The sequence below is a fragment of the Paraburkholderia bryophila genome, from assembly GCF_003269035.1.
Classification (GTDB): domain Bacteria; phylum Pseudomonadota; class Gammaproteobacteria; order Burkholderiales; family Burkholderiaceae; genus Paraburkholderia; species Paraburkholderia bryophila.
This window is the reverse complement of sequence record NZ_QLTK01000029.1, coordinates 1-57,148: the sequence shown is the minus strand read 5'-3', so window position 1 is coordinate 57,148 and position 57,148 is coordinate 1. Positions and strand designations below refer to the sequence as shown.

Annotated in this window: 52 protein-coding genes, 1 pseudogene and 1 riboswitch (1 of these 54 cut by a window edge); of the genes and pseudogenes, 33 read left to right on the top strand and 20 right to left on the bottom strand. The window is 62.8% G+C overall.

Translation table 11 applies throughout. From position 1 onward, the window contains the following. The 10 genes from msrB to BX591_RS29250 form a co-directional block, all read left to right on the top strand. A protein-coding gene (gene msrB / locus BX591_RS29295) for a peptide-methionine (R)-S-oxide reductase MsrB (protein ID WP_111934808.1) crosses the window boundary here: on the top strand, positions 1-340 show its 3' portion. It extends 176 nt beyond the left edge of the window; the window shows 340 of its 516 coding nt (coding positions 177-516); its start codon lies beyond the left edge, outside the window; it ends in the stop codon at positions 338-340. A gap of 37 nt (positions 341-377) precedes the next feature. Next, on the top strand, positions 378-1,106 hold the full coding sequence (msrA, locus tag BX591_RS29290; RefSeq protein ID WP_418939875.1) for a peptide-methionine (S)-S-oxide reductase MsrA: 729 nt from the start codon (positions 378-380) through the stop codon (positions 1,104-1,106). Between the two features lie 373 nt (positions 1,107-1,479). Further along, positions 1,480-2,376: a MipA/OmpV family protein gene (locus tag BX591_RS29285; protein ID WP_111934806.1), complete on the top strand. Its 897-nt coding sequence runs from the start codon at positions 1,480-1,482 to the stop codon at positions 2,374-2,376. Between the two features lie 190 nt (positions 2,377-2,566). Then, entirely contained in the window at positions 2,567-4,678 is a 2,112-nt protein-coding gene (katE, locus tag BX591_RS29280) for a catalase HPII (RefSeq protein ID WP_111934805.1), read from the top strand. A 229-nt stretch (positions 4,679-4,907) separates the two neighbouring features. Further along, a complete protein-coding gene (locus BX591_RS29275; protein ID WP_111934804.1) occupies positions 4,908-8,465 on the top strand; it encodes a response regulator in 3,558 nt (1,185 codons plus the stop codon). A gap of 52 nt (positions 8,466-8,517) precedes the next feature. Next, positions 8,518-9,363, top strand: a complete 846-nt coding sequence (locus BX591_RS29270) for a CheR family methyltransferase (RefSeq protein ID WP_111934803.1) — start codon at positions 8,518-8,520, stop codon at positions 9,361-9,363. A gap of 6 nt (positions 9,364-9,369) precedes the next feature. Next, positions 9,370-9,999 carry a chemotaxis protein CheB gene (locus BX591_RS29265; RefSeq protein ID WP_111934802.1) on the top strand — a complete coding sequence of 210 codons (630 nt, stop codon included), beginning with the start codon at positions 9,370-9,372 and terminating at the stop codon, positions 9,997-9,999. Positions 10,000-10,008: 9 nt separating this feature from the next. Continuing rightward, positions 10,009-11,136 (top strand): hybrid sensor histidine kinase/response regulator, encoded by a 1,128-nt coding sequence (locus BX591_RS29260; RefSeq protein WP_111934801.1) that lies wholly within the window; start codon positions 10,009-10,011, stop codon positions 11,134-11,136. Positions 11,137-11,267: 131 nt separating this feature from the next. After that, on the top strand, positions 11,268-11,846 hold the full coding sequence (locus BX591_RS29255; RefSeq protein WP_111934800.1) for a helix-turn-helix transcriptional regulator: 579 nt from the start codon (positions 11,268-11,270) through the stop codon (positions 11,844-11,846). Next, positions 11,843-12,259, top strand: coding sequence for a VOC family protein (locus BX591_RS29250; RefSeq protein ID WP_111934799.1), 417 nt, complete (start codon positions 11,843-11,845; stop codon positions 12,257-12,259). Before BX591_RS29255 ends, BX591_RS29250 begins: the two co-directional genes overlap by 4 nt. Positions 12,260-12,636: 377 nt before the next feature. On the opposite strand, the gene map is transcribed toward BX591_RS29250, so the two are convergent. Further along, a complete protein-coding gene (gene map / locus BX591_RS29245; RefSeq protein WP_111934798.1) occupies positions 12,637-13,404 on the bottom strand; it encodes a type I methionyl aminopeptidase in 768 nt (255 codons plus the stop codon). Next, the gene (locus BX591_RS29240) at positions 13,401-13,613 is read right to left on the bottom strand and encodes a ParD-like family protein (RefSeq protein ID WP_111934797.1); all 213 of its coding nucleotides are present in this window, start codon (positions 13,611-13,613) and stop codon (positions 13,401-13,403) included. Before BX591_RS29240 ends, map begins: the two co-directional genes overlap by 4 nt. Before the next feature lie 482 nt (positions 13,614-14,095). Here BX591_RS29240 and BX591_RS29235 point away from each other — a divergent pair, with 482 nt between their 5' ends. From BX591_RS29235 to BX591_RS29215, 6 genes are all read left to right on the top strand, one after another. Further along, on the top strand, positions 14,096-15,502 hold the full coding sequence (locus BX591_RS29235; RefSeq protein ID WP_111934796.1) for a class I SAM-dependent methyltransferase: 1,407 nt from the start codon (positions 14,096-14,098) through the stop codon (positions 15,500-15,502). Between the two features lies 1 nt (position 15,503). Next, positions 15,504-16,841 (top strand): sensor histidine kinase, encoded by a 1,338-nt coding sequence (locus tag BX591_RS29230; RefSeq protein ID WP_111934795.1) that lies wholly within the window; start codon positions 15,504-15,506, stop codon positions 16,839-16,841. A gap of 7 nt (positions 16,842-16,848) precedes the next feature. Then, positions 16,849-17,253: a response regulator gene (locus BX591_RS29225; RefSeq protein WP_244147142.1), complete on the top strand. Its 405-nt coding sequence runs from the start codon at positions 16,849-16,851 to the stop codon at positions 17,251-17,253. Next, on the top strand, positions 17,250-17,459 hold the full coding sequence (locus BX591_RS37030) for an ATP-binding protein (RefSeq protein WP_244147141.1): 210 nt from the start codon (positions 17,250-17,252) through the stop codon (positions 17,457-17,459). Before BX591_RS29225 ends, BX591_RS37030 begins: the two co-directional genes overlap by 4 nt. Further along, a complete protein-coding gene (locus BX591_RS29220) occupies positions 17,456-18,466 on the top strand; it encodes a response regulator (RefSeq protein ID WP_111934794.1) in 1,011 nt (336 codons plus the stop codon). Before BX591_RS37030 ends, BX591_RS29220 begins: the two co-directional genes overlap by 4 nt. Positions 18,467-18,548: 82 nt before the next feature. After that, complete coding sequence (locus BX591_RS29215) at positions 18,549-18,992, top strand: hypothetical protein (protein ID WP_420849434.1); 444 nt, start codon at positions 18,549-18,551, stop codon at positions 18,990-18,992. Between the two features lie 74 nt (positions 18,993-19,066). Here BX591_RS29215 and BX591_RS29210 read toward each other — a convergent pair whose 3' ends face one another. After that, a complete protein-coding gene (locus BX591_RS29210; RefSeq protein WP_111934793.1) occupies positions 19,067-19,900 on the bottom strand; it encodes an oxidoreductase in 834 nt (277 codons plus the stop codon). Positions 19,901-20,064: 164 nt separating this feature from the next. On the opposite strand from BX591_RS29210, the gene BX591_RS29205 reads away from it, so the two are divergent. Then, on the top strand, positions 20,065-20,976 hold the full coding sequence (locus BX591_RS29205; RefSeq protein ID WP_111934837.1) for an AraC family transcriptional regulator: 912 nt from the start codon (positions 20,065-20,067) through the stop codon (positions 20,974-20,976). 37 nt (positions 20,977-21,013) lie between these two features. Here the strand turns inward: BX591_RS29205 and leuB are convergent, their stop codons facing one another. Continuing rightward, a complete protein-coding gene (gene leuB, locus BX591_RS29200) occupies positions 21,014-22,102 on the bottom strand; it encodes a 3-isopropylmalate dehydrogenase (protein WP_111934792.1) in 1,089 nt (362 codons plus the stop codon). Between the two features lie 207 nt (positions 22,103-22,309). Here leuB and BX591_RS29195 point away from each other — a divergent pair, with 207 nt between their 5' ends. The 3 genes and pseudogenes from BX591_RS29195 to BX591_RS29185 form a co-directional block, all read left to right on the top strand. Then, entirely contained in the window at positions 22,310-23,746 is a 1,437-nt protein-coding gene (locus BX591_RS29195) for a hypothetical protein (RefSeq protein ID WP_111934791.1), read from the top strand. 131 nt (positions 23,747-23,877) lie between these two features. After that, positions 23,878-24,612, top strand: a complete 735-nt coding sequence (locus BX591_RS29190; protein WP_111934790.1) for a transporter substrate-binding domain-containing protein — start codon at positions 23,878-23,880, stop codon at positions 24,610-24,612. A gap of 4 nt (positions 24,613-24,616) precedes the next feature. After that, positions 24,617-24,862, top strand: a pseudogene (locus BX591_RS29185) (proline dehydrogenase family protein); the annotation flags it as partial. Positions 24,863-24,952: 90 nt separating this feature from the next. On the opposite strand, the gene BX591_RS29180 reads toward BX591_RS29185, so the two are convergent. Further along, the gene (locus BX591_RS29180) at positions 24,953-25,513 is read right to left on the bottom strand and encodes a GNAT family N-acetyltransferase (RefSeq protein WP_111934789.1); all 561 of its coding nucleotides are present in this window, start codon (positions 25,511-25,513) and stop codon (positions 24,953-24,955) included. 220 nt (positions 25,514-25,733) lie between these two features. Further along, positions 25,734-25,817, top strand: a riboswitch (ZMP/ZTP riboswitch). A gap of 155 nt (positions 25,818-25,972) precedes the next feature. On the opposite strand from BX591_RS29180, the gene BX591_RS29175 reads away from it, so the two are divergent. From BX591_RS29175 to BX591_RS29165, 3 genes are all read left to right on the top strand, one after another. Further along, positions 25,973-26,824 carry a tetrahydrofolate dehydrogenase/cyclohydrolase catalytic domain-containing protein gene (locus BX591_RS29175; RefSeq protein WP_111934788.1) on the top strand — a complete coding sequence of 284 codons (852 nt, stop codon included), beginning with the start codon at positions 25,973-25,975 and terminating at the stop codon, positions 26,822-26,824. Between the two features lie 654 nt (positions 26,825-27,478). Next, positions 27,479-29,533 carry an alkyl/aryl-sulfatase gene (locus BX591_RS29170; RefSeq protein WP_111934787.1) on the top strand — a complete coding sequence of 685 codons (2,055 nt, stop codon included), beginning with the start codon at positions 27,479-27,481 and terminating at the stop codon, positions 29,531-29,533. A 31-nt stretch (positions 29,534-29,564) separates the two neighbouring features. Continuing rightward, entirely contained in the window at positions 29,565-30,095 is a 531-nt protein-coding gene (locus tag BX591_RS29165) for a hypothetical protein (protein ID WP_111934786.1), read from the top strand. Between the two features lie 61 nt (positions 30,096-30,156). On the opposite strand, the gene BX591_RS29160 is transcribed toward BX591_RS29165, so the two are convergent. The 3 genes from BX591_RS29160 to BX591_RS29150 all read right to left on the bottom strand — a co-directional run bounded on the left by BX591_RS29160 (position 30,157) and on the right by BX591_RS29150 (position 32,654). Further along, on the bottom strand, positions 30,157-30,702 hold the full coding sequence (locus BX591_RS29160; protein WP_244147140.1) for a P-loop nucleotide/nucleoside kinase family protein: 546 nt from the start codon (positions 30,700-30,702) through the stop codon (positions 30,157-30,159). Positions 30,703-30,952: 250 nt separating this feature from the next. Further along, positions 30,953-31,936, bottom strand: a complete 984-nt coding sequence (locus tag BX591_RS29155; RefSeq protein WP_111934785.1) for an alpha/beta hydrolase family protein — start codon at positions 31,934-31,936, stop codon at positions 30,953-30,955. A 139-nt stretch (positions 31,937-32,075) separates the two neighbouring features. Next, positions 32,076-32,654 (bottom strand): TetR/AcrR family transcriptional regulator, encoded by a 579-nt coding sequence (locus BX591_RS29150; RefSeq protein WP_244147139.1) that lies wholly within the window; start codon positions 32,652-32,654, stop codon positions 32,076-32,078. 192 nt (positions 32,655-32,846) lie between these two features. Between BX591_RS29150 and BX591_RS29145 the strand changes: the two genes are divergently transcribed. Beyond that, positions 32,847-33,158, top strand: coding sequence for an H-NS histone family protein (locus BX591_RS29145; RefSeq protein ID WP_111934783.1), 312 nt, complete (start codon positions 32,847-32,849; stop codon positions 33,156-33,158). Between the two features lie 80 nt (positions 33,159-33,238). Here the strand turns inward: BX591_RS29145 and BX591_RS29140 are convergent, their stop codons facing one another. Continuing rightward, on the bottom strand, positions 33,239-34,477 hold the full coding sequence (locus BX591_RS29140; protein WP_111934782.1) for an MFS transporter: 1,239 nt from the start codon (positions 34,475-34,477) through the stop codon (positions 33,239-33,241). Positions 34,478-34,583: 106 nt separating this feature from the next. On the opposite strand from BX591_RS29140, the gene BX591_RS29135 reads away from it, so the two are divergent. Both BX591_RS29135 and BX591_RS29130 read left to right on the top strand, forming a co-directional pair. Continuing rightward, complete coding sequence (locus BX591_RS29135; protein ID WP_111934781.1) at positions 34,584-35,474, top strand: LysR family transcriptional regulator; 891 nt, start codon at positions 34,584-34,586, stop codon at positions 35,472-35,474. 97 nt (positions 35,475-35,571) lie between these two features. Further along, positions 35,572-36,390: a helix-turn-helix transcriptional regulator gene (locus BX591_RS29130; RefSeq protein ID WP_111934780.1), complete on the top strand. Its 819-nt coding sequence runs from the start codon at positions 35,572-35,574 to the stop codon at positions 36,388-36,390. Here the strand turns inward: BX591_RS29130 and BX591_RS29125 are convergent, their stop codons facing one another. Continuing rightward, the gene (locus tag BX591_RS29125; RefSeq protein WP_111934779.1) at positions 36,391-37,332 is read right to left on the bottom strand and encodes a LysR family transcriptional regulator; all 942 of its coding nucleotides are present in this window, start codon (positions 37,330-37,332) and stop codon (positions 36,391-36,393) included. Between the two features lie 275 nt (positions 37,333-37,607). Between BX591_RS29125 and BX591_RS29120 the strand changes: the two genes are divergently transcribed. From BX591_RS29120 to BX591_RS29110, 3 genes are all read left to right on the top strand, one after another. Then, positions 37,608-38,807, top strand: a complete 1,200-nt coding sequence (locus tag BX591_RS29120) for an amino acid aminotransferase (protein ID WP_111934778.1) — start codon at positions 37,608-37,610, stop codon at positions 38,805-38,807. 82 nt (positions 38,808-38,889) lie between these two features. Further along, complete coding sequence (locus BX591_RS29115; protein ID WP_111934777.1) at positions 38,890-39,681, top strand: class II aldolase/adducin family protein; 792 nt, start codon at positions 38,890-38,892, stop codon at positions 39,679-39,681. A 69-nt stretch (positions 39,682-39,750) separates the two neighbouring features. Further along, complete coding sequence (locus BX591_RS29110; RefSeq protein WP_111934776.1) at positions 39,751-40,734, top strand: 2-dehydropantoate 2-reductase; 984 nt, start codon at positions 39,751-39,753, stop codon at positions 40,732-40,734. A 68-nt stretch (positions 40,735-40,802) separates the two neighbouring features. Here the strand turns inward: BX591_RS29110 and BX591_RS29105 are convergent, their stop codons facing one another. From BX591_RS29105 to BX591_RS29085, 5 genes are all read right to left on the bottom strand, one after another. Beyond that, positions 40,803-40,994: a hypothetical protein gene (locus BX591_RS29105; protein ID WP_111934775.1), complete on the bottom strand. Its 192-nt coding sequence runs from the start codon at positions 40,992-40,994 to the stop codon at positions 40,803-40,805. 15 nt (positions 40,995-41,009) lie between these two features. Beyond that, positions 41,010-42,758, bottom strand: a complete 1,749-nt coding sequence (locus BX591_RS29100) for an FAD-dependent oxidoreductase (RefSeq protein WP_111934774.1) — start codon at positions 42,756-42,758, stop codon at positions 41,010-41,012. A 201-nt stretch (positions 42,759-42,959) separates the two neighbouring features. Then, positions 42,960-44,915, bottom strand: coding sequence for an AI-2E family transporter (locus BX591_RS29095; protein ID WP_111934773.1), 1,956 nt, complete (start codon positions 44,913-44,915; stop codon positions 42,960-42,962). Between the two features lie 236 nt (positions 44,916-45,151). Further along, positions 45,152-46,144, bottom strand: a complete 993-nt coding sequence (locus tag BX591_RS29090; protein WP_111934772.1) for an asparaginase — start codon at positions 46,142-46,144, stop codon at positions 45,152-45,154. Positions 46,145-46,302: 158 nt separating this feature from the next. Further along, positions 46,303-47,394, bottom strand: coding sequence for a GlxA family transcriptional regulator (locus tag BX591_RS29085; protein ID WP_111934771.1), 1,092 nt, complete (start codon positions 47,392-47,394; stop codon positions 46,303-46,305). Positions 47,395-47,737: 343 nt separating this feature from the next. Between BX591_RS29085 and BX591_RS29080 the strand changes: the two genes are divergently transcribed. Continuing rightward, positions 47,738-48,862 (top strand): branched-chain amino acid ABC transporter substrate-binding protein, encoded by a 1,125-nt coding sequence (locus BX591_RS29080; RefSeq protein WP_111934770.1) that lies wholly within the window; start codon positions 47,738-47,740, stop codon positions 48,860-48,862. Positions 48,863-48,971: 109 nt separating this feature from the next. On the opposite strand, the gene BX591_RS29075 is transcribed toward BX591_RS29080, so the two are convergent. From BX591_RS29075 to BX591_RS29060, 4 genes are read right to left on the bottom strand one after another with little or no spacing between them, the layout of a single operon-like run. Next, on the bottom strand, positions 48,972-50,186 hold the full coding sequence (locus BX591_RS29075) for an acyl-CoA dehydrogenase family protein (RefSeq protein WP_111934769.1): 1,215 nt from the start codon (positions 50,184-50,186) through the stop codon (positions 48,972-48,974). Positions 50,187-50,197: 11 nt separating this feature from the next. Then, entirely contained in the window at positions 50,198-51,199 is a 1,002-nt protein-coding gene (locus BX591_RS29070; protein ID WP_111934768.1) for an NrtA/SsuA/CpmA family ABC transporter substrate-binding protein, read from the bottom strand. Positions 51,200-51,234: 35 nt separating this feature from the next. Next, positions 51,235-51,978, bottom strand: coding sequence for an ABC transporter ATP-binding protein (locus tag BX591_RS29065; protein ID WP_111934767.1), 744 nt, complete (start codon positions 51,976-51,978; stop codon positions 51,235-51,237). Continuing rightward, a complete protein-coding gene (locus tag BX591_RS29060) occupies positions 51,975-52,814 on the bottom strand; it encodes an ABC transporter permease subunit (RefSeq protein ID WP_111934766.1) in 840 nt (279 codons plus the stop codon). Before BX591_RS29060 ends, BX591_RS29065 begins: the two co-directional genes overlap by 4 nt. A gap of 351 nt (positions 52,815-53,165) precedes the next feature. Here BX591_RS29060 and BX591_RS29055 point away from each other — a divergent pair, with 351 nt between their 5' ends. From BX591_RS29055 to BX591_RS29045, 3 genes are all read left to right on the top strand, one after another. Further along, positions 53,166-54,968 carry an ABC transporter transmembrane domain-containing protein gene (locus tag BX591_RS29055; protein ID WP_111934765.1) on the top strand — a complete coding sequence of 601 codons (1,803 nt, stop codon included), beginning with the start codon at positions 53,166-53,168 and terminating at the stop codon, positions 54,966-54,968. A 423-nt stretch (positions 54,969-55,391) separates the two neighbouring features. Then, positions 55,392-55,637 carry a hypothetical protein gene (locus BX591_RS36255; RefSeq protein ID WP_146749825.1) on the top strand — a complete coding sequence of 82 codons (246 nt, stop codon included), beginning with the start codon at positions 55,392-55,394 and terminating at the stop codon, positions 55,635-55,637. A gap of 26 nt (positions 55,638-55,663) precedes the next feature. Then, positions 55,664-56,179, top strand: coding sequence for a GNAT family N-acetyltransferase (locus BX591_RS29045; RefSeq protein ID WP_176343132.1), 516 nt, complete (start codon positions 55,664-55,666; stop codon positions 56,177-56,179). A gap of 780 nt (positions 56,180-56,959) precedes the next feature. Here BX591_RS29045 and BX591_RS29035 read toward each other — a convergent pair. Next, positions 56,960-57,148: lipocalin family protein (locus BX591_RS29035; protein WP_208644755.1), on the bottom strand; the 189-nt coding region annotated here is incomplete at its 5' end.

Here is a 57,148-nt window from a genome sequence, read left to right as displayed (position 1 = left end):
CCTGCGCGAAGCGGGCACCGAGCGCCCGTTCAGCAGCCCGCTGAACGACGAGCACCACGCCGGCACGTTCGGCTGCGCGGGCTGCAAACTGCCGCTGTTTTCGTCGAAGACCAAGTTCGATAGCGGCACCGGCTGGCCCAGCTTCTACCAGCCGCTCGACCGCGCGGTCATCACGCATACGGACAAGTCGTTTGGCATGACGCGCGACGAAGTGCTATGCCGGCGTTGCGGCAGCCACCTCGGCCACGTGTTCGACGACGGCCCCAAACCGACCGGTCTGCGCTATTGCATGAACGGCCTCGCATTGACCTTTACGCCCGCATCGAGCGGTGCGAGCTGAGCGGATCAGGACGGACATCATGAACTTCGAGACACGCATGACGAGAGGCAAGGCCACGCGTTCGCGGCTGAGCGCCATTTCACTCGCGGTCGGCTTCGGCGCGTTGGCGTTGTTGCTGGCGCAACGAATGGCGTTTTCGTCGGAGACGGCGGTGGTGATCGCGCCCCCGGCGCTCGACGAACCGGTCTCGGCCGCCACCGCCCACGAGGAAACCGCGGTGTTTGCGGGCGGCTGCTTCTGGGGCGTGCAGGGCGTATTCCAGCACGTGCGCGGCGTGACCCGGGCGGTGTCGGGCTACTCGGGCGGTCAGCGCGACACCGCGCAGTACGAGACGGTCAGCGGCGGTGAGACGGGCCACGCCGAATCGGTGCAAGTCACGTTCGATCCCAGCAAGGTGACCTATGGCCAGTTGCTGCAGGTGTACTTCTCGGTGATTCAGGATCCGACCCAGTTGAACCGGCAGGGGCCGGACAGCGGCACACAGTACCGCTCGGCGGTGTTTCCGCTGAACGACACGCAACGGCGCGTCGCGCAGAGCTATATCGCGCAACTCGACAAGGCCCACGTGTACCCGGCGCCGATCGTGACGCGGACGGAGGCGTTCAAGGGCTTTTATCCGGCTGAGTTCTATCACCAGAACTATCTGACCTTGCACCCGAACTCCGCGTATATCGCGCTCAACGATATGCCGAAGGTCGCCAATCTGAAGCGGCTGTTTCCGAACCTGTATCGCGACAAGGCAGTGCTGGTGGAAGCGGCGCAGTAGCGTAGCGCAGCTTCGAATCGCTTTCCTGTCTGTCCGGCGCCGCCGCCATGGTAGCGCCGGGCTTTTTTTTGCCCTACCGCTTCGTCGCGGGCTGCTTCCAATCGGACTTGAGCCGGCGCTCCACCCGCCAGGCCCGCATTTTGCACTAGCGTTCCCGTCGGCAAATCTTTCGCACGTGTTTGGTCGGACAAAAGCCCGTTTTACAGGGCCGGTTACAAGCGGGCAGCGCGTTTGCCGGATAGTGCGTGTCGTCAAGCTGAAAAAATTACATGACGCTCGTAGCAACGCGGTGGTCGCTTGAGGTCCACAGGCCCCGCGGACCTCGGGCGAGAACATAACCCTCCTCGCGATAAGCGAGAATCGGAGGCTCCTGGTGTTGAACAGCCGTAGAAAGCGGATTGGCAAGCTCCGCAATAAACAAACAAGCATCGCGGCAACGTCTCTGGTGGCCGTGACCCTGGGCGGCATTTCCTTCCTGCCGGGCTCGGCCATGGCGCAAACGCCTTCGCCACTCAACGAATGGCAGTACTCGGTCGGCATTCCGCTGCAGAAGATGTGGCAGCCGAATATTCCCGACTGGCAAGTGCGCCTCGGTTTGGCCTCCTCGTTCCAGCCGCGCTATGAGGGCTCGGACCGCTATCACGTGATGGGCGGCCCGAGCGTCGACGTGCGCTACAAGGACCTGTTCTTCCTGTCCAGCGGCGAAGGCTTCGGGGTCAATTTCGCGCAGGGGCAGAACTGGCGCGCCAGTCTGGCGGCCGTCTACGATCTCGGCCGACGCGCTCACGACGATCCTCAGGAACTGAACGGCCTCGGCAATATCAATGCGGCGCCGGGCGTGAAACTGGCCGGCGAATACGTGATTTCGAAAGATTTTCCGCTCGTGTTGCGCGCCGACGTGCGGCGCTATTTCGGCGGCTCGAACGGTTGGACCGGCGACTTCGGCGCGTATATGCCCATGCCGGGCAGCACGAAGAAGTTCTTCTGGTTCGCCGGGCCGAACGTATCGCTGGCGGACTCCACGTATATGAATAGCTGGTTCGGCGTGAATCAGAATCAGGCGGCCAAATCGCAGTACTCGCAGTATCACGCGAGCGCGGGCTTCAAGTCGGTGGGTTTCGGCATCAGCGCGGTGTGGTTGTTCGACAAGCACTGGTTCGCGACCGCGGACGGCGCGTTCGAACAATTAGTGGGCAGTGCGGGTAACAGTCCGATCACGCATCGCAAGGCGAACGGTGTGGCGGATATTTCGATCAATTATCGCTTTTGACGCGACGACACGACGCGTTTCAATCTGAAGGACGGCGGCGTACCGCATGCTCTCGCGACGTGCGCCGCGTCCTTCGTCCACCCGCGAAAGTCGGCGCGATGCCCGCTCGCGGGAATATCGCTTGCTGCCTTCTCTCTGCGCGTTAGACCGGATTCCCCCCGGCACGCCCGAACGCAAGGAGCAGATCCCCATGGCTGGTAAAACGAGTACGCACAAGCCCGCGGCAAAAAACGCGCAGGCCGCCGATCCGAAATCGCAAGATCTCGAACAGTTTCGCGTCAGTCCCCAAGGCGAGGCGCTGAGAACCAATCAGGGCGTCAAGATCGCCGACAACCAGAACACGCTGCGCGCGGGTCCGCGCGGGCCGTCGTTGCTGGAAGACTTCATCATGCGTGAGAAGATCACGCACTTCGACCACGAACGCATTCCGGAGCGCGTCGTGCATGCGCGCGGCTCGGCGGCGCACGGTGTGTTTCAGGTCTACGAGTCGATGCGTGAGTACACCAAGGCCGCGTTCCTGCAGGATCCCGGTGTGCAGACCCCGGTCTACGTGCGTTTCTCCACCGTGCAAGGTCCGCGAGGTTCCGCCGATACCGTGCGCGATGTGCGCGGCTTCGCGGTGAAGTTCTACACGCAGGAAGGTAATTACGATCTGGTCGGCAATAACATGCCCGTGTTCTTCATTCAGGACGCGATCAAGTTTCCCGACTTCGTTCACGCGGTGAAGCCGGAAGCGCCGAATGAAATGCCGACCGGCGGTTCCGCGCACGACACCTTCTGGGACTTCGTGTCGCTCGTGCCCGAATCCGCGCATATGGTGCTGTGGACCATGTCGGACCGTGCGATTCCGCGCAGCCTGCGCACCATGGAAGGCTTCGGCATTCACACGTTCCGCTTCGTCAATGCACAAGGCAAAAGTCGCTTCGTCAAATTCCACTGGCGGCCGGTGCTGGGCTCGTACTCGTTGCTCTGGGACGAAGCGCAGAAACTCGCGGGCAAGGACCCGGATTTTCATCGGCGGGATTTGTGGGAATCGATCGAGCGTGGCGCGTTCCCCGAGTTCGAACTCGGCGTGCAGATCGTCGAGGAGGAAGACGAGCACAAGTTCGATTTCGATCTGCTCGATCCGACCAAGCTGATTCCCGAGGAACTGGTGCCGGTGAAGATCGTCGGCAAGATGACGCTCAATCGCAATCCGGACAATTTCTTTGCCGAGACCGAACAGGTGGCGTTCCATCCGGGGCATGTCGTGCCGGGCATCGATTTCTCGAACGACCCGCTGTTGCAAGGGCGTTTGTTCTCGTACACCGACACGCAGATCAGCCGGCTGGGCGGGCCCAACTTCCACGAAATTCCAATCAACCGGCCGGTGTGTCCGTTCGTCAACAATCAGCGCGATGCGATGCATCGGCAGACGATCAGCGTTGGACAGGCCTCGTACGAACCGAACTCGCTGAGCGACGGCTGGCCGAAGGAAACCGATCCGGCGCCGAGCGACGGCGGCTTCGAAAGTTATCAGGAGCGGGTCGAGGGCACCAAGATTCGCGTACGTAGCGAATCGTTCGCCGATCATTTCTCGCAGGCCGCGCTGTTTTACAACAGCATGTCGCAGCCCGAGAAGGACCATATCGCCGCCGCGTATCAGTTCGAACTCGGCAAGGTGACCAAGCCGGAGATTCGGGCGCGCGTGGTGAACGAGATCCTCGCGAACTTCGACGCGGGGCTGGCGGCGACCGTCGCGGAAGGCCTCGGTTTGCCCGCGCCGAAGAAGGGCACGGCGAAGCTGAGCGGTCCCAAGGATTCCCCGGCCTTGAGTCTGCTGAACCGGGTCAAGCCCGGCATCAAGACCCGCAAGATCGCGTTGCTGGCCGCGCCGGGTTCCGACGGCGCAGCGATCAAAAAACTGCAGCAGGCGCTGCAGGGCGAAGGTGCTACGCCCATGCTGATCGCGCCGACGCTCGCGCCGATCGACGGCATGGCCCCCGACGCGACCATCGCCGGCTTGCCGTCGATCATGTTCGACGCCGTCATCGTCGTGGGCGGCGAAGCGGGCGCGAAGCGGCTCGCGCAATCGGGCGACGCGCGGCATTTCGTGCTCGAGGCGTTCAAGCATCTGAAGGCGATCGCGGCGCTCGGCGCGGGGCGTGACGTGCTCGCCGCAGCGCATCTGCCGGATAACGCCGACGGCGTCGCTACCGGCGACGACAAGCAGGCCGCCGACGTGCTGAAGGCGTTCATCGCGGCGGCGGAGCAGCATCGCGTGTGGTCGCGCGCGGCGCAGGCGGAGACGGTGCCCGCCTAGGTTCATTTCCCCCTGGTTCGCAAGCCTTGCACGGCTGACCCCGCGTCGGCCGTGCGAGCTTGCGCGGACAGCGACAGCCCCGCCCAGCAAGCCTGAGCCGTCGCATAACGTCTCAAAATTGGGCTCATCCTGTATGATGGCGCAGGTCGTTTGACGACACGCCGACTCGCGCGAAAAATCCGAAAAATATTCCGAATCGACCCGATTCGCCAAGCCGAAGACAGAAAAAATGACCGCATCTCAGGCCGTCGACCAGAATCGTTTTCGCAGCATCATTCGCCGCAACATTGCACTGCCTTTGGGCGTCGGCCTGGTCACCATGGCGGTATTCGTCGGGTTGATCGCGTATCTGGTGTCGACCATGAATTGGGCCGAGCATTCCGAGCGCGTGATCGGCCAGGCCAACGAAATGCTGCGCCTCGCCGTGGACCGCGAATCGTCCATGCGCGGTTTCCTGATTACCGGCGACGAGAGCTTTCTCGCGCCTTATGAAGCTGGCGGTCCGAAGTTCAAGACGCAGATCGAAGCGTTGCAGGAACTGGTGTCCGACAATCCGCCGCAAGTCGAGAAACTCAAGCAGATCGAGGCGATTCAGGCGCGCTGGGGCCGCTTCGCGGAGAACATGATCGACGCGCGGCGCCGCAATCAGGACGTCCAAGGCCCGGTGGCGATCGGTCGCGGCAAGATCGAATTCGACGAAACGCGGCGCGAATTCGGCGATTTTCTCGACGCCGAATTGCGCTTACGTCAGGAACGCTCCGATGCGACGCGCCGCGTCACCACCACTCTGGTCAGCGTATTCCTGCTGTTCAGCCTCGGCGTGAGCGGCCTGCTTGCCTGGGTGGGTCGCCGCGAACTGATGGGCCTGTCCGCCACGTACGACGGTGTGTTGCGACGCCAGTCCGAACAGACCGAGATACTGCAGGAGCAGGTGTGGTTACGCTCGGGGCAGCGATTGCTGGCCGAGACGGTGGTCGGTCAGACAACGCCGCAATTGTTGGGCCGCGCGGTGCTCGACTTTCTCGCCCAGTACCTGGACGCCGCCGTCAGCGCGCTCTACGTTCGCGACCGGCAGCACGGCACGCTGCGCCGCATCGCCACCTACGGTTTCAGCCGCGAAAGCGAGCAGGGCAGCGCGCGCCATTTCGAAGACGGCGAAACGCTGATCGGCCAGGCCGCCGCCGCGCGCCGCACGCTGGTCTTGCGCGACGTGCCGGACAACTACGTGCAGGTCGTGTCGGCCACCGGCCGGAGCGCGCCGAAAAACCTGCTGATCATGCCGATCGTCAACGACGGTGAGGTGAACGGTGTCATTGAACTGGGCTTTATTCGCGAGTTGACCGTGCGCGATCAGGAGTTCATGGAGCTGATTGGCAACGCGCTGGGCGACTTCGTCGAAGCCGCGTTGTATCGCGAACGCTTGCAGGACGCGCTGGCCGAAACGCAGCAACTGAACGAAGAATTGCAGGTGCAGCAGGAAGAGTTGCGCGTCTCGAACGAGGGACTGGAAGAACGCGGCCGTGCGTTGATGGAATCGCAAACGCGGCTCGAGGCGCAGCAGGCCGAGCTCGAACAGACCAACGTGCAACTCGAGGAATACGCGCAGCGTCTCGAACGGCAAAAGTCGGATCTGTTGCGCGCGCAGGACGATCTCGCCGCCAACGCGGAACGCCTCGAACAGTCGAGCCGCTATAAGTCCGAGTTTCTCGCCAACATGTCGCACGAACTGCGCACGCCCCTGAACAGTTCGCTGATTCTCGCCAAGCTGCTGCAGCAGAACCGCACCGGCAATCTGAGCGACGAGCAGGTGCGCTACGCGGAAACGATCCACGCGTCCAACAGTGATCTGCTGGTGCTGATCAACGACATTCTCGATCTCTCGAAGGTCGAAGCCGGGCAGGTCACGGTCGAGCTCGAAACGGTGTCGATCGACGCGACGCTGCAGTCGCTGGAAGAAATGTTCAAGCCGCTGGCGGTGGCCAAACATTTGCAGCTTCACTTCGAGCGTGCGCCGGGCACGCCCGATACCTTTGTCACCGACGGTCAGCGTGTCGCGCAGATTCTGCGCAATCTGCTCTCGAACGCGGTGAAGTTTACCGAGCGTGGCGAGGTGGCGCTGTCGATCGCGCCCTCGCAAGACAACATGCTGCGTATCGAGGTGCGCGATTCCGGCATCGGCATTGCGGCGGACAAGCTGGAGATGATTTTCGAAGCCTTCCAGCAGGCCGACGGGTCGACCAGCCGTCAATATGGTGGCAGCGGTCTTGGGCTGTCGATCTCGCGCGAATTCTCGCGTTTGCTGGGCGGCCGGATCACCGTGGCCAGCGAAGTCGGCAAGGGCAGCGTGTTCACGCTGTGGCTGCCTGTCGATGGCGAGGCGGCTCTGGCGGGTCGCCAGAACGCGCCGACGTCCGTGCCGGCCCATGCGCATGCCGCCGCACCGGTGCCGGCCATGAATACCGTGGCGCCAGCCGAACCGCCGTTGGTCCGCCCGCCTTCGAGCTTCAACCAGTCCGCCGTCATCACGCCCGCTAACGGCCTGAGCCTCGGCGATATACCTGAAACGGCCGGCGGCACGATCACCGACGACCGCGACAACCGCACGCGGGCCGGCCGCCTGATCGTCGCGGTCGAAGACGATCTCGCGTTCGCCGAAATCCTGCGCGATCTGACGCACGAACTCGACTTCGATTTCGTCCATGCCAGCAGTGCGGCGAGCGGCCTCGCGCTGGTGCGCGACATGCGCCCGGCGGCGGTATTGCTCGACGTCGGGTTGCCGGACCGCTCCGGCCTGACCGTGCTGGAGTGGCTGAAGAACGATCCGCTGACGCGGCATATTCCGATTCACATCGTCTCGGCCACCGACCACGCCGACAAGGCACTGCATCTCGGGGCGATCGGCTACACCCTCAAGCCGACCGCGCGCAGCACGATGGAGGCTGCCATCCGCCGTCTGGAAGCGCGCCTGCAGCAGCGCCTCAAACGCGTGCTGGTGATCGAGGACGACGGCCCCATGCGCGAAAGCATTCGCGCCCTGCTGCAAAGCGAAAACACCGAGATCGTCGCGGTCGCGACGCTCGCCGAAGCGCTGGACTACCTGGCGAAATTCAGCTTCGACTGCGTGGTGACCGATCTCGCGCTGCCCGACGGCACCGGCTACGATCTGCTCGAACGGCTCGCCGCGAACACCGCGCATGCCGCGCTGCCGGTGATCGTCTACACGGGCCGCATGCTGTCCGACGAGGAAGAGCACCGCCTGCGCCGCTATTCGAAGTCGATCATCATCAAGGGCGCGAAGTCGCCCGAGCGCCTGCTCGACGAAGTCACGCTGTTCCTGCACAGCGTCGAGTCGTCGCTGGCGCCGGAACAGCAGCGCATGCTGCGGACCGTGCGGCAGCGCGACAACGCGTTCGAAGATCGTACGATCCTGCTGGCCGAAGACGACGTGCGCAATATTTTCGCGCTCTCGCACGTGCTGGAGCCGCTCGGTGCGAAACTGCAGATAGCGCGCAACGGACGCGAGGCGCTCGAGGCGCTGGAGAACGGTCCCGAAGTACATCTGATCCTGATGGACATCATGATGCCGGAGATGGACGGACTGACTGCGATGGGCGAGATTCGTCGCAATCCGCGCTTCGCGCATCTGCCGATCATCGCGCTGACGGCGAAGGCCATGGCGAACGACCGCACGCGCTGCCTCGAAGCCGGTGCGGACGACTACGTGTCCAAGCCGATCGACGTCGACAAGCTGGTCGCGCTGTGCCGCGTCTGGCTGCGTCAACGGTAAGCGGTAGTCGCGGGAACCCGATCAACCAGTCTGAACGGACGAGCCTTAACGAATGAGTCGGTCTGAATTCGACGCGCCGCAACGCATCAGCGATTTCGACATCGAGTTGAAATTGCTGCTGGAGGCGATTTACCTCAAATACCAGCACGACTTCCGCCACTATGCGATGTCGTCGCTGCGGCGCCGGCTGTCGCAGGCGCTGGAGGAATTCGGCCTGAAGACGCTGTCGCAGTTGCAGGATCGCATCATGCGTCACGGCGACGAATTCTCGCGGCTGTTCCAGTATCTGACGGTGCAGGTCAGCGACATGTTTCGCGATCCCGCGTATTTTCTGGCGCTGCGCGAACATGTGCTGCCGCGTTTGCGCACGTATCCGTCGATCAAGGTGTGGGTGGCGGGGTGCAGCACCGGCGAGGAACTCTGGTCCCTGAAAATCCTGTTCGACGAAGAGGGCTTGACCGAGCGCACGCTGTTCTACGCGACCGATATCAATCCGGATGCGCTCGCGCGCGCCGAATCCGGTATTTACGCACTCGACCGGATTCAGGGCTTTACGCAAAACTATCAGGCGGCGGGTGGCAAGCGTTCGTTGTCCGATTACTATCACGCGGCGTATGGCGGCGCGCGTTTTGCCGGCTCGCTGAAAGATCGTGTGGTGTTCGCCGACCATAGCCTCTCGACAGACGAAGTCTTTCTCGAAGCGCACCTCGTGTCTTGCCGCAACGTGCTGATCTATTTCGATCGCGGCCTGCAGGATCGCGCGTTGGGCCTGTTCGAAAACGCGCTGGTGCGACGCGGTTTCCTTGGCTTGGGCAGCAAGGAAAGTTTGCGTTTTTCCCGTCATTACGAAGCGTTCGACGAGTTTCGTTCGAGCGAACGTATTTATCAGAAGCGCTAGGCCGTTATGTCAGGCTCGACCGTTCAGCCCGCTACTGCCGCCGCCGAGCCCGGTGCGGCCGGGTCGCGCGCGTACGAGCTCGTGGTGATCGGCGGCTCGGCCGGCGGCATCGAAGTGCTGAACGTGCTGCTCGGCGCATTGCCCGCGGATTTCGCGGCGGCGGTGATGATCGTCACGCATCTGCCGCCCGATTCGCCGAGCTATCTGGTGCCCGCGTTCGCGCACCGCTGCGCGTTGCCGGTGCTCGAACCCGATGCCGGCGAGCGGATTCTGCCGGGCCGCGTGCATGTCGCGCCGCCCGGTTATCACATGCTGGTCGAAGTCGATCGCACCGTGGCGCTCTCCACCGACGCCGCGGTGCGCTTTTCGCGGCCTTCGATCGACGTGTTGTTCGAGTCGGCGGCGGCCGTGTGCGGTGAACGTCTGCTGGCGATTCTGTTGTCCGGCGCCAATGACGACGGCGCGCAAGGTTTGAAGCGTGTCCGCGCGTTCGGCGGGACCACCTGGGTGCAGGCGCCCGACACCGCCAGCTCGCCCGAAATGCCGCGCGCCGCCATAGACCTCGGCGCGGCCGATCACATTTACACTCCCGAAACCATGGCTCTGCGGCTTGCCGCATTGCCGGCCTCTCACTGACCCGATGCCATGACGAACTCACCCGTGAACATTCTGATCGTCGACGACATCGTCCACAACATCACCGCGCTCGAAGCGCTGCTGGCGCGGCCCGACGTGCACGTGCTGGTGGCGGATTCGGGCACCGCCGCGCTCGACCTGCTGCTCAAGCACGAGGTCGCGCTGGCGATCCTCGACGTCAATATGCCCGGCATGAACGGCTTCGAACTCGCGGCGCTGATGCGCGGCAGTCCGCGCACGTCGCATGTGCCGATCATCTTTCTGACGGCGACCGCGCAGGATGCTTCACGCACGTTTCGCGGCTACGAAGCCGGTGCGGTCGACTTTCTGTACAAGCCGTTCGATCCGCGCATTCTTCAGTCGAAGGTCGACGTGTTCGTGCAGCTCGAGCAGCAGAAACGCCAGCTCGCGGCGCAGCTCGTCACGACGCGACAAATGCTCGAAGCCAACGAAATGCTGATGGCGGTGCTGAGCCACGATTTGCGCACGCCGCTCGGCGCGGTGCTGGCGTCGGCGGAATATCTGATGCGCACCGCGGCCGACGAACAATCGGTCACCGTTGCCACGCGCGTAAAGAACAGTTCGCTACGCATGGCGCGGATGGTCGATCAACTGCTCAACCTGGCGCGTCTGCAGGGCGGGCGGCTACCGTTGCAGCCGCGCTCGATCGAACTGGCGACATTGTGCCGCTCGGTGATCGACGAGTTTGCTTCACGCGAGAACGGCAAGCGCATCGTATTTACGAGCACGGGCAATACTGCCGGCGCGTGGGATACGGATCTGGTGTGGCAGGCCGTGTCGAATCTGGTCAGCAACGCGCTGCATCACGGCGCGGCGGGCGGCGATATCGGCGTCGAGGTGGACGGCGAGGCGGTGGATTCCGTGCGTCTGAAAGTCGCCAACCGCGGCACGATTCCGGCGGAGGTTTTTCCGCACCTGTTCAAGGCGTTTGGGCCGAATACCAGCGTAGGTCGTGCGCGTGAAGGCCTGGGGCTCGGCCTGCATATCGTGCAGGAAATTGCGCGGATGCACGGCGGCAACGTCAGCGTGCATTCCGATGAAGCGGCAGGCACGGTGTTTACGATCGAACTGCCGCGCATGGTGACGTTGCAGCGCGGGTCGTTTACGCGCAAGTGATGCGCGTTTGACCATGTGTCTGGCCGTGCGTTTGACTGCGGTTTTGCTGGCGTTTTCAGATGTACGCCGCGCTTTGCGGGTGCCGCCCTTGAGCCTAAACTACGCGCATACCGCCAGCTTCCCTGGAACTCATGCGCGCTCTCCACGACCGTAAAGCCCAGTCGCCTGATTTATCGCACGCAGCGCCCGCATCGCCAGCAGAACCCGCGGCGCCCGCACCGGGCGGCAACGACGCGTTGGAGGATCCGGCCTTGCTGCGCCGTCTGCTACGCGCCAAGGACCACATGGATGCCGCCTCGCACGAGGCCTGGCCGGTCAAGCGTCTGGCCGGGGTCAGCGGCGTTTCCGAGGCCCATTTCGCGCGCTCCTTCAAGCGGGCCTTCGGCATTCCACCGCACCGGTATCTGCTGACACGGCGCATCGAGCAAGCCGCCACCTTGCTGCGCGACACCGACCTCAGTATCACGACAATCGCCTTCGCCACCGGCTGGGAAAGCCTGGGCACGTTCGGACGCATCTTTCGCGACATTACCGGTAAAAGTCCCGGCGCCTTGCGCGTCGACGCGCGGGCCGGCCCGTCGCAACTCGAACGCGTGCCGGTCAGCGTGCTGAAGGCCGCGCAACGGCCGGATCTCAACATCGCAGTTTTGGAGAAGCGCCGCCGCGAGGCCGACGATACAGTCCCCTCATCAACCAGGGAGGTGTCATGAATCAAGGTGTCAATGTGGTGGGCTTGTACGTCGATAACCAGGACGAAGCGCTGACGTTCTACGTCGATAAGCTCGGCTTCAAGGTCCATACGGACGTGCGCAATGGGCCGTATCGATGGCTGACGGTGCAGCATCCGGATCAGCCTTCGTTTCAGCTCGGGCTGTTCGTGCCGGGGTCGCCCATTCACGACGAAGCGACCGCGCAAACGCTGCGGGCGATGGTCGCGAAAGGCGCGATGCCGTCGCTAGTGTTGTCCGTGGATGACTGTCGTGCCACCTATGCAAAGCTCAAGGCTTGCGGTGTGGAATTCACGCAGGAACCGGTGGAGCGGTTCGGTAGTGTGGACGCAGGGTTTCGCGATCCGGCCGGGAACGGCTGGAAGATGATTCAGGCGCCGGCAGGCGCGAAGTAGTTAACCGTGAGTGGTTGGGGTGAAGTGATGCCGCGATGGCATCACTTGCACCAGGCCTCTGCCCAATCGCTCAGCGGCCGCAACGCCAACCGTAGTACCACGCCCGCGTCGGTCAGACAGTATCCCTGTCCCGCATGATCGATGAGCCCCGCCTCCCGTAATTCCTTGAGCCGCGTACTGAGGCGCAACGTCTTTTCCTCGGTAGAGCCGCGCAATATCGAGGCGTGCCCGGCCTTCTCCGTATAACGTGATCGGGCAGGTTCTCAACGACGAGCGGGTCACCGCTTTTTTCCTGGCTATCCGAACTGACGCGATTGCGCGTGGCAGCCGCAGCGGTCGTGTACGTGAGTGGCTCATCCTGCCGATGCACCGAGCGCTCAGTTCAGGGGCCGTTCCTCGGGGCGCAACGTGAGGACTCGCACGCCGTCGTGGGTCACGGCGACGGTGTGCTCGAATTGCGCCGACAGTTGCCCGTCGCACGTGACGACCGTCCAGCCGTCTTCTGCGGTTCGAACGGTATGCCGCCCCTGGTTCAGCATGGGTTCGATGGTGAACACCATGCCTTCCCGCAACAATAAGCCCGTGCGCGGCTTGCCCCAATGCAGCACTTGCGGCTCCTCGTGCATTTCACGCCCGATGCCGTGCCCGCAATATTCCCTGACGACCGAATAGCCATGGCGCCGCGCGTGGCGCTCGATCGCGTGCCCGACGTCGCCCAATCTGGCGCCCGGACGAACGGCTTTGATGCCGTTCCACATGGCTTCGTAGGTGACTTGCACGAGCCGTTTGGCCAGTGGTGCAACTTCGCCGACAAGATAGGTTTTGCTGGAGTCGGCGATATAGCCATTCTTCTCGAGCGTGATGTCGAAATTAACGATATCTCCGCTTTGCAGTACCTCGGTCGCGGAGGGAACGCCATGACAAACCACGCTGTTGCGCGAGGCATTCAGTGCGTAGGCGTAGTCGTACTGCCCTTTGCTTGCCGGCCGTGCGTTCAGGTCATTGACGATAAAACTGTCGACCAGATCGTTGACCTGCATGGTCGACATACCGATCAAACGCAGCCGGTCCAGATGGCCGAATACTTCCGCCAGCAGCTTGCCCGACTCCGCCATCAACGCGATTTCCTCCGGTCGTTTGGTCATGCGGCAGCCAGCCTCGCGGTTGGCTCCACGACTCCCGCGGCACGCAATTCCCTCGCAACGATCTCGTTGAAACTTTGCGTCGGATTCATTTCGCATAGCATGCCGATCCTGATCCAGAAGGCCGCCTGTGCGTTGATCGACCGACACGACACGGTGCTCGCCTTGCGGATCTGATCGTGCAGATCGTCGTCGATGTTCACGATACCCATCAGCTTGCTCTGTATATATGAAACATATACGAATCATATATTCGATGCCGGCCGAATTGCAAGCCCTCCTTGTCGTTCGAACGGCGAGCGTCGACTGTCGAAGCGCGTTGCGCGACTGAGACGACAGCAATGTTTTTTATCAGTAGAATGCTGCAGACGCAAAAGTCAGTGCTGTTCCGAAACGGGTCGTCAGACCCACCAGGCTAACGAGTCTCGTTGAACCGCGATGCCCTTTGTGCACGTGCAGTCGCGAGGTCACGCGGATAAGTCAAATGCATATTCTGTCTGGCCGATGCAGTTCGGGAGGAAGTGGTGCGCCGCCCAGGAAAAACGGGCTGCCGTGGCGGCAACTGAAATACCGATGGCGACGCTTCGTCACCTGAACCGAGGACCCATCGACGCTGAACCGGGCAGCCTGATCGCCTGAGTATGGCACCAGATTTCAAACCAACTTCTCGTGGTACTTACCTGGCCGCCATACTGTGTATTCCAAAACGCAAATCGATCCGGTAGTGAGCTTCCTCAACTCGCAGGGCGAGCAGGTGCGAGGCACGATCATCAATCTCCAGCGCAAGTCGCTGGTGATGGAGGTCTACAACCCGTACTCGATCGTTCAGGTCAGTGAGGTGCTGAACGACCTGTCGGTCAAGATGGGGGTGGAACTCGCCTATTCGGGCAAGGCGGTGGTGATCAGTATGGTCAATACCGGCCTGACCGCCATTGTCTCGGTCACGCTCATCGCCGAGTGGCGGGAACTGAGTGGCGGTACGCTGGAAGCCAGCACGGTGGGGGAAGAGGCCCGCCGGTTCGTGCAAGGCTGGGCCGAGCGTTTCCAGATCCGCCCTGAATACCAGATCGCGGTCAATCGTATTCGCGCTTTTCTGTCGGACATGTCGCGCTGGGTCGAACAGGCGGATCTGGCGGACACCATGCCGAAAGAAGGCAAGAGCCTGCGCGAGGACTTCTTCCTCGAACTGGCCTCGCCGCTGATGGAAAAAACCAAGTCCTACTTCGACGCATTCGAAGGCGAGGCGCGCCTCGTCGACGAAGAACTGGCGCCGGCACACCGAGCCTTTGCCCAGGCGGCGCTCCATCCGCTGCTGCTGCGTTCGCCCTTCGTCTTTCGCACCTTCACGAAGCCGCTGGGCTATGCCGGCGACTACATGATGGTCAACCAGATGCTCGACGATCCCCGCCAGGGCCCGAGCACCTATTTCCAGATCGTCAACGCCGCATTTCTTCAGACTGCCGTGGCGCGCGCGCACCGCAATCGCGTCGAGTTGCTGGTGAACTATCTGACCCGGCTTGCCAACGAAGCGCGCGCGGCGGGGCGACCGTTCAAGGTGCTGAACGTGGGTTGCGGGCCGGCTCAGGAGATCCAGCGCTTCATCCATGAATACGACGAACCGGAGTGGCTGACGTTCGAACTGCTCGACTTCAGTCAGGAGACGCTGGACTGGACGCGCGAACGCCTCGGCGCCATCGCGCAGAAAATGGGCAAGCGCATGAGCATCAGCTTCACGCACGATTCGGTTCATCATCTGCTCAAGCGCCGCATGGATGCGGACGCACCGGACGTCCGCGAGTTCGACGCGGTTTATTGCGCCGGCCTGTTCGACTATCTGTCGGACAAGGTCTGTGCCCGCTTGAACCAGCATTTCGCGAGCCGCACCCGGCGCGGCGGCCATCTGCTGGTCACCAACGTTCATGCCGACAACCCGGAGCGCTTCAGCATGGAGCACGTGCTGGAGTGGTATCTGATCTACCGCAACGAGGCACAGATGGCCGAAATCATGCCCGAGGACTGCGGCGAGCCGCGTCTGTACACGGACGCAACCGGCGTGAATGTGTTCGCCGAGGTGATCGTCGGCCAGCAACAAGTGGCCTGAAATGACAACGTCCCTGGTCGAGTTGCATTCGAACTATCGTGAAGAGTTGCGCGACTACCGCCTGCTGTGTAGCAAGGCCGGCGGTCTGACCGTGATCCTGCTGGTGCTGATGGGCGTGGCGCTGGACTATGTCGTGTATCCGTCGGAGCAGAAGTACTTTGCGATGGTGCGGGTGCTGACCAGCGTCGCCATCGGCGTGGCCTTGCTGTCGCTCTACACGAAGATGGGCCGGCGCCACGTGCAGGTGATCACCTTCTTCTGGCTGCTGCTACCGCAGGCCATGATCTCCTGGATGATTTATTTCACGCAGGGCGAGGAGTCGCTGTTCTATGCGGGGCTCAGCCTGACGATCTTCGCCGTGGGGATCCTGTTTCCCTCCGGCTACTGGCAGACGCTGGCGTTTGGTCTCGCCACGGTGTGCCTTTACTACATCGCCTGCACGGCGCACGCGGGCGGCATACAGAACGCGAGCAAGTTTCAGTTCCAGCTCATCCTGATCTTCTTCTGCGCCTTGGCCAGCTCCATTTATACCTACTTCAACGAGAAAGGCCGCTTCCAGTTGTTCCGGCTAAAGGACGAAGTGGCGCACAAGAACGAACAGCTTGCCCGCACCAACGAAAGTCTGGCGAAGATCAAGGGCCAGTTGTTGCAGCAGGAGAAGATGGCGGCAATCGGTACCTTGTCCGCGGGCTTGCTCCACGAGGTCAACAACCCGGTGAACTTCTGCCTGATGGCGATCGAAGTCGCCATGGAAGAACCGCAGGTCAAGGAAAGTGCGTCGCTGCAGGAATGCCTGACGGATGCCAGGCAGGGTATGCACCGCATCCAGCATATCGTGTCGGACCTGAAGACCTTTGCCTACCGCAAGCCCGGGGCGGCGGCGGACGACGTGCCGTTCCTGTTCGAAAAGGCGCTTGATTCGTCGATCCGGCTGAGCGCGCACGAGTTGCGCGGCGTGACGATTACGCGCGAGTTGCCCCTCGACACGCTGGTGCTGGGCGACGAAGCCGCCGTGATCGGCGTGCTCATCAACCTGTTCTCGAATGCCGCGCTGGCTATGCACAAGGCCGGCACCGTGTCGCCGCAGGTGCATGTCGCGGCGCAATGGCGAGACGAGAGGCTGCACGTCAAGGTGCGCGACAACGGCCCGGGGATTGCCGCGGAGAATCTGGCGCGCGTGTTCGAACCATTTTTCACGACCCGCGAAGTCGGCCAGGGCCTCGGCCTCGGTTTGTCCATCAGCTATGCGGTGGTGGAGCGACACGGCGGCACATTGTTTGCGGAAAGCGAGTTGGGGCAGTGGACGGCCTTCAATTTCGACCTGCCGCGTGCCGAGTGATGTCGACATGAAAGAGACTCAGCAAGCACGCCAGATGGTCGTTTATGCGGATGACGAGGAGTTGGCCCGCAAGTACTTTGCGCGTGCGGCCGGGAGTGAGTATGAGGTGCTGCTCGCCAGCGACGCGGACGAAGCCCTCTCCATCCTGAGCCGCGAAGGAGCGCGGGTGGCGATACTCGTGAGCGACTTTCGCATGCCGGGACGGCACGGCGGCGAGTTGTTGCGACAGGTCTCGCAGGACTATCCGCATATCGTGCGGATCCTCGTGACGGCTTACGCGGACAGGGACGCGCTGCTGGAAGCGGACAATGCCGGCGAGGTGTTTCGAATCCTGGAGAAGCCGCTCGGCCTGAGTACGGTCCGCGAGATGCTGGCAGCGGCGACAGCAGCTTCGGCACTGCGCCCAAAGTGATACCGCGCCCGCTGGTCGACCCGGTTGTCACGAACGCCTGCGTTATCGGTATTGGCATAGGCATCGGCATCGGCGTGATTTTCCGCAACCGCGTTATGCAGTCCTTTGGCGAGCGTATCAGGATCGCATCCGCATCCGGCGCCGGCACGACCGTGACGCTGGAATTCCAAAATTTCAAGGATCGAATCCACAGGAGTTACCAATGAGCACTACGATTGCCAACCAGACCCCGCCCCCGGCGATTCTGTTCGTTGATGACGAAGCCACCGCCGTCAAATACTTCGAGCGCGCCATCGGCGCGATCGCGCCGGTCGTGACGGGCGCCTCCGTGGAAGACGGCAAGGCCATGCTCGACGCCCATGCCGGCAGCCTCGCCGTGCTGGTGTCCGATCAGCGCATGCCGGGCGAGCACGGCAACGAACTGCTGCGCTATGCGCGCGAGCGCTATCCGCACATTGTCCGGATCCTGACCACGGCGTATTCGGAGCTGGACCAGACCGTCGAGGCGGTCAACCAGGGGCAGATACATCGCTATATCAAGAAGCCGTGGGACATCACCGCGCTGCGCATGGAGATGAAGCAGGCGCTGGAACTGGCGGGCTTGCGCAAGGAGCGCGACCAGCTCGTGCGCGAGAAGCTGAGCGTGCTGCAGACGCAGACTCTCGCCAGCCGCATCGGCATCGTGCATACGCTGTGCGCCAGCCTGATCGGTCCGGGCCGCTTCCAGCCAATGGAAACCTATCTGGCCGGCACCGAACTGGCTGGAACGCGCAACGCGGAGCCGGACTGGCAGCGTATGGACTACGCCGACCTGGTGCGCGCCGAGAGCGAGTGCGGCGGCAGCTTCGGCCACGCGGTCAGCCTGCGTCTGGCGGAGTTGCGTAGGCAGCATGCGGGGCGTAGCGCGGCCGATGCGTTGCAGGTGTTCGCGGAAGTGCTCGGCGCCACGGTGCGCGGCGGTGGCGATACGCTGATCTGGACTTCGCCGACCACGCTGAGCGAGTTCCTCACGCGGCCGGTGGGCCAGGCCGTTTCGGCCGAGCACGCGGCCTGGCTGGCTGGCCTGCTGTGGCTGGAAGAGGCGGGCGGCGCGCTACAGTTCGTGCGTGAAGGTGACGCTATCGTTTGCCGTGCCGGCACGCACAATGCCAGTTTTGCGGCCGACCGCCTGGCGGTCTGGATCGAGCGGTTTCTGGAGCCGACGTTCGGGTGAGGGTGGAGACGTTAGATTGTCGAGTCGCGGACCTTCGTGAAGTCCGACGACCCAAGCGAGGGGATGCGTGATCGGCCAATTTATCCAAGGCGGCGGCAAGCGATTGTTCCTCGCTGTGTGCGCAACCCTTTCATTCGCGACGTGTGCTCATGCACAAAGCAGCGCCGCCGGCCCCATTGCGACCGTTTCAGGCGAACTGCAATTCGCGCGCGATGAGCGTGGTTTCGTCGCCATGCTCGACAACAAACCTGTCGATCGTTTCGACGCGAATACGCTCGTCCATTTCGACGATACCGGCAACAAAAGCGACGCGGTCACCCGCATGCTCGTGCAAACCGACGCCGGTCCGTTGCTGGTCGATTTTCGACGCCGGCCGCCGCTCGTGCAACGCTCGGGTCGGCGCATGACCGTCAAACGCGTGTTCTGGCAAGGCGACGAAGTCGTCATGCAAGGCTCGCAAGGCTGGTTCCGGTTCATGGGCGGCGAGTTGACGAAGCTGCAATCGTCCTCGACCACCTACCACTGATCATCCTGGCACGCGTTGCCATAGCAGGGGCACCTCGGTTCCGAGGTTACGCCCCTCTTTGAATCGCTTCAGATTCACCCATCCGTCGATCGGCTAAGCGCTTCCCACGCGTCAAATTCCGCGCCGAGAGACGAGAGCTTTTCCCGAACCAGACCGAGCGCGTCACTGCCCAGCAGAAGATGCGAGGGCGGCTTCTCGCTTTCGATCACGGCCAACATGGCACGGGCCGCTTTCACGGGATCGCCGAGCTGTTTGCCGTTCTTCTCTTCCCGTCCTTTTCTAACTGGATCGAATAGCGCGTCGTAGTCGGGAATGGAGCGTGGTGTGCGAACCATCGAACGACCGGCCCAGGCCGTACGAAAAGAGCCCGGCGCCACGGCGGTGACGTGAATGCCGAAAGATTCGACTTCTTTGCCGAGGACTTCGGAGATGCCCTCCAGTGCGAATTTACTGCCGCAGTAGTAGGCGATGCCCGGCATGGTGATAAAACCGCCCATCGACGTGATGTTGAGAATATGTCCGCGCCTTCGCTCGCGCATATAAGGCAACACGCTTTTCATCAAGGCGACAGCGCCGAACACGTTCACGTCGAACTGGCGACGCATGTCGGCAAGCGGCGACTCTTCCATCACGCCTTCGTGACCGTACCCGGCGTTGTTCACCAGGACGTCCAGTGGCCCCACGTTCGCCTCGATTTCGCCGACGACTTCTTCGATCGCATCGAAGTCGGTCACGTCGAGCACCCGACCGAATGCGTTCGCCGGGTCGAGCGACTCGAAGCCCTGTTTCGCTTGCTCGCTTCGTACCGTACCGACCACGCGATACCCCGTAGCGAGCGCTTCTTCGGCCAGCGCGCGGCCGAAGCCGCTGCTCACGCCGGTGATCAACATGGTTCTGTTCGATGACATGACAACACTCCTGGGTCGATATGAAGGTTGCATGTTATTCTGAGTTTTCTCGAAAAATCAGACCGGATTCTCGGTCTTTATTGCCTATTTCTATGAGCAAGACGGTCAGCAGGAAGCGTGTCGATCAAGCTGTTTCGAGCGCGGGCGCGCATGAACAGCGTCGCATGGTGGCCTTGCTGACCGCGCTGGCACCGCAGGAAGGCTACAACCTGACCGCGCTGCACGACGTGCGTATCCTGCGTTCGGACCGCGCACTATCCCGCACGCCGGTGCTCTACGATCCCGGCATCGTGATCGTGTGCCAGGGTAGTAAGCGCGGCTACTTTGGCGACCAGCTCTACGTGTATGACGAGCAGCACTATCTTGCCGTGGCGGTCCCGGTGCCATTCACCATGGAGACCGATGCAACGCCTGAGGCTCCGCTGCTGGCTCTCTACCTGCATCTGGATTTTCAGGTCGCCGCCGAGCTCATGATTCAGATCGACCGCCATGGTTTGCCGGCATCGGGCAAGACGCCGCAGACCATGATGTCGAGCCCAATGGACGCGGCAATGCGAGCCTCCGTGCTGCGTTTTCTGGAGGCGATGAGCCGGCCGCTCGACGCCGCTGTTCTTGGGCCGGCACTGATGCGTGAATTGTATTTCCGGGTACTGACCGGCGCACAGGGCAATGCAATGCGCGCGGCTTTGTCGATGCAAGGGCAGTTCGGCAAGATTGGCCGGGCGCTGGAGCGTATCCACGCGACCTATGCAGAGCCGCTCGACCTGCCCAGCCTCGCAAGCCAGGCCGGCATGAGTGTGGCGACGTTTCACAGTCACTTCAAAAGCATCACGTCGACCTCGCCGATGCAGTACGTGAAGTCGACCCGATTACACCAGGCGCGCTTGCTCATGGTGCGCCAGGATATGACGGCGGAATCGGCCTGTCATGCGGTCGGCTATACCAGCGCCTCTCAATTCAATCGCGAGTTCAAGCGGCTTTTTGGTCGAACACCCGCCGCGGAGACGAAGCATCTTCGCCAGAGTTTCGCACTGCCGCCCGCTTTCCCGGCGTCGAGATTCGTCTCGTCGCATTGACATGCCGCGCGCGATGCCGTTCGACAACAAGACGACGTCAGGCGGTGCAAGCGCGGCTCCTGATAGCCGCCACGACAGCATCGCCCATCTCGCTCGTGCCCACCCGGTGCGTGCCTTCGGAATGGATATCCGCCGTACGTAAGCCCGACGCGAGCACGTGCCTGACCGCGGCTTCGATGCGGTCGGCGGCGGTGGGCTGATTCAGCGAAAAACGCAGCATCATGGCGGCGGAGAGTATCGTCGCCAACGGATTCGCGATGCCTTGGCCCGCGATGTCCGGCGCGCTGCCGTGGCTGGGTTCGTAGAGGCCCTGGTGGCTGGCGTTCAGGCTGGCGGACGGCAGCATGCCGATGGAGCCCGTGAGCATGACGGCTTCGTCGCTGAGAATATCGCCGAACAGGTTGCCGGTCACGATCACGTCGAATTTTTTGGGTGCCTTGACCAGTTGCATCGCCGCATTGTCGACGTACATGTGATCCAGTTCTACGTCGGGATACTGTTCGCCGACCTCGCTCATGATGTCCCGCCAGAACTGGGAGGTTTCCAGCACGTTGGCCTTGTCGACGCTGGTGACTCGTCCGGCGCGCTGTCGGGCTGACCGGAAGGCGACATGGGCAACGCGCTCGACCTCGGGGCGCGAGTAGCGCATGGTGTCGAAGCCTTCGTCGGAGCCGGGGAAATGGCCGTCGGTTGCAGTACGGCGCCCGCGAGGCTCGCCGAAATAAACGTCGCCGGTCGCATCGCGAATGATCAGAACGTCGAGACCCGCGATCAGATCGGGTTTGAGGCTTGAAGCGTTCGCCAGTTGCTCAAAGCAGATAGCCGGTCGGAGATTGGCGAACAGCCCCAGGTGCCGGCGCAGTCCAAGGATAGCCTGCTCGGGGCGAAGAGGGCGATCCAACCGGTCGTATCGCCAGTCGCCTACGGCGCCGAACAGTACGGCGTCCGCCTCTTTCGCCAGCTTCAGCGTAGTGTGCGGCAGGGGATGGCCGTGAGCCGCATAGGCGACGCCGCCAGCCAATGCGAACTCGGTTTCAAATGTCAGGTCCAGTGCATTCAGAACCTTGATGGCTTCGGCGACGATTTCAGTGCCAATGCCGTCGCCAGGCAAGACCGCGATTTTCATGGGGGATTTTCTCTGTTCGGGGTCGCTGTTGTCGAAGCGGACCGGTCTGTCTGGATGGTTGGCACATTGTTCATCCACTATCGAACCGGAACAAGGCAACTGGCGATCCTGGTATAAGTGGTGCCGTGATAGACGGGCCCACAATCAAGTTCCTTGCTGGCATGCCGTTAACTTCGGCTAAGGAAAAACTCACCACGACTCATCGACTTGATCGCCGCAGAAGCGCTTTTCTTTTTCGCGGCGAGATCTGCACTGACAAAAATGAAAACCACCGCAAGAATATTCGGGGCGCTGTTGACGTTTTCAACGGCGGCCGCCTATGGCCTCGATATGTCCGGCGCGCCGCCAGAAAAGGCGTCGCCGATATCGGACTCGTCGTCGCAGCACGCGGCGAGCGTGGACGGAGCCCAGCGGAGCATGGCGAAATTGCGCGCCAATCTGATTGTGGCTGGCATCGATCCGGACTCCGCGCAGGGGAAGGTGCTGATGCGTTGGCTGACGAAACTCGCTGGCGATCCCGGGTTTCAAGCTGCTTTGGTGCGACAATCCGGCGGCGCGGAAAAGTTCTGGTCGGCGCCTCTTTCGGCGGACGATCGCCTGAGGATGCTGCAACTGCTCAAAGACATGTCCATGGACTCGCAGAAAGACTGCCACCTGCCCTCGATGGTGGGTGCCGACTTCATCGCCTTCGCGAGGACGTCGTCGCCTCGCGTTCTCGAGGACGTCATGGAGACGCTGGAAATCGCGATCAATAGCGGTAAAGCTGAGCATCCGCCGGAGCAATACAGCGTGACGGAGCTTCTCGACGCGGATGCGCAATTGAATGCCACGCCGCCCGTTGAGCCGGGAACGCATGGCTATCCACCCGGCGCATGCGGCGTGGTCGCTTTTTCGGTCGATGCAATCACCGCTTTACCCGAGCCCGTGCGGCAGCGCGCATCGTTCGAATTTCTGCGCATGATGAGTGGGCAAAAGTCGGCATTCGACAGGGTGCTCGACGACCCGTCGGCCTATCTCGACGACGCGTTCGACGAGCGTCAATTGCCCGAGACGCTTCGCCGTCATTTGCCTGCCGATGGTAGCCGTGCGTTGCCGTACGCACGTTTGACCTTCGAAGCCGACTGGGTGAACAAAAAAACGCCGGGCGATAACGCGGCGTTCAAAAACGTTTTTATCAATCGGCGCAACAACGGCGTGATCGCCGATGTCGTCACCTCAAAGGGGTGGGCGGATTTCACGTTGAGCTACGGTCTCGAGATCTTGCGCACGCAAGTCGTGTCGAAAGGCACCGATTTGACTCAACGGAGCACGCTCGAGGACGAGGCTGCGATTCACGCGGCGGACCACGAGTTCGTGCCCGGGCAAAACCTTGATCTCGTCGTACCGCAACCCTCCGAGAAGGGCGTGAAGTCGAGGCGCTGCGTGATAGGCGAGACGGTGCCCGCGTCGACGATCTTCCCCTCGCTGACGGGCACGGCCATCGGCCTGCAATGCACGGACACCATGACACACGGCAAGAATGCGAGTTGGCATTCCGTGTGGTTGACCGACTACAACATGGCCTGGACTCAGTCTATTGACGACGAAGATGGGCGAACCGAAGCCGTGATTCGAAACGTCACGATTGAGCGTGCGCCGCAGTGAAAGCAAAAGGTCTCTGCTAACAACACAAAGCCATTGACGGCGAAATGCGTGGAAGTGCGGCGAGCAATCGAGATCGGAACCCTATACTAACGAAGACCGAGGGAACATCAGACCGGGAAGCGAGGCAGATCGTGAAAGTCACTATTGCATACATCGAGGAACCGCCGTTCGGCTGGACCAGCCCGGATGGGACGGCGACAGGCGCCGATCTCGACCTGGCCGATGCGGTGCTTCGCGCGATCGGCGTGACCCGTATCGAGCATTGCCTGACGACTTTCAGCGAGCTGTTAGCCGGCGTCGAGGCCGGCCGCTGGGATATGAATGTGCCGCTATTTGTCACGCCGGATCGAGCTGCCAAGGTTGCATTCAGCCTGCCGGTGTGGGCGATCGGCGATGGTTTTCTGGTGCGGGCGGGCAATCCCAAAGCACTCGATAGCTACGCTTCGGTTGCGCAACGTTCGGATGCACGCCTCGGCATTATTGCCGGACAGGTCCAGCACGACGCGGCGACATTGGCGGGTGTGCCCGCAGGCCAGATCCTCGTTTTCGAGCAACAGGCCGACGCGATCGAAGCGGTTCGTTCAGGCGAAATCGATGCGTACGCAAGTACTGCGCTGGGCAATCGGATACTCGCCGAACGGATCGGAAGCGCTGTCGAGTCGATCGATCACAAGACTGGAAGTGAAGGGCAACAGCGTCCTCCGGTCGGTGCGTTTTCTTTTAACAGGAACAACAGCGAACTGATTCACGCGGTGGACGGGCAACTCCGTCTATATCTCGGCTCGACCGGGCATCGCGCGCGAATGGCGAGGTTCGGTCTGACGGCGAAAGAGATCGATCCTGTGCTCGAGTGTCGGTCTGTGTGACCAATTGATCGATGCACTGATCGACTGGTTGCAACGCGAGCAGATTGACCGGTCGCGATTCGAATTCCAGATGCTGCTGGGCGTGTGCGAGCCGTTGCGCGACGGTCTGCTCGCCCGAGGTTTCAACGTGCGCGTTTACGTGCCGTACGGTCGTGACTGGTATGGCTATAGCACACGGCGAATCAGGGAGAATCCGCGTATTGCGGGCTATATCCTGGCCGCGATGATGCGGAGCGTTTGGCGGGCTTGATGGGCAGGTCTGCATGAACGCCGCGGGAACGACGGAATCGTCGATCCCGCTTCGAGGTCGCTGAGCGGAGATCGCAATGTGTTGCGATGTCTAATTCGATGCCGTCTTTCGGCGCAAAACGAGCATCGACTTGCCGCGATAGGTGACCTCATCCTCTATTTCGTACGCAAGCTTTTTCGCCACGGCTAGCGACGCAAGATTGTCGGGGGCAACGAGGCACACCGTTTCCTTGCATGGAGAATCCGCTTCCAGCCACTTTAGAGCCGCTGTCGCCGCCTCGGTGGCGTAACCGCGTCCCTGTGAGTCTTTCACGAACATCCAGCCGATTTCGTGTGCCTTGTCGAAGTCGGCGGTTAGCGCGCGCTTGAATCGAAAGAACCCGACCTCGCCGACGAATTGCCCGCTGTGCTTTTCCCGAACAATCCAATGACCGAACCCAAGCAGCGCCCAGTGCCCCACGATCCGATGTAAGCGCGCCCAAACTTCTTCCTCGGTGAGCGGCGAGTCGATGACTTGAGCGACGACGCGTCTGTCCGACCACATCGAATGCAATGCTTCGAAATCGTCGAGCGTGGGGGGAAGCAGAAGCAGGCGGTCGGTTTGGAGCGATACCGTGCGATACGAGGTGTTGCTGTGGTGGGCTGAAGTCATTTCGACGAATGTTATTGCGGCTCGATAATCTAACTGTCCAAAATACCCGATGGGCTGGTGAGCGCGGGCTTCGAAGGAGAATGGACGATGCGCCCAGCATGGTGTGGGGCAGCGAGTTGCTGGGCGCAGGCTCCTGAATCGTTGGCAATCCCAGTCTTCTTCTTGCGACCGATCCGACGCTGGTCAGCCTTGCGTAGGCGAAAAAAATGCGATTAAAATGTTCCGTCTACGTGACTGGCGAGCAATAGATGGATCACCATCGGGGAGCGTAGACGGTAGAACGCCGTTCGCCTGGGCATCTTGATCAATCTCTTCGAGACAGCCCATGACGATTGCCAAAGTCCTTTCTTTGCCCACGCGACTCGCGCTTGTTCAAGCGCGCTTCTATTCAATCCTGCGTTGCCCTAGTCCGTATGCGAGCGATGCCAGTGCAAGATTGGTCACGCAAGGGGAAAACGCATGAGCATACTTCTCGACGGTAAAGCCGTAGCAGCGTTACGCGAGCGGGAATTATCCGAACACGTTGCGGCCATTAAGGCAGGAAATGGCGGCCAGATACCCATACTGGCTACGATCCTGGTGGGCGATGACCCTTCGTCCGCGACCTACGTCAGCATGAAGGGCAGTGCGTGCCGGAGAGTCGGTATGGACTCGATTGCGATCAAGTTGCCTTCGAGCGCAACGACGGATGACGTGCTTTCCGCGATTGACAGGCTAAACACCGACCAGGCGGTGCACGGCATTCTGCTTCAGCACCCGGTGCCTGCACATGTAAACGAACGCCTGTGCTTCGACAGAATCTCTCTCGCGAAGGACGTCGATGGTGTCACCAGCCACGGCTTTGGCTTGATGGCGTTAGGCGAGCCCGCTTTCGGCTCCGCAACGCCAGTTGGCATCATGCGCTTGCTGGCTCACTACAAGATCGACGTATCGGGCAAGCGGGCGGTGGTTGTGGGGCGTAGCTCTATTCTCGGAAAGCCGATGGCGTTTATGTTGTCGAATGCGAACGCGACGGTCACGCTTTGCCATTCGAAAACATCAAATCTTGAGGCGGAAATTCGACATGCCGAAATCATTGTTGGCGCAGTAGGAAAGCCGCACTTCATTCGTAGCGACTGGATCAGCGACGGGGCAGTTGTCGTCGATGCCGGCAACCATCCCGGAGGCATAGGTGACATTCATCCCGATGGCCTCATGGGCCGATGTGCGGCAGTGACGCCGGTTCCAGGCGGTGTCGGGCCGATGACAATTTCAACGCTTATCGCCCAAACCGTCAGCGCCGCCGACCGTGCGTGTGCGGTCATCGATTGAGTGCCCACTGTCCACAAAGTTGATGGGTCGCTTACGGGGTGCAGGCCTTTCACGGAAACCCGTAGTTTCAGTTCGCTTGCGTGGCGCAAGCTTCGCACCGGCGGGTGCAACCGGCCAAAGACGAAATCGGTGGAAGCACTCAAGATCGACTCACGCCTCATAGGGGCGGCTCCGCGTCGAGCGACAGTTCGGCGCATCCGCAGTTAAGCGCCTTGCAGCCCGCCGCCTAGGGTCGGTCAGGTGCAGGACATGGCCAAGAACGCCTTTGTCTTCACGACCGGGGTTTCTCCGGAGTCTTGAACGAGTCGGCTACCGAGAAAGGGCAGGCGCTACGCAAGCATCGAAGGCATGGCCGCCTACGCAAACCACTGCAGCCGGATCGCCCTGAGTTGCCGCCCGGTTTTCAGCATGAAGCCGCATCCCGATCGTCCGCGAGTGGTGCCGGTCACCCCGATTCGCCATGAATTTTCCCCACGTTCCTCACCGGCATGATGGTCGTTAATAACGATCGTCGACTGTATTCTTCTGAAAGCTTCGATTGAAGTTTATTCCCAAGTTACCTAGGATTGTTTTGGGTAACTGATCTGACGCCGATCGCTCGGATCGTTGCGGCCGTACCGCTCTGCAATATCCAACGACAACTTGGAGGTGCCGATGTCCGACGCAAACGATCCCGTTCACCCGAGCAAACGCAGAGAATTCCTCCGCGGCGTCGCAACGGTTGGCATTGCAACCGGTGTGGGCGCGGTCATGGGCGAAGCGCTTGCGCAGACCGGTTCAGCCGCGATGGCCAGCGGCATCGGCGCCAAGCCGCCCACGAAAGCAACGCGCGACGCCAACGCCGAATATGCCAATCGGCTGGCATTCGACGACACTCAGGATTTCGCCGACGCCAAACGTGGATTGATCGCGACGTTACCCGAGCCGGGCATCATTCCGAGCTCGAAAGGCGGGGCGGCCTGGGACCTGGGGCAGTTCGCTTTCATCACCGGTGGCCCGGAGAACAATGCACCGGCCTCCGTGAATCCGAGCTTATGGCGTAATGCCAAGCTGAATATGAATCACGGGTTATTCGAAGTCGTCGATGGCATCTGGCAGGTGCGCGGCTACGATATCTCCGTGATGAGCATCATCCGCGGCAATACCGGCTGGATCGTCGTCGACCCGTTGATGACAGCGGACGTATCGTCCGTCGTGTGGAAACAACTGGTGATCCCCCATCTGGGCGATAAGCCCATCACGCATGTCATTTACACGCACAGCCACGCCGATCACTACGGCGGCATTCGGGGGATCGTCGACGAAGCCGATCTAAAGGCAGGCAAGGTCAAGGTGGTGGCCCCCGCCGGTTTTACCGAGGCGGCCGTGGGCGAAAACGTGATCGCGGGCAACGCAATGAGCCGGCGCGCCGCTTATATGTACGGCAATTTGTTGCCACGTAACCCCGTGGGTGTCGTCGATGGCGGCTTGGGCAAGACCACGTCCATTGGGGCGATCACGCTACTGCCTCCCACTGACTTCGCGACGACCACCGGGCAGAAGCTGACACTCGACGGCGTGGAGATCGTGGTGCTGATGGCGCCGGAGTCGGAGGCGCCGTCCGAGTTCATGTTCTACGTCCCGAAGTACAAGGCGTTCTGTTCCGCGGAAGACGCGACTCACACGTTGCACAACCTCTACACGCTGCGAGGTGCCAAAGTCCGCGACGCACTGCTGTGGTCGAAATATCTGCAGGCGTCGATCGATATGTTCGGCGGCGACATGGAAGTGCTGTTCGCGTCGCACTATTGGCCCACCTGGGGAAATGCGCAGATTGTCACGTTTCTGAAGTCGCAGCGCGACATGTACCGGTTTTTGCACGATCAGACCATGCGGCTGGCCAACACCGGCTACACCCCGCTTGAAATCGCCGAATCGCTGCGTTTGCCCGATAGCCTTGCCAAACTCTGGGCCTGCCGCAGTTACTACGGCACGGTTTTCCACGACCTCGTCGCGCAATACAACTTGCGGCTCGGGTTTTTCGACGGGGTGCCGGCGAATCTGCACCGCTTGCCCCCCGTCGAGAACGGCAAGCGCTATGTGGAGTTCATGGGCGGTGCGGCCGCCGTTTTGCATAAGGCTCAAGCGTATTACGACAAAGGCGAGTATCGCTGGGTGGCGGAAGTCGTGAACCATGTGGTGTTCGCCGATGCGCAGAATACCGCGGCGAAACACCTGCTGGCCGATGCCTACGAACAGATGGGCTATCAATCGGAATCGGCCAGTTGGCGCAATTTCTATCTGACCGGCGCGATGGAACTGCGCAACGGCGTTCATAAAGTACCGTTCGGCAGTTCTCAAAGCCCCGACACGATCAAGGCGATGCCGCTCGAAATGTTCCTCGACTACCAAGGCGTGCGCCTGAACGGAGATAGGGCTGCCGGCAAGCGCGTTTCGTTTAACCTCACGATGACCGATACGAATGAAACGTACATTGTCGGTGTCGAGAACTCCGCGTTGCATTACTCGAAGGGCCAGCCCTCTACGAGCACCGACGCTTCGGTGTCCATCAGTCGAGCCGATTTGAACGAGGTGATGATGGGCAACGCGACCATGGAGAAGCAGGTGATGGCCGGCAAGGCGAAAATCACGGGAGACGCCAATAAACTCGGGGAGTTCGTGTCATGGCTGGATAACTTCGAGTTCTGGTTCAACATCGTGACGCCCTGAGCCAACGGGCTGTCGTCAGCAAGGCCGAACCATGTGTGCAATCTGCGACTTCAAGATCGAGTTCGATGTCAGCCATCCTCATGCGCTGGGGGTGGCTGTGGCGACGCGTGACGCAATCGATGCGGGCAAGTTGCCGGAGCGGCTTTTTGACGGGCCGCTCGGCAACATGAAAATGCGAGCGGCCGCGATCGACGCGTTGAAGGATCTTCAACGCCAGATGGAAGCCGTCGTGCCGTCCAGTGAACTGATAGCACTTCCCGACTTCTACGTGCTGCTGATCGAGAATGCGACGTGGGGGTTTTTCCGCGCGACGGAGAGCGGCTTCGATTCCGACGTCGTGCCCGATGTGCCGGACGTGACAGCCGAACGTCAGTCGGATAGGGCGATTGTGCTGGTCAGCGCTGAAACCACGATGCGCTCGATGCTCGACAACCGCTTCTCTCTTCAGTTCGCGCTGTCACTCGGGCTGATCGCGCTCGATGCGGGCGAGGACGACCGGATGGCTCTGTTGACTATGCTGGAACGAGCGCTCGCGGCGTTGCCGTCTACCGTATCGGGCTAGCAAAGGATCTTCGGTCAACGCTCTATTGCAACCGTAAGTCTGCGCAAAGAACGTGTCCGCTTCACGGACAACGGACGCTCCCCGTCTCATCGTAGACGACGAGTTCAAACCCTTCGTCCAGCGACGGCGGGACGAAATAGCGGGTGATCGCTTCAAACTGCACATCCGACGTCTGGAACGGATGCTCGCCTGACGCGTTCCTTGCCCTTAAACGAGATTTGCAAATCTCGTCGCTCACTTCCAGATAGTGCAGACGATGCTCGCAGCCGGCAGCCAGCGCTAAGGAACGTCCCCATTCACGGGTAGGGGTGGTGTTAAAAGGGAAGTCCAATACCACTGATATTCCCGCCGAAAGGAGCGCCTGAATATGCTCGGTGAGGACCGTTTTCACGCGCGCCGCGCAGCGCACGTAATCCGCCAGGGTATGAATTTCTTCCGGATAAAGACGTGCGATCCATACGTCCTCGCTGATCAGGACGGTCCTGTGCGCATCCGCCAAGCGAGCCGTTAGGGTGGACTTGCCCGACGCAATCTTGCCGCAGACCATATGGAGAACGGTCGCGTCGCAAAGGCCCACTGCGGTATTCAACATGCTGCTGTTCGTCATTGCCTGGCGCTCCGATTAGCGCCCAGAAAGCAGAAACCCGCCTTCTGGGCGGGTTGTGATTGCGTATTGTCGACTCAATAGCTATCCCGCCGAGATTTTCGCGGCGGTAATAATCGAGTTGATGTAGGACCGGTTCATGGACGCAAGCCTAATACATCGGGCAAGAGAGAACAAGTGACAGTCGCTCGGCACACACCGCTCACCACGAACGAGCACGCGTGGCGCGTGGTGGCTAACACATTGCAAACGGCTATCGCAGCGTGGCCTGAAAGAACTGCACGACGTCCGCATTGAATTGTTCATGGAAGGCCGCGCGGTCGAAGCCCGGCAGGCTATTGCAGATATCCGGTCTCTTTGCGGCCAGCCGCGTATCGCAAGGTGGCAGGAAGTCGTAGTGGCCCGCATTGGGGATCACGCGATATTCGGGTGCCTGAGGCAGATCGGCGCGTACCGACTCCTCATAGTACGGATGGGGCTGATGACGATCGTCGGCGGCTCGCCAGAGTTGGACCGGAACGCGCACATTGCTGAGCCCCGCCGGGCCGAACGTGAAGCCGAACGCAGGCGCGGCGACGACGATGGCCTTGATGCGCGGGTCGTGGACCCAGGCGTTGGCGGGCACCTGCGTGACGACATGGAGATCGACTCGGGCCTGTTTCAGGGTCGCGCACAGGTCATGCTCGGGATGAGCCTCGCAATACGGCGCGATCTCCGCGAGGTTCGGCACTCCGCCGGCCGCCACGAGCACGGTGAAGCCGCCGTTGGAGAAACCGAATGCGCCGACGCGGCCCGCGTCCAGCCGCTCATGCCAACGCCAGTCGCCGAGCATGTAGTCCACCAGAAGGTGAAGCTGCGCGGGACGGCGCCACAGTTGCAAGACCCGGCTCTGGTCATCGAACGTGTCGCCGGCATGGCTGAGGGCGGCCACCACGAAGCCCGCGTGAGCCAGCGCCAGAGCCGTGTCGTAATGGCTGCCGTACCAGCCTCCGCCACCATGCGACAGCACCACCAGCGGCAGGTGCTCGCCGGCCACCGGAGCGCCCGGCGCAATCGTCTGGGTGACATCGCCCAGAGCGTGCGGCGTTGCCGTCGCGGTAGTCGGATACCAGATACCGGCCGTGATCGGCGGCTCGGCGCCATTCGCGATCTTCACTTCCTCGAAGCCGATATCGGCGGCATGGGCAGGCGCGGCAAGCAGAGCAAAGAGCGCACAGAGCGCGACAGCCACGGTCATCAATCTCACGGCAGTCTCCTTCGTCATGGCTGCGCTAATCGAAAGTCGATGCGCAACGCCTTCTCCATCGCTAAAGCGTCGCCGCCGGCGAGCGCTCTCCGAGGGCAACAGCCGCTCGCGGCAAGGCCTTCGTTACGGCTCAGCGCACACGCGGTGCGGCGGCCAACAGGCCACGCAGAAACACCATGATCATGTGCCCAATAGGCACTTCGGACAGCATCGAGCGCTGCAATGCGAGGCCTTGCGAGAGTCCCATGAACGACGTGGCCAGCACCATGGGCGATTCGGGCGGCACTTTTTTCAGGCGAGCGAAAATCTGCGCGATGCAATAGGCGAGGCCGTCGCGGTGAGCATCGAGCAGCGCCTGCACCGCGCTTGAAAAAACCGGACTGCGGCGGCCCATCAGCTTGAACTCGACCCCCAGCACGGACCACTCGGGTTCGGCATCGAGTGTGCGGGCCCAGACCTCCAACGCGTTCAGGATGTCTTCAGCCGACGCGGCGGGATCGCTCAGCGTGCGGGCAATATCGGTCACTTGCGCCTTCGACCGCTCGCGCATCAGTTCGACAAACAGCTCTTCTTTACTCGCGAAATTCGAATAGAACGCGCCCTGCGTATAGCCGGCCGCAGTCGCGATATCCCGCAGCGAGGTGGCGCCGAAACCTCGGTCGACAAATAGACGCTTCGCCGCGGCAAGCAACTGTGCGCGCGTCTGCATTCGACTTTCTTCGCGGCTCAGCCGCTGCGGTTTGGTCGCCGTGTTCATGGCCGCAAGGATATCAGTTGATATTTAAAATTCAACTCGCTAGTATTACGATTGAATTTCATATCTCACTTGATATGTGAATGCAGCCAATCGCAAAGACCGGGACGCGGTGCAACGCCCAGTCGTGTACTACGGAAACAAGGTATGAGCAGCAGAGTAAAGACGTTGAAGCAGCAACTCGCGCAACTCGATGAGCGGATCCTGATTGCATGGCAGCAGGAGCAGAAAGCGGCGATCGAACATGTCCGTCAGGTCATGAACTTCTTCAACCTCGTGCCGAATCAGTTACGGGTCGACCGGCGCGGCACCTACAAGACCCGGCCGCTGCAAACGAAGTATCGGGACCCCGTCAGCGGAGCGACGTGGAGCGGGCGTGGACGTGCGCCGTCCTGGATCAGGAACCGGCGCTACGACGACTTTCTGGTCAAGCAGTCCGATCACCCGGGATCGGACTAGAGGCGGCTGGCATTGGGCGTGCGCGGCGTCGGAAAGCTGATGCCGGATTGGGCGGCATCGCGCCGCTGCACGCAACCCCATCACGCGCCTCGCAAACTGTCGCGCAGATGCAAGCTCATCGCCGCGCCGAAGAACCCCAGCGCCACCATGCACACGCCCGGCCAGCCCCAATGCGCGAGCGCCGGCCCGGCAATCGTCGCGCCGATCGCGCTGCCGATAAAAAACAGCCCGGTAAACAACCCGTTGACGCGCCCGCGCGACTCCGGTGCGAGCAAGTTGATGGCGCGCCGGCCCAGCGCCTGATCGGCGATCACGCCGCCGTCGATAAAGAACGCCGCGATCGCCAGCAGCGCAATCGCCGCACCGCGCGACATCCCCGGCGTCGACGCGAATGCCGCCGCTAACGCGGCCGTCATCGCGACCAGATGCGCGACGAGCGTGGCGCGCCTCGACCAGCCGCGGTCGCCGGCGCGGCCCGCCAGCGGCGCGATGAACACGCTGCCGCCGCCGGCCAGCGCAAATAGCGCGACCGCGTTGCTGTTGAGGCCGAGCGGCGCATGCGTCAAGACGATCGCCACGCTGCTCCAGAACACGTTGAAGCCAGCCATCAGCAGCCCTTGATACAGCGCACGCCGGCGCAGCACCGGCTCCTGCGCGATCAGTCGTGCCATCGACGCCAGCAGTGTCGCATACGACGGCGCACCGGCCGGCCGCACGTCCGGCAGACGCGGCACCACAGCCAGCGCGACACAGGCGAGCACCAGTGAATCGGCCGCGAAAAAGGCTCGCCAACCCATCAGGCCGCCGATCAGACTCGCCAGCGGCCGCGACAACAGAATGCCGAGCATCAGGCCGCTCATCACGTTGCCGACCACCTTGCCGCGCGAAGCCGGCGGCGCCAGCGAAGCGGCCGCGGGCACCAGCATCTGCACCACGCTCGAGGTCACGCCGACCGCGAACGACGCCGCCAGAAACACCGGCGCGAACGGTGCGACGGCGGTCAGCGCGAGACAGGCAATCTGCGCGAGCAAGGTCACGGCGATCAACGGCCGGTTGGGCAGCCGGTCGATCAGCGGCACCAGGCCGACGAGCCCCACGGCATAGCCGAGCAACGTCAACGCGGTGACGAGCGTGGTCCACGCGCCGAGATGCAACGACGCATCCAGTGGACCGATCAGCGTTTGCGACGCGTAGAGCGGTAACACCGCGACCGCGACCATCGCGGCGAAGCGGGCGGTGGGCACGCTCTGTTCCGGCGGCACGGCGGTGCGGCTTTCGGGGGGGCGCGCCGGCGGACATTCGATTGCGGATGAATCCATCGTGGTCTCGCAGCAAGGGACGGTGCAGAGGATGCTACTCTCACGTCCGGTAAACACAATTCGCACCACGTGCGATACATCCTCACGCTATTCGGGAGAATCGACCATGGACGCGCTGCGCGATCTCGAAGCTCTGGTGGCGATCGTCGAGGAGGGCAGTCTGACGAGCGCCGCGCGCCGGCTCGGCCGTTCATTGCAGGCGGTGAGCCGCTCGCTGCAAATGCTCGAACGCGCGCACGGCTTTACGCTGATCGTGCGCACCACCCGCACCTCGCAGCCGAGCGCGGCGGGCATGCGCTTCTACGAGCGCGTCAAAGGCGCGCTGAGCGAACTGGAGCTGGCGCGCACGGAGCTGGCCGAAGAAGCGCATCAGCTCAGCGGCCGGCTGCACGTCAACGCGCCCACGCTGTTCGGACCGAAATTCGTCGCACCGCTCGTGGCGGAGTTTTTGCAGCGTCATCGGCAACTGACGCTCTCGCTGGATCTGAGCGACGACTATCGCGATCCCGCCGAAACCGGCGCGGACGTGACGATCCGGATCGGCGACACGCCCGATTCGCGTCTGATCGCGCGGCGTATCGGCACGCTGCGGCGCGTGGTGTTCGCCGCGCCCGCGTATCTCGCGGAGCACGGCAGGCCGGCTCATCCGCGCGACCTCCTCAAGCATGAATGCGTGGTGCGGACCGGCGGCCCGCATCCGGGACGCTGGCTGCTCAACGCGCCCGGCGGCGAGGAGATCGCGGTGACCGTGTCGGGCCGCTTCGACAGCAATCAGGTTGCCGCGGTCAACGCCGGCGTGCTCGGCGGCATGGGCATCGGCGTGGCCGCCTACTGGCAGATTCAGGAGTGGGTCGAGGCGGGCAGCGTGGAAGTGCTATTGCCGGATTTCCAGCTTGCGCCGCTGCCGCTGCACGCAATGTGGGTGAAAACGCGGCGGCTGCCGCAGCGAACGCGCCTGCTGGTGGATTTTCTGGCGGTCAAGCTGTGGCAGCTTTAGCGCCGGGCCGAAACGGCCGCCGCGTTAGCAGGCCGCCGGTAGCCGCTGTGCTACGCTTGGCGGATCCCTATCTACGCCGCACGAGCCGAATCTCATCATGCGTTCCTGGCGCCTCGCCGCACCGCACGGAAGCGGACAACTCAGCACGTTGCGTGCTACCGACCTCGTCATGGCGATCTCGCAGGCCGACCCGGATGCGCTCGCGGCCAGCATGCTGAAGATCGTCGGCGATACGCTGCCGGTTTCGCAGTGCACCGTCTTCGCCTACGAATTCGACGCCAGACCGCGCACGGTGTCGGCGGCGGATCATCGCGGGGGACGCTTTCTGCGCGACGTCGCCGATCGCTACGCCACGCATTTCTATGCGCTGGACGGCAACCGCGCGATCATCGAACGTGCGCCGCAGCGACATTCGCGCGACGCGCTCGTGTTGCATCAGCAGCAAAGCGCCGAGATCGAAAACGAAGCCTATCGGGCTGCCTGTTACGCGCAGCCGAACGTGTCCGACCGCTTGTCGTTGCTGGTGCAACCCATGGAACATGTGTGGCTCTCCATCAATCTGTATCGCGACAGCGCGTATGGTGTGTTTCAACCAGGCGAACTGGAGCAGGTGGAACGCGTTGCGCCGCTTTTCGCGCATGCGGCGAAGAGCCACTACGCGCTGAACGGGCAGTATCAGCAAGGGCCGGCGGCCGCGATGCTCGCACGCGTACGGCGCGAGTGCCCGGCGCTGACCTTGCGTGAGCTCGATGTCCTGCGCGGCACGCTCGAAGGCGGCGCCGCCGCGGAAATCGCATTGCAGATGGGCATTAAACCGGCCAGCGTGATCACCTATCAGAAGCGTGCCTATGCGCGGCTCGGCATTTCGAGTCAGCGGCAATTGTTCGCGCTGTGTCTGTCGCCTGAGTGCGGTTGATCACGCTCGCCTGGTTCGCGCTTGCGCCTGCGTCTCACGGTCCCAACGTTTCAGCCACGGCACGATGAAATCCGCGAAACCGTCGGCGGGCGGCGACAACGCGCGCTCCGTGGCGCGGTACACGCACACCTCGCGGATCGTTTCCGGATCGACGATCCGCTTCATCACCAGCCCGAACGTGCGTGCGAGCGGCGCGACATACGCCGGCGCGAGCGTCACCGCCAGCCCTTGCGATGCCAGCCCGAATGCCGTGGTGACGTTGTCCACCACGTCCATCGGAATGATGCGGGCCTCCGGCGGCAGATTGGCCAGCATCTGTTCGACCGCACGCTCGTGATCGCGGCCGGTGGCGACGATCGGCACCTCGCGCAGATGCTGCCATTGCACCCGGCGCCGTGCATTCAGCAGATGTGTCGGCGCGCACCACATCACCCAGGGGCTCGCGAACGCCGGATCGCAGCGCACGCGCGTGCCGCTTTGCCGGTCGGGGCCGATCGCGAGATCCACGTCGCCGCTTTCCACGCGCTCCACCAGTTGCTCGACCACGGTGTCGTAAATGCGCACGACCACCTTCGGTTTGTCGCGCGCGTAGTCGGCGATGGCGGCGGGCAGCGCGGTGGCCGCCAGCACCAGCGGCGCGCCGACCCGCACGATACCGGCGGCGCGGTTGCGGATATCGTCGGCGGTTTGAGCGGCGGCGCGTACGTGCCGCAACACCGATTCCGCCGACGATAAGAAGTCCTGCCCCGCGCTCGACAGATCGACGCGCCGCGTGGTGCGGTCGAACAGCCGAAAGCCGAGTTCGGTTTCCAGTTCGGCCAGCAACTGGCTGACTGCCGACGAGGTCAGCCCGAGCCGCTCCGCCGCCGCGCCGATGCTATGCAAATCGACAATGGCAAGAAAGGCTTCGAACTGGCGGAGGGTGGCGCGGGTGAGGGGCATCCGTCGATTCTAAAGAAAAACTTACGAATCGTGAAAAATCGATTGATTGTGTGCAGCGCGCCGTTAGCTGAGACTTCTCCTGATCGACGCAAGCCGCCAAAGCCGCTTAGACTTCCGTCTCGCTCCGAGGTCGGCCGCGCGCTGTCCAGCGTGAATGCTGGGCGCCGGACGGGCTGCAGCGAGAATCGACCGCTAATCGAGGCCGTATCGAAGGACCGACGCCGTAGCACGTACCACGTACGACGTCGCATCGAGGCCGCATACAAGGAATTGCCATGTTCGACCGTATTCCCGCCTATCCCGGCGACCCGATCTTGAGCCTGAACGAGGACTTTCAACTCGATCCGCGGCCCACCAAGGTTAATCTGAGCATCGGCATTTATTTCGACGACGCCGGCAAGCTGCCGGTCATGGACGCGGTGCGCCGCGCCGAAACCGCGCTGCTCGACGCCATCGGCCCGCGTTCCTATCTGCCTATGTCGGGCTTGCCGCTCTACCGCGACGGTGCGCAGACGCTCGTGTTCGGGGCCGACAGCGAGGCACGCGCCGCGGGCCGCATCGCGACGCTACAGACCATTGGCGGGTCGGGCGCGCTGAAGGTCGGTGCCGATTTCCTGACGCGCTATTTTCCAGGCGCGCAGATCTGGATCAGCGATCCGAGCTGGGAAAATCATCGGGTCGTGTTCGAAGGCGCGGGGCTCACCGTCAACACCTATCCGTATTACGACGAGCAAACCGGCGGCTTGCGTTTCGCCGACATGCTCGACACCATCGGCCGCTTGCCGGAAGGCAGCATCGTGCTGCTGCATGCGTGCTGCCATAACCCGACCGGTGTCGATCTGAGCACGGCGCAATGGGCCGAACTGGTGCCGGTGTTGCAGCGCCGCAAGCTGATCGCGTTCGTCGACATGGCCTATCAGGGTTTCGGCGCGGGTCTCGACGAAGACGCCGCCAGTGTGCGCCTGCTGACCGAGGCGGACGTGCCGCTGATCGCCGCCAGCTCGTTCTCGAAGAATTTTTCGCTGTACGGTGAACGGGTCGGTACGTTGAGCGTGGTGTGCCGCAGCGCGGCAGAAGCGGGCCGCGTACTCGGCCAATTGAGTGCCACGGTGCGCGCGAACTACAGCAATCCGCCGACGCACGGCGCGCGGCTGGTCGCCAACGTGCTTGCCGACGCGACCTTGCGCGCCTCCTGGGAAGCCGAACTCGCCACCATGCGCGAGCGGATTCTGGCGATGCGCGGCACGATCCACAGCGGACTGGCCGGCCGTGTCGACGAAGTAATGCGCGCGCGTTACGTTGCGCAACGCGGCATGTTCACCTACACGGGCTTGAGCGAAAGCCAGGTCGAACGTCTGCGCAGCGAATACGCGGTGTATGTGTTGCGCTCGGGACGCATGTGCGTGGCGGGGCTGAACGCACGCAATGCGGAGTATGTGGCCTCGTCGATCGCGGCCGTGGTGTCGGGCGCGTAACGGTCCCGGATTACCCGAGCAGAAACGCGCACAGAAGCACAAGCCGAACCCATAAGCCAAAAAGATAACCCCGGAGATCCTCATGACCACCCTCGAACTCGAACCGGCGAGCCTGCCGAAGGCCGCCGCGGTGCATCCCGACGAATGGCACGCGCGCGTGCAACTGGCGGCGTGCTATCGCATTTTCGACATGCTCGGCTGGACCGAGATGATCTACAACCACATCACGTTGCGGGTCCCGGCGAGCGTGAGCGGTGGCGAGCGGCATTTCCTGATCAATCCGTTCGGCTTGCACTATAGCGAGGTGACGGCGAGCAATCTCGTGAAGATCGACGCGCACGGACGCGTGCTCGATCATTCGCCGTATCCGGTGAATCCGGCCGGGTTCGTGGTGCACGCGGCGATTCACGAAGGTTTGCCCGACGCGCATTGCGTCATGCACACGCACACCACGGCGGGCGTCGCCGTGGCGTGTCTGGAGGAGGGCTTGCAGCAGACCAACTTCTATAGCGCGCAATTGCACGACCGTGTCGCGTATCACGACTTCGAGGGCATCACGGTGCATGCGGAAGAGGGGCCTCGGCTGCTCGACCATATCGGCAACAAGCAGGCGGTGATTCTGCGCAATCATGGACTGCTGGCGTGGGGCCATACGCTGCCGCAAACATTTGCCATGCTGTGGACGCTCAATCGCGCCTGCGAGATCCAGATGGCGACCTTTTCGATGGGCCGCGCGCGGCCGATTCCGGAAGAAGTCGCGATCCGCTGCTCGCGCGACGCGCTACAGTTCGACCCACGTCACGGCGCGGGACAGGACGTGTTCGACGCGCTGGTGCGCAAGGTCGACCGCATCGACGCGAGCTATAAGGAATAACGTGGAAAAACACAGAAACAACGTGGAAATAACGCCGCCTCAGCGCGAGCACAAACAGGGATTCAACCGATGAAAGTAGCAATCTACGGCGCCGGCGCGATCGGCGGCTGGATGGGCGTGAAGCTGGCGCAGGCCGGTCATGACGTCAGCGTGGTGGCGCGCGGCGCAACGCTGAGCGCTTTGCAACAGCACGGCCTGCGTTTGATCGAAGGCGGCGAAACGCACGCCGTGAAGGTCACGGTGAGCGACCAGCCGGCCGATCTCGGCGCGCAGGACCTCGTCGTGGTGGCGGTCAAGGGACCGGCCATGGCGTCGGTGGCTGCGCATGTCGCGCCGCTGCTGAACGCGCAAACCATCGTGCTGACGGCCATGAACGGCGTGCCGTGGTGGTTCTGCGACGGACTCGGCGAGGCGTTCGCGGGCAAGCGGCTGAAGTCGATCGATCCCGACGGCGCGATTGCCGCCGCGATCCCGAGCGCGCAGACCGTGGGCTGTGTCGTGCACGCCAGTTGCATGATCGATTCGCCCGGTGTGATCCGTCATCACCAGGGCAATGGATTGATTATCGGTGAGGCGTCGGGTCACGCGAGCGAGCGTGTCGCGGCGCTCACCGCTGCGCTCGCGGCAGCCGGCTTCAACGCGTCGGCGTCCGAGCAGATTCAGCGCGACGTCTGGTACAAGCTGTGGGGCAACATGACGATGAACCCGATCAGCGCATTCACGGGCGCCACCACCGACCGGATTCTCAGCGACGAACTGGTGCGCAATTTCGTGACCAGCATCATGCTGGAGGCGAAGGAAATCGGCGCACGCTTCGGGATTCCGATTGCGCAGGCGCCGGCGGACCGGCACGAGGTCACGCTGAAGCTCGGCGCGATGAAAACGTCGATGCTGCAGGACGTGCAGGCGGGCAAGGCGGTCGAACTCGACGCGCTGGTCGGCGCGGTGCGTGAGCTGGGGCAACTGACCGAGGTGCCGACGCCGTACACGGATGCATTGCTCGGTCTCGCGCGTTTGCACGCGAGCACCTTGGGTTTGTATCCGCGGCAGTAACGCAGCCGGCAAAATGAAACGAAGCGAAAGCCGCCGCGCATTTCGAATGTGCGGCGGCTTTTTGCGTTTCACGAAGCCGCGACGGACGAGGCAGGTAATCGAGCCGCTTCGATCAACGCCAACGCCCGCTGCGGGTCGTCGAGTTCGGTCACACAGAGCAGCGTGAGGCGGGCGAGATACAGCGACGCACGCGCTTCGCCTTCGATCGTGAGAGTGTTGCAGAGCGTCGTGTAGACGAGGTCGAGATCGCTATCGGTCATGGTGGGTCGCCTGTTTTAGTTGGCTAGCGCGGCGCTCAGCGCGCGCAGCGTGTCGGCCGCGTTGCCGTTGCGCCAGCGCGCAAGCACATGCCCGTCGGGCCGGATCAGATAGACCGTGCCGGGCGTGGCATCGAGCAGGTCGTGCAAGCGGCCGGTGTGATCGCGTGCCTGCGGTGCGGTCGTGGCCGCTGCATCGCTTTTCACCAGCGTGACCACGTTGAACGGGATGCCCTGCGCGGCGAGCGTGTTTTTTATCTGTTGCCACGCGTTATCGTCATCGCTATGGCCGCTTTGCGGATCGACGCCGAAGCGTAAAGCCGTAAAGCAAGGCCCAAGCAAATCCGTCAAATGGATGTCGACGTCCACACCGCCGTTGCGTTCGCTGTTGCGTTTTTTGAGCCGGCATTCGGGCAGCACGCTCCCCGGCGCCGGACCCTTGGTAAACGCGCTCATCGGCTCGGACGTCACGTGATTCAACGGCGACTGCGTATACGCAATGGCATGCGTCTGCCGTGGATTGATCAGCGGCCGCACGGCCGCGTGCTGCGTGGCCAGTCCGAGCACCGCGTTGCGCATCAGATCGAACGCGAACGAAGGCGGCGCCATGAATTCGGTGCTCTTCATGCCATAGCTGAGATTCTCGCGCGCCGCGAACACGCGTTCGTCGCTGTAGCTGTCCAGCAGACGCGGCGCGGCCATGCCGTTGATCACGCAACCGAGTTTCCAGCCGAGATTGTCGGCGTCGTCGATTCCCGAGTTGGCGCCGCGCACGCCGAAGATCGGCACCAGATGCGCGGCGTCGCCCGCGAACAGCACGCAGCCGTGGCGATAGCGTTCCAGCGTCAACGCGTTGGCCTTGTAGACGGTGATCCAGATCGGCGACCAGTCGCCGGTTTCGCCCATCGAATCGAGCACGCTCTGCACGCGCGGCATCACGTTGTCCGGGTGGACGGCGGCGTCCGGGTCCTCGTCGTCGCGAAGCTGGTAGTCGATGCGCCAGACGTTGTCCGGTTGCTTATGGACCAGCACCGTCGACCCCGGATTGGACGGCGGATCGAAATACGCGAGGCGTTCGGTGGCGCGCGCGCTGTTCAGCTCGATATCGACGATCACGTAGCGGCCTTCATACGTGGTGCCGGTCAGCTTGAGGCCGAGCGCCTCGCGAATCGTGCTGCGGCCGCCGTCGCAGGCGACCACCCAGTCGGCGTCCATTTGCCATGCGGCGTCGCCGGTACGCAGATCGAGGGTGGCGCCGCTCGCGCCTTCGTGACCTTGGTGTCGCTCGATAGCCGTCACGCGGGTTTGCCAGCGAATCTCGATCAGATCCGCGTGTCGTTCCACTTCGTCGAGCAGTAACTGTTCGATCTGATATTGCGCGATGTTGATCATCGGCGGCAGCGATTGCTCGTCGTCCTGATGCATGGCGAAGCGGAACACTTCGGCGTCGCGGTAGAAGCTGCGTCCACCGGTCCACGGCAAGCCTTTTCGCAGAAAACCGGGCAGCACGCCGAGGCGCTTGAATATCTCCAGACTACGCCGCGAAATACAGATCGCGCGGCTGCCCGTGCAGACGCCGTCGTCGGCTTCGATCAGCACCGAGCGCACGCCCTGGCGGGCCAGCGCGAGTGCGAGCGTGAGGCCCACGGGGCCGCCGCCGACAATCGCCACGGCACGCCGCAGCGGGTCGCGGCCGTCGACTAGCGGCGGCGGTGTGCCCTCGTAACGGCGCGGCGAAAACGGATAGGGTTTGAAACTGCGGCTCATGCGTGTCTCCTGGTCCTCGAGGCTAAGGATTGCCCGCCGAGGCCGCTTAAGGGCCCTTGGTTCGAAGCGGGGCGAATCGATAGTCGAGTATGAAGGAGGGCGCGTGCCGGGCTGTCCTCATTTTGGGTACAAAAAAACCGCGGGCTGAGCTCATGCTCAACTCGCGGTTTTTCATGCAATCCATTCAACCCACACAGGTAATCAATCCGCCCCGCCCACGTGCGAAGCCTGCCGCGTGTGCTGCGTGCCCGACGCCGCCTGACATTCCTCGATCATGGCGCGGAAGGTCGGCGCCGCGTGCGAAGCGCCGGTCGCGCCTGTCTCCGGCGAGCCCTCCGGCGCGCCGCCCACGCCGACCACCAGCGTCGCGCGTGGCCGCCATTCGCGCGTGCGGCGCAGCATGTTGCGCAGATACGGCGGCGACTCCGGTGCGTCGAGCGAGACGATGCAGATGATCGGCGCGTCCTTGAAGCTCGGTTCGTCGGCGCGCGCGCTGCGATAGCCCGAGTGCGTGGCCATCATCGGTGCGAGGCCGTAGCGGCCGAGCAGCTGCACGGCGACGGCGGTCGTGACTTCGTCGAATGCGCCGCGCCCCGGCACGCACAGCACGGAGGTCTTCTGCGCGTTCATGTGCAACTGCGGATGCTCCGCAATATGGCTGTCGTGCCGCTCGGACAGATCGGCCGACACCGACGCCAGCAACGCACCGGCCGCGTCCGCCGGGTCGGGGCGCGTCATGCGGTCCGGCAAGCCGTCGGCGATTTCCAGGTTCTCGACGATATCGACCAGCGCGTCGTTGATCCGCTGCAACTGGTCCGGCATCAGCACGCCGCGCATCGCGTCGTTGCGGGCGAGTTTGAGGCCTTCGAGCGCGACCTTGTCGTAGTAGTCGATCAGCGACATCTCGCGCAGCAGGCGCTCCGCCTGCACGATTGCTTCATGCGGATCGTCCGCGAGCAGCCGCTGATAAAAGTTCTGCGCGGGCGTCAGCGCGGGCTGATCGCCGAGCAATACGGTGAGGAAGTTCAGCCGGTCGGCGTAACGCCCGAGCGTGACGACGCACAACGTGAGCGGCGTGGACAGCACGAGACCGATCGGCCCCCACAGCCAGCTCCAGAAAATCGCCGCCACCACCACCGCGAGCGGCGACAGTCCCGAGCGATGACCGTACAGCAGCGGTTCGGCGATCTGCCCGGCCACCACGTCGACGACGATGAACAGGATCAGCGTATAGACCGCCATGGTCCATTGCGGCTGAATCGCGGCGGCGAGAAACACCGCGAGGATCGCCGCGATCCAGATGCCGATATACGGCACGAAACGCAGCAGCGCGGCGATCACGCCGAACAGCAGCGCGCCCGGCACACCGATGATCGCCAGCCCGATGGCGATCGTGCCGCCCGCGCTGAGATTCACCCCCAGTTGCGCGACGAAGTAGCGGCTCAATCGCCCGGCGGCGTCGTTGATCGCGGTGGTGGTGCGGTGCAGATCGCGCGAGCCGAACAGGCTGATCAGCCGGTCGCGCAGGTCCTCGCGCTGCAGCAGGATAAAGATCGTCACCACCAGCACGATGAAGGTGGTTTCGATCGGCGCGATAGCCGGCGACAGCGCGCGTTGCGCGAGTTGCATCGGCGTGGGCGAGGGCTCGTGGACTTCGACCGGCGTCGGCACTGGCGGCGCATTGCGTGCGGCGCGTCCGGTCAGACGCGGCGGGCTCGGTTTGGTTGGCGCGACCCGTTGCAAGGTCGCGGCGGCGCGGCTCATCAGCGAATCGGCGCGGCCGACGGTTTTCTCCTGCACCGTTTCGATCTTCTGTTCGATCGCCACCTGGTACTGCGGCAGATCGCCGGCGAGTTGCACCAGTTGCGCGGTGATCAGCCCGCCGACCGCGAGCAAGCTGGCGAGCGCGAACAGCACCGCGATAAAGATCGACGGCAGATGCCCCATATGCAGCCGCCGCAACATTTGCACGAGCGGGGCGAGCAGGAAACTAAGTAGCACCGACAGCGTGATCGGAATCAGCACCTCGCGCGCGAAGTAAAGCCCACACACCACCACCACGCCGGTGATCACCGAGGCGAGGCCATGCAGACTGGGCGTGCCCGGCGGGTAAACGCGGTTCGGCCGCCTCTGCGGCGGCGGTAACGATATTTTCATGAGCACACTTTCCGGTTGAGGAGCGCTGTCGTTTTATGCGTGGCCGCGTGTGGATACAACGAGGTCGTGCAGGCAGAACGGCAGAGCAAACCTTATGCCCGGATTGTAGGCGCTTTGGTGGGGTGGCGGCCGGTTGGAGGCGTTTGCCTTCGCGGCATGGGCGAACCCGTGACCAAACGGCCCGGCTCTGGAGCGTGGCGGCGCGCGCCAGTCGCGCCGCACCGGGTTCGCCCGTTTCAGTAACGCTCGAAAACAGCCTGCAACGCTTCCTGATCGCCGGTTTGCGTCAAGGCCAGCGTCAGAAGTAGGCGGGCTTTCTGCGGCGCCTGATCGTCGACCGTGAGCCAGCCGAATTCGTCGTCGGGTTGCGCGCCGTTGTGCAGCACAACGCCGCTGCCCGTGCGCGACGCGCGGACCACGTGGACCCCGCGCCTTGCCGCCACCCGCAACGGATTGATCAGATGGCCGGCAACATTGCCGTTGCCGGTCCCCGCATAGATCAGCCCGCGCGCGTTCGCAGCGATCGCGTCGAGGGCGTCCGCGTCGAGCGCGCCGTACGCGTAGACAATGTCGACCTTGGGCAAGGTGTCGAGCGTATCGATCGACCACGGTGTGTCGAGCGTATGGGCGCGCGCCGGCCTGCGGTAATAGCGCGGCACTCCTTCGATCACCACCCCCAGCGCACCGTAGGGCGAGCGGAACGCGTCGAGCTTGAAACTGTTGCTCTTGACGACGTCGCGCGCCGTGTGGATCTCGTTGTTGGCCACCACCAGCGTACCGAGTCCGCGCGACGATGGATGCGCGGCGACCGCCAACGCATCGTATAAATTCAGCGCCGCGTCCGAACTCATCGCCGAGGGTGGCCGCATCGAGCCGACCACCACCACCGGTTTCGCGCTCTTGAGCGTCAGATGCAGGAAGTAGGAGGTTTCCTCGATCGTATCGGTGCCGTGCGTGACCACCACGCCATCCACATCGTCTCGTGCGAGCAGTTCGGCGACGCGGCGGCCGATCGCCAGCAGATGGGCGTTATTGAAATTCTCGGAGCCGGTCTGCAGTAACTGTTCCGCACGCAGATTCGCCAGGTTAGTCACGTGGGGAATCGCGCCGAGTATCTCGTCGATGCCGAGCACGGAGCACAGATACGAGGACGTATTGACGCTGGCTTTGCCCTGGCCGGCGATGGTGCCGCCGGTGCCGATCACCACGAGATTGGCTTTTGCTGTCATGCGGGTTCGATCAGGTTGGGAGGACAAGGCCTGAATGTACGGCGCGTCTCGGGCCGAGGCATTGCATCGATCTGCCGGAAAGTAGAAGAAACGCGGCAGCCACCGAGCAGCGACCGAGTGCGTAGTGATGCGACGCGCGGGTCGCGGCCCTGGAAAACTCAGGCCGTGACGGCGCCGCGCGAGGTACGCAGCTTGCCGGGCGTCACGCCATAGGCCTCGCGAAATACGCGGATGAAATGCGCCGAATCCGCGAAGCCGCATTCGTAGGCGATGTCGGTGATCTTGCGCGCCGTGTTGACGAGCATCCAGCGTGCGTAGCGCAGCCGCATCCGGCGATAGAACTCGTTGGGCGACGCGTCCATCTCAGCCATGAACGCGCGTTCGAGATTGCGCACGCTGGTGCCGATCATCTTCGCGATGACGGCGATATTCAGCGGCGCTTCCAGATTCTCTTCCATGAGTAGCACCGCGTGACGCACGGTCGCGTCCTCGACCGACAGATATCCCAGCGCGGCGCGCCGCTCGACGAACGACGAGCCGCCCTGGCGGCTGACTGTCATCTGATGAATCACCTTCGACGCGCGGTCCGGGCCGCAATGCAAACTGATCAGACGCGCAGCCAGTTCGACCACGGAAATGCCGCCTGCGCAGGTGATCCGGTCGCCATCGATCAGATAGTCGGCATGCGTGATGACGCGCAGCGTCGGGAACATGCGTTTGTAGTCGTCGAGATGAAAGCTGTGCACGCAGGCGACGCGGTCCTCCAGCAGGCCGGCACGCGCCAGCACGAAGCTGCCGGTACACATGCCGACCAGTGGAATGCCCGCCTGAGCGGCGCGTTGCAGATAGTCCCAGTAGCGCCGGTCGACCTGCTCCAGATGCGGCAGCAGTCCACCGATCACGACCACGTAGTCGAATTGCGCGACGTCCGGAAACGCCGACTGCACCTGCACGGGGATGCCGCAACTCGCCTCGACCGCTTCGGCTTGAACCCCGACGATCGTCCACAGGCAGCGCAACTGGCGGCTCTGGTCGCCACGGTCCGCGGCGTGGCGCAGCGCGTCGCACAAGCCGGCGAGCGACAACATCGGGAAGCGCGGCCACAACAGAATGGCGACGCTCAATTCCGCCTCGGAACGGCTCGGGCGTGTTTGCGGCGTGCGCGGCAACGTGTCCAGTTGCTCGACCAGCGCATGCGCCGAGGGCCCGGCGGGCACGGAAACAGAGGGGGCGGAGCGGGCAGTCGGCATGCGCGAACTCGAGGGCGGTGTGGGCCGATTATACGGGGACGTGCCGCGGATTCGTGCGCTCCCTGGCTGACGCAATTCTTCTATTTTCCGGCAGATCGATGCAATGCCCGCGCATTCTGGCTGCATAAATTTGGAACCGCTGACGAACGACGCGGCGCCGCGAGCGGCGAGCGATCACACGAAGGCGGCAAGACCGGCCGTGTGCAGTCGCGTGCGACCGGTGTATCAAATCGGCAATCGACGGACGGCGAACCGCACTCGGCGCCGCTGGTTTGTCGCGGCCGACCACCACTCACTACTATTCGGGTGAAGCATGAGCAAACGTACAGCCTTGGGTCGCGGCATGGCGACTGTCGGTATTCTGGGGAGCCTCGCGGTGGCTGCGGTTGGCGTCGCCCGTGCCGACGAGATGGTGAAGATCGGCGAGGCCGCGCCCGTCACGGGGCCGGCCTCGTATCTGGGGAAGGACACGGAAAACGGTGCGCGTCTGGCGATCGAGGAAGCCAATCAGGCGGGCCTCGTGATCGGCGGCAAGAAGGTCACGCTGGTGTTCGACGCGCAGGACGATGCGGGCGATCCGCGTCAGGCGACCCAGGTCGCGCAGAAGCTGGTGGACGACAAGGTGGTCGCGGTGGTCGGACACATGCAGTCCGGTTCGACGATTCCCGCTTCAAAAATCTACAACGACGCCGGCGTCGTGCAGGTGTCGCCGTCCGCGACCAATCCGGCCTACACGCTGCAAGGATTCAAGACCGCCTACCGCGTGGTCGCCACCGACGCGCAGCAGGGCCCGACGCTTGCCGACTACGCGGCGAAAACGCTGAAGGTGAAGACCGTGGCAATCGTCGACGATTCGACCGCGTACGGCCAGGGGCTGGCGGTCGAGTTCGAGAAGCAGGCGAAGGCGAACGGCATCACGGTGTTATCGCACGACGCGAGCACCGACAAGGCCGTCGATTTCCGCGCGATTCTCACGAAGATCAAAGGCGAGAGGCCCGACGCGATCATGTACGGTGGACTCGACGGCACCGGCGGCCCGTTCGCGAAGCAGGCGAAGCAACTCGGCATCGCGGTGAAAGTGCTGGCCGGCGACGGTCTGTGCGCGGACGATCTCGCCAAGCTCGCGGGCGACGCCGCCGACAACGTGATCTGCTCGATTGCCGGCGCACCGTTGCTGAAAATGGCCGACGGTCCGGCCTTCGTCGAACGCTACAAGAAACGCTTTGGCTACGCGCCGGTGCTGAATTCGCCGTTCGCGTACGACGCGGTCGGCGTGATCGTCGCGGCAATGAAGCGCGCGCAATCGACCGACTCCGCGAAGATTCTCGCCGCGATGCCGGCCACCGATTACCAGGGCGTGCTGGGCGAAACGCAGTTCGATTCGAAAGGCGATCTGCGGCATGGCGTGATTTCGCTGTACAAATACGTCGGCGGGAAACAGGCGTTGCTGGGCGTGGTGGAGAAGTAGGCGAAGGCCCGCCGCGCTCCGCGGGCCTTAATACGTTTGCGTCACTTGCATATCCCTGGAAATTGGAAGGACGCGCGCGTGGGCAGGGTTATCAAGGCGATCAGGGCGATCAGAAGAACGCGCCCGTCGGCGGAAGCTGGCCGGTCAACAGGTTTTGCCCGAGCAATCGCTCCTTGTACAGGCGAGGATTGTGCGAAGCAATCACCTTGATATTGCGCCAATGCCGGTCTAGTGCGCCCACGCGCGACACCACCGAACCCGACCCGAGATCGATCAGCCAACTGGCGATCTGCGGCGCGAGATCGTCGACCACAACCTTGGCTTCCGCCGCCGCGAGCGTGGCGGCAAGCGTGGCGTCGTATTCGTCGGCGGTTCCGTAGCGATCCCACGCATGCTGCAGCGCTGCCACCGCGCGATCGACGCTTGCCTCCACGCTGGCGGCATAGGCGCGAATCCGGCCCAGCAGCGTTTGCAGCACCGGCTCGTCGGTGGGATGCGCGGCGTCGCCGTGATAGAAGTTGCGGCCACGTGCACGCAACACCTCGACGGCGTCCAACATGACCCGCCGCACGATACCCGCGATGCAGTTCGTCAGATAGACCTGGTGAAACGTGTAGCCCCAAGGCGCGGCCTTGTCGGGGCGCGGCGGATCGGCCGGGTAGACGTGCGCCGCGGGCACGCTCACGGCGTCGAACTTTGCCGTGCCCGAGCCCGTCAGACGCTGACCGAAACCTTGCCAGCCATCGTCGTTGCGGACGCCTTCGCCGCGTTCGAGAACGTATTGCACCGTTTTGCCTGCGCGGCTTTCGACCGCGAGGCCAACGAACGCATCGTTGTACAGGTTGCCGGTCGCGTAGACCTTCTCGCCTGAACCGATATACGCGCGCCGTGCCTCGTCCCATTCAAGCTGGCTCAATACCCGGCTCGGCCGCGCGCCGGCCGCCACGGCGTCGGTGTCGGCGAAACTGAGGCCGATGGTTTTCTTCTGGCCCGTCAGTTCGAGAACGTGGGCATGGAATGGATCATCGCGTCGTCTGAGCGCCGCTTCGACTTGCCACAGATGATTGCGAAAAGCATGCGCGATATTCGAATCCGCCGCCGCGATGTCGCGCGCTACGACGAACAACTCGCTCAACGACACGCCGAGGCCGCCCGCATCGGCCGGCAAGCGCAGCGCGCCGAAGCCGAGCGCTTTGAGCTGCGCGATTTCCTCGTGCGGCAAACGTTGATCGCGTTCCCGCTCCGCCGCGCTCGCGGCGATATGCGCGAGGGTTCCGGCCAAGCCGAGCGTTGCCGACAAGGGCGAGACGAGTGAGGTAGCCATGGTGTCTCCCCTCAAACCTTCACGCTGTAATCCGCGACCTTGATTCGCGCGTTGATGATCTTGCGGTCCGCGAGCCAGTCGGCGGCGCGCTGGAATTGCGCGATGAACGCGGCGTCGTCCGGTTCGTGGAATTGATTCACGCGTTTCAGGCTCGTCAGGTAGTCGCGCACCTGATCCGGATATTTGGCTTGCCGCTGCACCAGTTGTTCGGATTCGGCCGGATGCGCGGACTGCCAGGCGCCTTCCACGTAGTACGCGTCGATCACCGCGCGGACCAGTTCGGCATTCTCTTCGGTGAATTTTCGGCGCGACACGAGTGAGCTGTAATCGATCAGGAAGTCGAGGTCGCGCCCTTCGTTGAAAATGTCTTTGGCGTTGTTGGCGTAGCGTGAGATATCCACGGCCGGTGACCACATCGACCACGCGTCGACTACGCCTTGTGCAAATGCCGGCGCGGCATCGGGCGGATTCAGATAGACGAACTCGACCTTGCTGCGGTCGACGTGATGCTTTTCCAGCGCGGCGATCAGCAGGAACTCACCGAGTCCCGAGCGGTTGACCGCGACCTTGCGGCCCGCGAGATCGGCCACCGAATTGATACCGCTCGATTTCTTCACGATGATCGCGGTCGAGCGCGGCGAATAGATATCGAACGCATTGAACACGAGCGGCGAGCCGGCCAGCATGGCGGCGAGTGCCGGCGTCGTCGATCCCCAGAAACCGAAATCGGCGCTGCCGCCCACGACCGCCTGAATCGACGGCGCGTGATTCGGGAACGGCCCGATCCATTCGACCTTGATGCCCTTGGCCGCGAGTGTCCTGTCGAACACACCGCGCTGCCGGGCGATGTCCGGCAGCGCGCCGTATCCCCAGCCGACGCGAACCGTGTCGGTGTTGCGAGTGAGCTTGCGCGGCTCGGCGGCGCGAGCCGGAAACAGGCTGCCGGCGGCGCCGGCCAGCAGGCCACCCGCCGCGCGCAACAGTTGGCGGCGGCTCAGCGGAGAATCGTTCATTCTTGTCAGGTCCTTGGAGTCAGGCAGAAAAGCGTTCAGAGAGACTGAACGCCGAGTGCTTCGAGCAGAATCGGCCGCAGTGCCTGCGGCGTGGTATTTTTGGGTTGGAAGGAAGCCGCAATGCGGCCCGCGCGCATCACCAGAATCGTGTCGGCGAGCGTGAGCGCTTCGTCCACGTCGTGAGTCACCAGCAGCACGCCGGGGTGATGGCGCGCGACGAGTTCCTTGACGAGCCCGTGCATCTTGATCCGCGTGAGGGCGTCGAGCGCCGCGAACGGTTCGTCGAGCAGCAGCAAGGCGGGATCGCGCACTAAGCCGCGCGCCAGCGCCACACGCTGCGCCTGACCGCCAGAGAGGTTACGCGGCCAGTCGTCTTCGCGGCCGGACAGCCCGACTTCGGCCAACGCGCGCGCTGCTCCGGCGCGGCCGACTGTCGTTTCATGGCCGAGCGCGACGTTTTCCCATAGCGTCGCCCATGGCAGCAACCGGTGCTCCTGGAACACCACGGAAGGCCGTTCGGGCGCGCGGATCTGGCCGGCGTCGGGCCGATCGAGACCGGCCAGCGCACGCAACAGGGTGGTTTTGCCACAGCCGCTTTCGCCGAGCAGCGCGATGAATTCACCTTTGCGGATGTCGAGATCCAGCGCATCGATCACGACACGGTTGCCGTAGCGGCGCTGCAGGCCGCGCACCGAGACGGCGAGCGGCGAGCGGCTCACGGGTTGCTCGATGAATGCGGGAACCGCGGCATCCAGCGGGTGGGCGAGGGTGGCGGTCATGGCTGTGCTCCCCGCGCGTAATTCGCGTGCCATGAGAGGTAATGCGCTTCGAGCAGCCGCACCAGCGCGTCCGCAACGACGCCGATGATCGCGTAGATGACGATGGTTAGCACAATGACATGGGTCTGGAGGAATTCGCGGGCATCCATCGCCAGAAAGCCGATGCCTTTCGTGGTCGCAAGTGTTTCGGCGATGACGAGCGCGAGCCACGCGTGGGCGAGTGCATAACGCACGCCCGTCAGGATCGACGGCATCGCGCCCGGTAGAACGATTCGTCGCACGATCGCGCTCCAGTCGAGGCCGATGACCTTCGCGAGCTCCATCAGTTTCGGATCGATCTGGCGAATCCCGAGCATGGTGTTGATATACATCGGAAACAGCACCGCGAGCGCGACCAGAAAGATTTTTGCCACTTCACCGACACCGAACCAGACGATGACGAGCGGCAGCATCGCGAGAAAAGGGACCGCGCGCACCATCTGGACCGAGCGATCCAGCAGCGCCTGCGCAAGCGGCGAGAAACCGACCAGCACGCCGAGCGCGAGTCCGATGCTTCCACCGATTGCAAAGCCCGTAGCGGCCCGCAACAGCGAAACGCCGAGGTGGACGAAGAGCTCCCCGCTTCTGGCCAACTCCAGTGCGGTGGCCGCGACGCTGCTCGGAGCGGGCAGAACCTGAGGGGCGATCAGTCCGAGCTGGGCGGCGACTTGCCAAAGCACCAGCACGAGCGCGGGCACCAGCCACGACAGCCACCTGTAGAGCGTGCCTTTCGAAACCCCGAGGTAGAGCCGGGTCGAAGCAACATAGCCGTTGCGGGAATAAGTGACGTCAGCCATGCCGATTCCAGATTAGCGAGGAAAAAGGACTGCTCCGGGAAGGAGTCAGCACAGGTCGAACCACCTCAGGGCGGAGGCATGTGCCCTGCGATCCGGATAGCGAACCGATCTGCAAAGGACGGTGCCTCGCGAAGGCGAGCCTGTTATTAAAGGCCGGCGGATAGGGCGGGGACAAACACTTATTTATGCTTTGCTTTTTAGTTATGACGCATAGCTTGCCGTTGGCGATTTCTTGCTGGTGATGACCCGATCGTTGCAACGAGGGCGACGTTTCTGTCCGCGAGTTCGCAACAGTTTCATCGGTGCTGGCACAATCGGATGATTTCTTCTGAGATCCGCTTGGGGACCCTCATGTCAGACGCTGTCGCGCGCCCGGTCCGTATCGGCCCGCTGTTCTCGCTGTTGCCCTTCCTGCGGCCCTATGCCGGGCGCTGGGCATTGGCGTTCCTTGCGCTGGTGACGTCGGCGGGCGCGACCCTGCTGTTGCCCGTGGCGTTCAAATATCTGATCGATCACGGCTTCGCCGCGGGCGACCGCACGCATATCGATCGCTACTTCCTCGCGCTGTCTGGCGTGTCGCTGGTGCTTGCCGGCGCCACGGCGCTGCGTTTTTACCTCGTCTCGTGGCTGGGCGAGCGCGTCACGGCCGATTTGCGGCGCGCGGTCTACGACCACGTGCTCGAGATGAGCCCGCAATTCTTCGAGACCACGCAGACCGGCGAGGTGCTGTCGAGACTCACCACGGACACCACCTTGATCCAGACCGTGGTGGGGACCAGCCTGTCGCTGGGCTTGCGCAACTTCTTTCTGCTGACCGGCGGCGTGGCGATGCTGGCTGTCACCAGTCCGGTGCTGTCCGGCTACATCATCGCGACGCTGATCGTGGTGGTGGCGCCCATCGTTATTTTCGGTCGACGTGTGCGGCGGCTCTCGCGTGCCAGCCAGGACAAGGTAGCGAGCGCCAGCGCGCTGGCCGGCGAGGTGCTCAACGCGATGCCGACCGTGCAGTCGTACACGCAGGGCCCGTACGAGGCGCGGCGCTTTGCGGGGGCGGTGGAAACGGCCTTCGAGACGGCCCTGACGCGGATTCGGGCGCGCGCGTGGTTGACCGCTGTCGTGATCGTGCTGGTGTTCACGGCGATCGTGTTCGTGTTGTGGCTCGGCGCGCAAGCCGTGCTGGCCGGGCGCATGACGGCGGGGCAATTGTCGCAGTTCATTCTTTACGCGGTGTTCACCGCCGGCGCGGTGGGCGCTGTCGCCGAAGTCTGGGGCGATCTGCAGCGGGCGGCCGGCGCGACCGAACGTCTGCTGCAACTGCTGGCGGCGCGCTCGCCGGTGGTGGAGGCGCGGACCACGGTTGCGTTGCCTGCGCGTGGCGACGGTATCCGGTTCGAGAACATCGGCTTTTCGTATCCGTCGCGTCCCGGCATTGCCGCGCTTTCCGGCCTCTCACTCGATGTTCGCGCGGGCGAGCATGTTGCGTTGGTGGGACCCTCCGGCGCCGGCAAAACCACGCTGTTTCAACTGCTGCTGCGCTTTTACGATCCGCAGACCGGCAGCATTCTGATCAACGGCGTTCCGACGCAGCAAGTGCCGCTGGTCGAGTTGCGCAGGGCCATCGGGGTCGTGCTGCAGGAGTCGGTGATCTTTTCGGGGAGTGTGCTCGACAACATCCGCTACGGAGCGCCCGACGCCACGCTCGCGGAAGTGCGGCGCGCGGCCGACATGGCGGCGGCAGCGGGCTTCATCGAAGAACTGCCGCAGGGCTACGACACGTTCCTCGGCGAACGCGGCGTGCGTTTGTCGGGTGGACAGCGTCAACGTATTGCGATCGCGCGGGCAATTCTGAAGAACCCGCCGATTTTGCTGCTGGACGAAGCGACCAGTGCGCTCGACGCCGCAAGCGAAAGGCTCGTGCAAACGGCGCTGGATAACGCCGCCCAGAATCGCACGACACTGGTTATCGCGCACCGTCTTGCGACTGTGCAGCAGGCGGACCGGATTATCGTTCTCGAGCAAGGGCGTATCGTCGCGCAAGGTCGGCACGCCGATCTTCTGCTTGGCTCGCCGTTGTATGCGCAGCTTGCTGCGTTGCAGTTTGGTGAGCATCAAGGGCAGGGTGGGGTGGTGCGCGATCAGGTGGGTTTTGCGTGAGGGGAATAGGCCGCAAGGGGGATGTCTGAGTCGCCGGGAATCGGACGATATGAATTTTTTCCAGCGTTAAGGGGCATGTCGTTCCGGCGTGCCTGTCGATTCCGAAACGAAGTCCATTCGGTATTTCAAAAGAAATGAAATGCCGGCACTGGCGCTGCCGTCTCCGGAAGACGACCCGTTTCGCATATTCTGAAGACGTTGGCGTGTGGGCTCGCTCGCGGTTTGATTGAGCTTTCGGGATCGCCTATTTACGGGTACTCGACAAGCGGTCCAGAAATGCCGACAATTCGGTCCGGTCGGATAGATCGGCGAAGTTATCGGAATAATTTTGGAATTCATAGCGCATATATGACGCCGGCATGGTTCCGCTCAGTAACTCGATGAGACGCACCTGTACCGTTGATTAAATACACGGTTCGGCGAATGAGCTTTCTTTCACAGGTTGAAATTCAGATGACAAAAAGTACGCTGCATTCGATTTGTGGTTTAACAGGGTCTGCTGTGTTTAGCCTCGCCGGTCTCTGGATTGCTTCGGGGGCGGCGCCGGCGTATGCGTCGCTTTTTGATCGTGCTGGCGGAGCGACGCTCGCCGTATTCTTTATTTGGGTGGCATGTACTTATGTGGTAAAGCTCCGGGGCGATTGGGGGTCGTGGGTGCAGGTGAAGTGATTTTTTGTGGCGACGATCAGGAGAGCATGTTGCAGCCCGTATTCGAAACTCAACGCCTGATTCTGCTGCCACGCACGCTGGCTGATACAGACGATTGTCTCGCCATGGATAGTGATCCGGAGGTGACGCGGTTTGTGGCTGGTCCTTGGGGGGATCGTGTGAAGCATCGAGCGTTCGTCGAGTCGCGCACCCTTGCCGATTACCCTGTGGGGATGGGTTATTGGACGATCAGATTGCGTGCTGACCCAACCGAGTTTTTGGGGTGGATTCTTTTGATTCCCACCGATGCTTCAGGAGCCGAGATCGAAATCGGATGGCGCTTGCCACGAAAAATCTGGGGCTCAGGTATCGCGACGGAAGCGGCTCGGCCGGTGCTTCAGCATGCCTTCGCCACGCTGGCGTTACCCGAAGTCGTGGCGGAGATCGATGCGAGGAATCTTGGTTCGATGCGGGTCGCTGAGAAGCTTGGGTTGGTGCGTCGCGGGGAGGTTGGTCATGAGGGGGCGGTCAGTGTCCGATGTACGGTGCTGCGTCCGTGTTAGCTATCGCGCGGCTTCTTGCACGGGCGGATGGATTTCGTAGTATCGAGCCGTAGCTGCGGCCGCAAGGGTTTTCTGATTGTCAGTTAAGATACGGACGAATTACACACTGTGATCCTTCGCACTGCAGTCGTAGGGTTGAGATCGCCGGAACGACCGTTGTGTCCGATATCCTGCAGAACAAACCAGTGACCCGAAACGGCCGTTGTGCTGTGGAAGTGGCCCTTGAGAGGGACGGCGAGGGAGGACCGTTGTGCGGGCGAGACTCAGGCAGATCAAGGAGGCGCTACGGAAGCGCATGCACGAACCGATTCCAGTACAAGGGCATTGGCTCAGGCAGGTGGTTCGCGGATACTTTGCGTATCATGCGGTGCCCACCAACGCACGGGCACTCGTCGCATTCCGACATCACGTCACCGATCTATGGCGGCGCACGCTCCGGCGGCGCAGTCAGAAGGACGCCATGACGTGGGAGCGAATGAGACGAATCGTCAATGCCTGGCTTCCGCCCCCTCGAATCCTTCATCCGTGGCCTGATCGGCGCTTCGCCGTCAAACACCCGAGGTAGGAGCCCGGTGCCCGAATTGGGCACGCCGGGATCTGTGCGGGGGGTGCTCAGTAATGGGCATCCCTACCGCGATCCTAGGCCGAATCCGGCGACTACTGGTGCGAGGTGCTGCCCGTAGCCGGTGCGAGACATTCGTCAGTCGAACATGGCCGCAGATATTCCATTCCGCTTGTCTCGCGTGCGTTGACGCAACTGGTACCGTAACGGCGTCAGCTTCAATACGATCTACTCTGCTTCGTTACCCTGACGAGAGACCAATCGTAACCAAGCGCTCTCACGCGAGCCGCCAGACTGGCCAGGACTTCAGGCGCCGGGTGTGCTGTGCGCGTCAGTACCCATAGGTAGCGACCCGACGGCTCGCCGACGATCGTCCAATCATAATCGTCGCCATGGTCCAGCACCCA

Excerpts from the sequence above, each read along its gene's own strand:
- msrA (WP_418939875.1), top strand. The coding sequence starts at position 378 with ATGACGAGAGGCAAGGCCACGCGTTCGCGGCTGAGCGCCATTTCACTC.
- katE (WP_111934805.1), top strand. The coding sequence starts at position 2,567 with ATGGCTGGTAAAACGAGTACGCACAAGCCCGCGGCAAAAAACGCGCAG.
- BX591_RS29275 (WP_111934804.1), top strand. The coding sequence starts at position 4,908 with ATGACCGCATCTCAGGCCGTCGACCAGAATCGTTTTCGCAGCATCATT.
- BX591_RS29270 (WP_111934803.1), top strand. The coding sequence starts at position 8,518 with ATGAGTCGGTCTGAATTCGACGCGCCGCAACGCATCAGCGATTTCGAC.
- BX591_RS29265 (WP_111934802.1), top strand. The coding sequence starts at position 9,370 with ATGTCAGGCTCGACCGTTCAGCCCGCTACTGCCGCCGCCGAGCCCGGT.
- BX591_RS29260 (WP_111934801.1), top strand. The coding sequence starts at position 10,009 with ATGACGAACTCACCCGTGAACATTCTGATCGTCGACGACATCGTCCAC.
- BX591_RS29255 (WP_111934800.1), top strand. The coding sequence starts at position 11,268 with ATGCGCGCTCTCCACGACCGTAAAGCCCAGTCGCCTGATTTATCGCAC.
- BX591_RS29250 (WP_111934799.1), top strand. The coding sequence starts at position 11,843 with ATGAATCAAGGTGTCAATGTGGTGGGCTTGTACGTCGATAACCAGGAC.
- map (WP_111934798.1), bottom strand. The coding sequence starts at position 13,404 with ATGACCAAACGACCGGAGGAAATCGCGTTGATGGCGGAGTCGGGCAAG.
- BX591_RS29240 (WP_111934797.1), bottom strand. The coding sequence starts at position 13,613 with ATGGGTATCGTGAACATCGACGACGATCTGCACGATCAGATCCGCAAG.
- BX591_RS29230 (WP_111934795.1), top strand. The coding sequence starts at position 15,504 with ATGACAACGTCCCTGGTCGAGTTGCATTCGAACTATCGTGAAGAGTTG.
- BX591_RS29225 (WP_244147142.1), top strand. The coding sequence starts at position 16,849 with ATGAAAGAGACTCAGCAAGCACGCCAGATGGTCGTTTATGCGGATGAC.
- BX591_RS29220 (WP_111934794.1), top strand. The coding sequence starts at position 17,456 with ATGAGCACTACGATTGCCAACCAGACCCCGCCCCCGGCGATTCTGTTC.
- BX591_RS29210 (WP_111934793.1), bottom strand. The coding sequence starts at position 19,900 with ATGTCATCGAACAGAACCATGTTGATCACCGGCGTGAGCAGCGGCTTC.
- BX591_RS29205 (WP_111934837.1), top strand. The coding sequence starts at position 20,065 with ATGGTGGCCTTGCTGACCGCGCTGGCACCGCAGGAAGGCTACAACCTG.
- leuB (WP_111934792.1), bottom strand. The coding sequence starts at position 22,102 with ATGAAAATCGCGGTCTTGCCTGGCGACGGCATTGGCACTGAAATCGTC.
- BX591_RS29180 (WP_111934789.1), bottom strand. The coding sequence starts at position 25,513 with ATGACTTCAGCCCACCACAGCAACACCTCGTATCGCACGGTATCGCTC.
- BX591_RS29175 (WP_111934788.1), top strand. The coding sequence starts at position 25,973 with ATGAGCATACTTCTCGACGGTAAAGCCGTAGCAGCGTTACGCGAGCGG.
- BX591_RS29170 (WP_111934787.1), top strand. The coding sequence starts at position 27,479 with ATGTCCGACGCAAACGATCCCGTTCACCCGAGCAAACGCAGAGAATTC.
- BX591_RS29165 (WP_111934786.1), top strand. The coding sequence starts at position 29,565 with ATGTGTGCAATCTGCGACTTCAAGATCGAGTTCGATGTCAGCCATCCT.
- BX591_RS29160 (WP_244147140.1), bottom strand. The coding sequence starts at position 30,702 with ATGACGAACAGCAGCATGTTGAATACCGCAGTGGGCCTTTGCGACGCG.
- BX591_RS29155 (WP_111934785.1), bottom strand. The coding sequence starts at position 31,936 with ATGACCGTGGCTGTCGCGCTCTGTGCGCTCTTTGCTCTGCTTGCCGCG.
- BX591_RS29150 (WP_244147139.1), bottom strand. The coding sequence starts at position 32,654 with ATGCAGACGCGCGCACAGTTGCTTGCCGCGGCGAAGCGTCTATTTGTC.
- BX591_RS29145 (WP_111934783.1), top strand. The coding sequence starts at position 32,847 with ATGAGCAGCAGAGTAAAGACGTTGAAGCAGCAACTCGCGCAACTCGAT.
- BX591_RS29140 (WP_111934782.1), bottom strand. The coding sequence starts at position 34,477 with ATGGATTCATCCGCAATCGAATGTCCGCCGGCGCGCCCCCCCGAAAGC.
- BX591_RS29135 (WP_111934781.1), top strand. The coding sequence starts at position 34,584 with ATGGACGCGCTGCGCGATCTCGAAGCTCTGGTGGCGATCGTCGAGGAG.
- BX591_RS29130 (WP_111934780.1), top strand. The coding sequence starts at position 35,572 with ATGCGTTCCTGGCGCCTCGCCGCACCGCACGGAAGCGGACAACTCAGC.
- BX591_RS29125 (WP_111934779.1), bottom strand. The coding sequence starts at position 37,332 with ATGCCCCTCACCCGCGCCACCCTCCGCCAGTTCGAAGCCTTTCTTGCC.
- BX591_RS29120 (WP_111934778.1), top strand. The coding sequence starts at position 37,608 with ATGTTCGACCGTATTCCCGCCTATCCCGGCGACCCGATCTTGAGCCTG.
- BX591_RS29115 (WP_111934777.1), top strand. The coding sequence starts at position 38,890 with ATGACCACCCTCGAACTCGAACCGGCGAGCCTGCCGAAGGCCGCCGCG.
- BX591_RS29110 (WP_111934776.1), top strand. The coding sequence starts at position 39,751 with ATGAAAGTAGCAATCTACGGCGCCGGCGCGATCGGCGGCTGGATGGGC.
- BX591_RS29105 (WP_111934775.1), bottom strand. The coding sequence starts at position 40,994 with ATGACCGATAGCGATCTCGACCTCGTCTACACGACGCTCTGCAACACT.
- BX591_RS29100 (WP_111934774.1), bottom strand. The coding sequence starts at position 42,758 with ATGAGCCGCAGTTTCAAACCCTATCCGTTTTCGCCGCGCCGTTACGAG.
- BX591_RS29095 (WP_111934773.1), bottom strand. The coding sequence starts at position 44,915 with ATGAAAATATCGTTACCGCCGCCGCAGAGGCGGCCGAACCGCGTTTAC.
- BX591_RS29090 (WP_111934772.1), bottom strand. The coding sequence starts at position 46,144 with ATGACAGCAAAAGCCAATCTCGTGGTGATCGGCACCGGCGGCACCATC.
- BX591_RS29085 (WP_111934771.1), bottom strand. The coding sequence starts at position 47,394 with ATGCCGACTGCCCGCTCCGCCCCCTCTGTTTCCGTGCCCGCCGGGCCC.
- BX591_RS29080 (WP_111934770.1), top strand. The coding sequence starts at position 47,738 with ATGGCGACTGTCGGTATTCTGGGGAGCCTCGCGGTGGCTGCGGTTGGC.
- BX591_RS29075 (WP_111934769.1), bottom strand. The coding sequence starts at position 50,186 with ATGGCTACCTCACTCGTCTCGCCCTTGTCGGCAACGCTCGGCTTGGCC.
- BX591_RS29070 (WP_111934768.1), bottom strand. The coding sequence starts at position 51,199 with ATGAACGATTCTCCGCTGAGCCGCCGCCAACTGTTGCGCGCGGCGGGT.
- BX591_RS29065 (WP_111934767.1), bottom strand. The coding sequence starts at position 51,978 with ATGACCGCCACCCTCGCCCACCCGCTGGATGCCGCGGTTCCCGCATTC.
- BX591_RS29060 (WP_111934766.1), bottom strand. The coding sequence starts at position 52,814 with ATGGCTGACGTCACTTATTCCCGCAACGGCTATGTTGCTTCGACCCGG.
- BX591_RS29055 (WP_111934765.1), top strand. The coding sequence starts at position 53,166 with ATGTCAGACGCTGTCGCGCGCCCGGTCCGTATCGGCCCGCTGTTCTCG.
- BX591_RS36255 (WP_146749825.1), top strand. The coding sequence starts at position 55,392 with ATGAGCTTTCTTTCACAGGTTGAAATTCAGATGACAAAAAGTACGCTG.
- BX591_RS29045 (WP_176343132.1), top strand. The coding sequence starts at position 55,664 with ATGTTGCAGCCCGTATTCGAAACTCAACGCCTGATTCTGCTGCCACGC.